Source organism: Adhaeribacter terreus, from assembly GCF_042657365.1.
GTDB classification, from domain to species: Bacteria; Bacteroidota; Bacteroidia; order Cytophagales; family Hymenobacteraceae; genus Adhaeribacter_A; species Adhaeribacter_A terreus.
Genome location: NZ_JBHSKT010000006.1, coordinates 1 through 57,671 on the forward strand (window position 1 = coordinate 1; position 57,671 = coordinate 57,671).

Here is a 57,671-nt window from a genome sequence, read left to right on the forward strand (position 1 = left end):
AATCCCGCTTTATTATTAGCAGCTTTTCGTTACCAGATGACCTTTTCAGCATTTCAATTCTTTTCCCTTTCTTCGTTCAGATTGGGAGTGCAAAGATGCAGGCATTTTTTCTTTCTTCCAAATTTTATTTCAAAATTTTTGAAGTTGTTTTTCATATCAGAATATCTACAATTCACTTTTCAGGACTTAACTCCTATCTGGCTGATCTTTAATATTCTTTTACAAATTAAAGCTGCATTTCAATTCCCCTTTATATAGATATTATCTAATTTTTAGGGGCGGTTTTGAGCGACTCTCTTGCCGTATTGCGGTGCAAAGATGGCAGGTTTATTTCTAATCCGCAACCCTGGCTTAAAGATTTCTTTACTTTTGCTTAACCTTTCCGGATAAAGCCATTATTTTCAAGCGATTAAAACGCTATCTTTTTTCCGTTAAAATCCGGCAAGTTCAAATTCACTTTTAAATTTTCGGTTTTTTATAGATCGGAACGGTGCTGCAAGGTTCGCCATACATAATAGAACTGGCCACTGGCAAGAGTTTATCCATGATCTTTACGTAGGCATAAGTCGGAACCGGGATCTGGCCGCAACCTTTAATCACCAGTTTCGCATCGCGGTAATCTTCTGCGTTTATTTTTTCAATGGCATCGTGGAATAACTCCTGTTCCAATGCTTCGAGGTTTCCGAAAACCAGTTTATTTACGTGCGGTTTCAGTTTAGACGCGATCAGCATATAGGCCCAGGTTGGCACAATGGCATCGGCGGAACAGGTAATGGCTACATTTTTACCGGCATACTGGCTCCAGTCGTGCGTTTTTATAAATTCCCGGAAATCCTTTTCGCGCAGCATCAGCCCCATATACAGGTTTTCCTTGATATCATATACCACACGTTCGCCCGGATGGATGAATTCTTCGAGGTTTAGAGTTGTGAGTGCGCTTTGCGAAACGCGGTTTATTAATTCGGTCATGATCTTAATTTTTTGGTTTGGCCGCTGTAATGTGCACTTCTTTCACATAGAACGGTTCGTAATAGGCTACATTTTCGAATTGCGCCGCCTGGTATTTATGCCAGGCAAGTTGCGAAACAGCTTCGGCCGTGGGAATAACATTTTTCAGGAATAAAGCGTTTGCATTTGCCCCAATAATTGTTTCGAATTTGGCTGCCCCGCTTCCGAAGAAAATGACTTTCTGTTGGCTGATCGCTTCCTGGAACGAATTTTCGTCTAATATTTTGGCTTCATCCGTTAAAAGCTCCTGCAGATCGGCATTTAGAAGGGCGGTGTAAACTTCCATGCGGCGGGCATCTATCATGGGGCAGAAAAGGTATTCCGATGGATTGGGCGTGAAACCGATTACCTGCAAAGCCAGGGCATGCAAGGTAGAAACCGCTATAAAAGGAATATCGAGCGCGAAACATAAACCTTTGGCCGTGGAAGTTCCGATGCGCAAACCGGTGTAAGAACCTGGTCCGCCGGAAACGGCAATGGCCGAAAGATCTTTTTCAGTAAAGCCGGTATTTTCGAGCAATTGCTGAATAAGCACGGTTATATGCGAAGAATGCGATTTTTCGAGCCGCAATTCCGAAGTCCCGATCAGGCGGCCGCTCTGCGCCAGGGCAACCGAGCAAACCGTAGACGAAGTTTCCAGCGATAAGATTAAAGCCATACGTTATATTTATGCTGCAAAATTAACCAGAAATCTTCAGAAACAATTTTAATACTGGTTTCCCGAAATATACCAGCAGTTTTTCAGGCTGAAAGCATAGCGTTTTTTTTGATTGTTGATTGTTGATTGATAATTGTTGATTGTTGATTGAGAAGATTCACTTAGCTGTAATGAAGCGGAAAGCTGACCGGTACTTTTTAATGGTAAAACGATAGCGTTTCCAATTCCGGCGCGCTGCGAAATTCAACCTTCCTCCTCTTCTTAAAGCTTTAACTGACTTTTTATGCCCGAAACCCTACCGTTTTCAGCAAAAAAAAGCAGCACCTATTATATATAAGTACTGCTTTTAAAAACGGTAGGGTTTGAGTCCCAAAAAGTCGGGCTATTTTTTAGCGCTGGCTTGCAGCAAACCCTGATATTTCTGCGGATTGTTCAGCACATCAATTGCGGCCAGAATATCTTCGTCATCGTCGAAGGAAGATTCAATGGCGCCTTTCTGGAAATAATAGCGGGCGGCAATTTCCTGCTCCAGCAATTCTTTAATTTCCGGTTTAAAACGCGTTAAGTCGTTGGCTTTATTATGCGAAACTTTTTTGCGCAGTTGCTCAATTTCGGCTTTCACGTCGTCGTAATGCTTTTCGGCCTGGGCTTTTTTCACCAGATCGTCAATGGCCTGTTCCACGCTCGTAGAATACGAAATATCTTTTTTGCCCAGATACGCTACAAATTTCTGATACTCGGCATCCGAAATATTAAATTCTTTGGCCGGCGCAATGGTCGGGTTCTCGGCGCGGAATTTATTGGCGTACTCAAAGAAGTAACCTTTATTGCCCAGCGTTTTCGAAATATCGGCGTATTCTTTTTCCGTTACTTCAATATCAGGCGCAACCCCACCACCATCGTAAACCACGCGGCCTTTAGAAGTTTTGAAAGCTACGCGCAGCGAATCCGGAATTTTGCCTAAGCTGCCATCCTCTTTGCGGTGCGAATAATCTACTTCCTGGATGCAACGGCCCGAAGGAATGTAATATTTGGCAGTAGTAACTTTAAGCTGCGAATTATAAGAAAGCGGACGCGTGGCCTGCACCAGACCTTTACCAAAGGTTCTTTCACCAACCAAAACGGCGCGGTCATAGTCCTGCATTACGCCGGAAACAATTTCGGAAGCAGAAGCGCTGCGGGAACTCGTCAGAATTACCATCGGAATTTGCGTATCCAACGGATCGTCGAGGGCTTTATACACTTTATTCCACTCGGTAACTTTGCCTTTGGTGCTTACAATATCTTTGCCTTTGTCTACAAAAAGGTTCGAAATATTTACGGCTTCGTTCAGCAAACCGCCCGGGTTATCGCGCAGATCGAAGATAATTTTCTTCGCACCGGTTTCTTTCAGTTTCAGCACCGCATTTTTCACTTCACGGCCGGCATCTATGGTAAAACCGGAAAGTTGCAGGTAGCCAATATCGTTGGTAACCATGCCGTAGTAAGGCACATTTTCGATGTGAATTTTATCGCGGGTAACAACTACTTCAAACGGTTTATCTACGCCGTAACGTTTAATATCGAGTTTTACGGTAGTATTCGCCTGGCCTTTCAGCAATTTAGTAACTTCCGAATTATTTTTACTCGTGATGTCTATCCCGTCGATCTTTACAATTTCATCGCCAATCAGTAAACCGGCTTTTTGAGCCGGCATGCCTTCGTAAGGCAATTGCACAATGGTTTTCCCGTCGCGTTTGCCTACCAAAGCGCCAATGCCGCCGTATTGCCCGGTGGTCTGGGTACGAAAATCTTCGATATCGTCTTCGGAAATGTAATTGGTGTACGGATCCAGACTTTTCAGCATGGCATCAATACCGGTTTTCACCAGTTTGCCGGGCGTTACTTCGTCTACGTAATAGGTATTTACTTCTTTAAAAAGCGTAGCAAAAATATCAAGGTTCTTGGCAATATCGAAATAGCGTTCATTTTCGGTCTTGAAAGAAAAAAGACCAAAACCGATCGCACCAACCATGAGGCCGGCAACAGTTTTCTTCAGCATAGTAAAATCGAATTTATCTGGGAAGCAGCGGCCGGAAATCAGCCCTGTTCTTTAACCAAACGAACGAAACCTGAATTTAGTTTTTTTTCGATTACGTTGTATGCTACTTTTTCTTTGCCAATGTAAATAATGCCTAAAACCGCCAGAAAATGCCCGTTTTCAGACATCAGTTTATGTTTATTGAGGCGGTAAGCTTCGCGGATCTGCCGCTTGATCCGGTTACGGTCGTGGGCGCGCTTGAAGTACTTTTTGGAAACGGAAATGAGTACCTGCGGGAATTCGGGCACAGGGTTTTCGGCTTTGAGGATCACAAAGCGGAGCGGATATAAATTAAAAGCAGAACCCTTGGCGAAAAGCTGAGAGATCAGCTTTTTACTGCACAAGCGTTCTGCTTTTGGAAATGATCTATCGTAAGCTTCCGGTGCGAACTGAGTATCTTCGGACTGCATCACGAAGGTTGAACTGCAGAGCAGCTAACCGAATAAATTAAGCTTTGTGACGTTTCTCGTCAGAAACTGTTAATCTTTTTCTGCCTTTTGCACGACGGCTAGCTAAAACACGACGGCCATTTGCTGTTTCCATACGTGAACGGAAACCATGCTTATTTCTTCTTTTTCTCTGTGAAGGTTGGAATGTTCTTTTCATCTCGCACCAAATTTAATTATTTCGGATTGCAAAATTAGAGAATAATTTTCTAAAACCAAATAGAATTTCAAAAAAGTGTCTGGCAACTGATATTGGAATTGTGACTTTTAGAGCCCTAAGGCATAGCGTTTTTAGACCAGTACCGCTTTAGAATTTCCAGATCATGGCTGCCAACAGGCTTAGCACCGTTAAAATTACCCCAATCATGAGCACATCGTAACTAATGCGCAGGAACTTGTATTTGCGCGCCACCGATTGCCCCAACCCATGAAGATCGCGCACCATGGCATGCTGCAGGTCGAGGTTGCTTTCGAGCAGTTTATCCATGGCCGCTTCGTAATCTTCTACTTTCATTTTGTAGAAATTCTCAAAAAAAAGCAGGTTTACGGGCTGGGTCAGAACTTCCTGCATGGTATAAAAACCGCGGGCGTTGTAAGGTCGCGTTGAGATCATGGCCAGGATCATGGTAGCGGTACAGGTAATAATAAGTATTAAGCCGGGCACCAGATAAATTGTGGGCTCATCGAATTTGCGCAGAAAAACGGTAAAGGTAACCGAAATGATCAGGGTGCTGGTACCAATTAATATATTAGCCCGCCGGTCGCCGATGGCTACAAAAGAAACGTGGTTGCGCGAAGCCGTGCGGTACATACTTCTAAGGCTGTTTTCTTTTTTCTTTGCCAGTTTTTTCTCCTTTTTCTTCTCCTTTTTGGCTTTTTTCCTGGTTTTGGCTTCTTCAGATAGTGCCGGAAATTCCTGGTTCGATTCGGTTTCTGCCATAATTTTTAGGGAAATTATTTGAAGTTCAGCACGAAAAAAACGGGAACGCAATTGCACAGACTACGAAGGCCGCCATTATAAGTTAAACCACTCCAGGCCCTAGCTTATTTGCATAAAACCCAAAAAACCGCCATCTTTCCTGCATTCCGTAAAAAACGCTATGTTTTCAGGCGAAAAAAGTATTAACCATGATCCATTACCACGTTTCCTATAACAACCCACTTTCTTATTTTCTGCAGATCGAGATGCGCATTCCGGCGTTGCAGCAACCAGTTTTGCATCTGCAATTACCCGCCTGGCGGCCTGGCCGTTACGAACTGCAGAATTTTGCTCAGAAGATCCGGAAATTTGAAATTTTAGACAATGACAGCCAACCGGTACGCTTCGAAAAAATAACCAAAGACCGTTGGCTTGTTCAAACCGAAAACCTGCAGGAAATTACCGTACGCTACGATTTTTACGCCCACCAGATGGATGCCGGCGGCTCGTGGCTCGACGAAACGCAGCTTTACATAAACCCGGTAAACTGCTTTATGACCGCCGCAGGTTTCGAAAATGAATCTTGCGAATTATTGCTGAATATTCCGGAAAACTGGCAAATTGCCTGCGGCCTGAAAGCTAAAAACCAGAACACACTTTTAGCTGAAAGTTTTGATGAACTGGTAGATTGCCCGCTTTTTGCTTCCGGCACTTTACAGCACGAAACCTATACGGTTCGCGGCATTCCGTTCCACATCTGGATCCAGGGAAACTGCAAACCCGACTGGCCAACTTTACTAGCCGATTTCCGCGACTTTACCGAAGAACAGCTGGCACTCTTCCACGATTTTCCGGTGCAGGATTATCATTTCATGTTCCAGATTCTGCCTTACAAGCATTACCACGGCGTGGAACACAGCAATTCTACGGTTTGCGTACTTGGCCCGGCCGATGCTTTAATGCAACGCAGCACTTACAAAGAACTGCTGGGCGTTAGCTGCCACGAACTTTTTCACACCTGGAACATCAAAAAAATTCGTCCGGCCGAAATGATGCCGTACGATTTCACGCAGGAAAATTATTTCCGCACTGGTTTTGTGGCTGAAGGCATTACGACTTACTACGGCGACTATTTGTTGGGCCGCTCCGGCGTTTTCAGTGCAGCACAATATTTCGATGAACTGAATGGCGTGCTGAAAAAGCATTACGACGATTACGGCCGCCACAATTATTCCGTAGCCGATTCTTCTTTCGATATGTGGCTGGACGGTTACAAACCAGGCATTCCGGACCGCAAGGTTTCCATTTACCACAAAGGTGCGCTGGCAGCTTTAATTTTAGACCTGGAACTGCGCCGCGTAACCAATAACCAATATTCTTTAGACGATGTAATGCGTCACCTCTGGAACGAATTCGGCAAACGCGGCATTGGCTACACCGAACAAGATTACATTTCCATTGTAGACCAGATTGGCGGCATTTCTTTTGAAAAATACTTTAAAGACATTATCTACGGAACCGTTTCGCTGGAAAGCCCTTTAGACAATGCTTTGCGCTTTGTAGGTTGTGAACTCCGCGAAGAACAAAACCCGGTGAGTTACGAACGCAAATTCGGTTTCCGGGCCGTTATGAAAAAAGAATGGCCGAACGTTTCCGCTATCATGCCCGACGCTCCTGCGGCCTTCGTTTTCACCACCGACGATGATATTATTGCTGTAAACGGCCGCCGTGTAGAAAACAACCTGAACGAACTCTTTAAGGATGGAGAAAGCTTTGAAGTAGCCGTTTTCCGGAATTACCAGCTCCGCAGCGTGAAACTGGAAACAACCGGCCGTAACTTTCTGAACAATTATGTAGTAACCAAACGCCCCGATGCCACCGAAGCGGAGAAAGACAATTTCCAGCGCTGGCTGAATCAGCAGTTTTAAAATGAATAAAATGGCAAATACAGATTCAAAAACTTTAAAATTAGGCCATTCCGACGCCATGGGGCCGGAACTTCGGGTGCTGGTAGAAAAGCAATTGCTGGAAGAGCTGAAACATTATAAACTCGATCTTCCAAATTTGAAATTCGACTGGAGCAACAGTTTGGTAGAGGGCCGCTCTGCAAAACATTTAGATGGTATGGTTGAAAATTATTCCGGAATTCTGATTCTGGATGAAAATAACCAGATCGTAGCCGATGGCTGGATGGATTTTATCCTGGAACCCGAATTCTTCCTGGCTTACTGGGATCACATCACTACCCGCGATGGCAAAAAGAAACTCGCCGAAAAGCAAATGCCCGGTATTCCGAAGCATGTCTGGAAACAGATCCCGGAAGCATTAAGAGAAAAGTATAGTGTGAAGCGCGCTTAAAACGCTATGCTTTTAACATAAAAAAGTGGCCCGGAAATAAATCCGGGCCACTTTTTTTCCATAGTGCTTATTTTAACGAATGGAAATATTAGTTATGGGTTTTGTCTGAAGTCGGGTTGCTGCGGGCATTATTGCCTTGTAGCGATTTTCCGCCCGAAACGGAATTATGCGGACCGTTATCGCGGCCGGTCGGGTTACCGCCTTTTGGCAGATTGCGGTTCGGGTTCTGTACCGTAGAGTCCGGACTTTGCATCGTTGGACGATGGTCGCGGGCAGTATCGGTTTTATGTTGATTCAGTTTTTCGTTCTGTTCTTCGTTCGGGATTTTATTAACTGGATTTTTCATAGCAATATTTCTTTTGTGAATAAATGTGATAATTAAAACACATTCATCTTTTACCGGCCCGCAACTTAATTAGTTACAGCCGAAAAGCTTACAAACGAAAAAAGGGAACCATCTGGCTCCCTTTCTTCTGAAAATGCTATGCTTTTAATGCTAAAAACTAAACGGCAGCTTCTACGCTGAAATTTACCAGCTCCACGAACTGCTGTACGCGGGCTTCCACTTCTTCGCCTTCCAGATCCAGCATACGCTCAGTCCCAAATTTCTCTACGCAGAAAGAAGCCATGGCCGAACCGTGAATTACGGCGCGCTTCATATTCTCGAAAGAAATATCGTCTGTGCTCGCTAAGTAACCAATAAAACCACCCGCAAACGTATCGCCGGCGCCGGTTGGGTCGAATACATCTTCCAAAGGCAAAGCCGGTGCGAAGAATACTTTTTCCCCGTGGAACAACAAAGCACCATGTTCGCCTTTTTTAATGATCAGGAATTTCGGACCCATGGCCATGATCTTTTTAGCCGCTTTAACCAGCGAGTATTCGCCGGAAAGCTGACGGGCTTCTTCATCGTTAATAGAAAGCACATCTACCATCGCAATCGTTTCCAGCAATTCGGCGTGCGCAATGTCCATCCAAAAGTTCATGGTATCCATCACGATCAGTTTCGGACGCTTGGTTAAACGCTCGATAACCGTTTTCTGCACCTGCGGCGCCAGATTTCCCAGCATTAAATATTCGCAGTTCTGGTAGCTTTCCGGTACGATCGGGTCGAAAGTCCCCAGCACGTTCAGTTCGGTAACCAGCGTTTCGCGGCTGTTCATGTCGTTGAAATAGCGGCCACTCCAGAAAAACGATTTTTCATCTTCCTTAATTTGAAGGCCATCAGTATTTACACCGCGTTCCTGCAGCATTTTAATGTCTTCCTTCGGGAAATCGCCGCCAACTACTGCAACCAGGTTTACCGGCTTGGTGAAGTAAGATGAGCAAATGGAAATATAAGTAGCCGCGCCACCAATAATTTTATCTGTTTTTCCGAAAGGGGTTTCCAGCGCATCGAACGCAACCGAACCAACAACAAGTAAGCTCATTTCATTTTTAATTAGGAATTAGAAATTAGAGATTAGAAATTATCAGAACTGTTGATCTACCGGCCAGTATTACAAAGACCTCAACATTTCTAATTTCTAATTTTGAATTTCTAATTGGTTAAACAAACTATAAATAAAAAAAGCCCCTGAATTTGTCAAGGGCTTTCATTTTGGGTGACCGATGGGATTCGAACCCACGACTTCCAGAATCACAATCTGGTGCTCTAACCGGCTGAACTACGATCACCGTGTTTAAATTGGTCTGCAAAAGTAAAAAGCAATTTTTAAGGATGCAAGTTTTTTCTTAAAAAAAAGTAGCGCTTTCCGGCAAATTTTCTTCAAATGGCTCAATATGAACGAGTACGTCGTAAACCTGCGGCTTTGCTTCCAGAATGGCATCTTTTACCCGGTGCGCAATATCGTGCCCCTCTCTTACGGTCAGGTCGCCGTTTACAATCACGTGAAGATCAACAAAATACTCGAAACCCATTTTCCGCACCAAACACTTTTCCGTAGCAATAACGCGGTCTACGGTTTCAGCAATTTCTTTCACTTCAGCAGCAAATTCCGAAGGTGGCGCAGCATCCATAATTTCGGTAAAAGCCGGCACAAAAATATGGTACGCATTCAAAACAATTATGCCGGAAGCAATCAAAGCGGCCCAATCATCGGCCGTTTCGTAACCTTCGCCCCCAATTAAAGCAATAGAAATTCCGATAAAAGCCGTTAAAGAAGTAACTGCATCGGCGCGGTGGTGCCAGGCATCAGCTTTTACCGCCGTACTTTCTACTTCCGTACCAACTTTATGCGAATAACGGTACAAGCCTTCTTTTACCACAATAATAATTCCGAGCACAATTAAAGTGAAAGGCGCGGGCGTTTTGTGAGGGGTAAGAATGTGCTCTACGCTTTGAATACTAATAAGAATGGCGGCACCAATCAACGCTACAGCTACCACCACAGCTGCCAACGGTTCGGCCTTTCCGTGCCCGTACGGATGGTCCGCATCCGGTTCTTTAGAAGCTGCTTTTAACCCGATCCAAACAATGAAAGACGTGAGCACATCGGAAGCCGATTCTATAGCATCAGCAATCAGGGCGTAAGAATTTCCCAGAATACCGGCGGCGCCCTTCACCAACACCAGGCCCATATTGGCCAGAATCCCTATCAGGGTAGAACGGAGGCCTTTGGCGGATGGATGCGGAATTTCAGAATTTCGGCGTGATGCGTTCAAAATTTGAGTGATTTACCCCACCTAAATCTTCCCCTAATTCAGGGGAGGATTTTTCTGGTAGTGCTTTTTTGAGTTTTTGTGGTTAAAACGGTACGGTTTTGCGGGGAAAAAGTGGCGGAAATACTGCCGAAATCAGAAAATGTAAATCATCAGATAATGAAGAGACAAGGCAATGCCTTGCCTCTTCGGATGCCCGATAAATAGCAATACCTTGAGGAAAGGTCAAGCCCTGTCCCTACAGAGGCCGGTCAAACAGTAACCGTTCACCGGTTTTGCTTTCGTCAAACCTACCGTTTTCAAACGCTACGTGGCCGGAAACGATGGTGTGCGTAACGCTGGAACGGAACGTTTTTCCTTCGAACGGCGACCAATTGCATTTATAGTAGATATTTTCTTTGCTTACCGTGTACGGTTTATTCAGATCTACCAGCACCAGGTCGGCCCAGTAACCTTCTCTAATAAAACCTCTTTCGCGCACCTGAAAACATTCGGCCGGGGCATGGCTCATTTTCTCTACCATGCGCTCTAAAGAAATCTGGCCATCGTGGTAGAATTCAAGCATCATTTGTAAGCTGTGTTGCACCAACGGCACGCCGCTTGGCGACTTTTTATAGCTGGCCTGTTTTTCTTCCCACAAATGCGGCGCGTGGTCGGTAGCAATAATATCGAGACGGTTATCCAATAATCCCTGGAACAAGGCTTTTTTGTGGCGGGCTTCTTTTACGGCCGGGTTACATTTTATCTGACTGCCAAGTGTAGCGTAATCGCTTTTATCGAACCATAAATGGTGCACACAAACTTCGGCGGTAATGCGTTTTTCTTTTAGCGGAATATCGTTCCTGAAAAGGGCCAGTTCTTCTTCCGTGGAAATGTGCAGAATATGCAGGCGCGTATTGTGCTTTTCGGCCAGTTTCACCGCCATAAAGCTCGATTTAAAACAAGCCGCTACGCTGCGAATTTCCGGGTGACATTCTACCGGTATATCGTCGCCGTATTTCTCTTCGTAGATCTTCAGGTTATCCCGAATGGTTTGTTCGTCTTCGCAGTGCACTGCAATTGGTAAGCGCGCTTTCTGGAAAATTTCTTCCAGCACTTCTACATTATCTACCAGCATGTTGCCGGTGGAAGAACCCATGAAAATTTTGATGCCGCAAACCGTAGCTCCGTTGGTTAGTAAAACCTCGTCGAGGTTATCGTTGGTGGCACCCATGAAGAAAGAATAATTGGCCAGCGAAGTTTCTGCAGCGCGGTTGAATTTTTCTTCGAGCAATTCCTGAGTAGTAGCATTGGGCACCGTATTCGGCATTTCCATGAAGGAAGTAGTGCCACCGGCTACTGCTGCGCGGGCTTCGGAATAAATATCAGCTTTGTGGGTAAGGCCGGGTTCGCGAAAATGTACCTGGTCGTCGATTACACCGGGCAAAAGATGCAAACCTGTGGCATCAATTTTGCTGTCACTTTTTTCAGTTAAATCAATACCGATTTTCTGAATACGGCCATCGGCTATGAATACATCGGATTGAAAAACGCGGCCTTTGTTTACCAGCGTAGCATTTTTGATCAGGATACTTTTCATGCTGCAAAGATACGGAGAAGTGACGGGTTTTAAGATTACAATTCCTTTAATAAGGAATTAAAAAAGCTTTCCCTCAAACACACGCCCGTTTCTCCGAATAATCACAAATCTTTTCTTTCCCTGAACAATGCACCAAAACCAAACATATATTTTATAACATATTGATTATCAATGCTTTGTTAAAAAAATATTTGCTATTTTATTTTGCAATACAAAAAATTGTAGATAAATTTAGAACTACAAAAATCTTTATTTATTTAAATATTTTTACAAAAGCCTCCAATCCTGATTTAACACACTAGCATTAAAAAAAATGCCTCCCCGTCATTGCCAGATTTTATCTGGCCCGGACTTTCTATGTCTAAAATTTATTTTCACCCTTTCTCTCACATTCATGAATTCACATTACCCAAACAACCCTTTAAAGCGCCGCGGGCTATGGCTTTTTGCGCTCCTTTTATTTATTCCTGGCATAATACAGGCACAAGTTACCGTAAATGCAAGCGGAGGTTCTTCCGGCACAGCTTACACAAACCTGAATTCGGCATTTACAGCAATTAATTCTGGTACGCATACCGGCATTATTACCATTGCTATCAGCGGTAATACAACAGAACCAACCACCCCGGTTCCATTAAATGCCAGTGGCCAGGGCACAACTAATTATTCTTCTATTACTATTAAGCCTACTGCCACAGCCACTATTTCCGGAAATATGGCACTAGGCCGGGGTGTAATTGAATTATTAGGTTCTGATTTTGTAACGATAGATGGTAGCATTACCAGCGGTGGAACAAGCCGGGATCTGACTATTCAGAATACGAATAATGCAGTAACGTATAGTGCGGTTATCAGGCTTATTGGAGCAAGTAGCACTTTTGCAGGAGCTACCAACAACACTATTAAGAACTGTAAGATCATCGGAGCTTCAGCAACCGTAGCCGGTGCTTATGGCATTCACGCCGGGTCTTCTGCAGTTACTGCTATTTCTTCGACATCAGGCTCAGGCTATAATTTTGACCAGTTTACGGTAGAAAACAATGAAATCAGCACCGCGGGCGTCGGAATTTTAGTGCGCAACATTTTAGCTTCCGCCACTTCCGATAAACTTTTTATCCATAAAAATGATATCCATAATATTCTGACTACCGGTATTCAACTTTCTAAAACAGTTGGCGGAGCAGAGGCGGCGCTTATTTCGGAAAACACTATTTATGATTTCAAAGCTACTACCGCTGCCAACACAACTGATATTCAAGGCATTTGGGTAGAAGCTGATGTGATCGATGCAACTTTTTCAAGAAACAAGATATATGGCATCTACAATTATGGTTCCGGCGGTGAAGGCGCTTTTGGTATTCACATTAACGGTTCCAACTCCAACAACCTGAATATTCAAAATAACCTGATCTATGACCTGCGTACTGTTTCTGCTAATTCAGGCAGCACACAGGTTTCAGACGGCGCATTTGGTATCCGGATAGATGGTTCCAATACCGGCCACAATATCTATTACAATTCTATCCACCTTTTCGGAGCTCCTTTAGACAATACTGCCGGTGGCATTAACACGGCAGCTTTACATGTTAACTCAAGCAGTAATACCAACTTAGATATCCGGAACAATATTTTCTCGAACCAGATGAGCAAAGGAAGCGCCAACGCTGCGGTTTTCGCGGCAGTTTCTTTTTCAGCTTCCTATAATTACAGCACCTTAACCATGAACAATAATGGTTATTTTGTTGGTGCTACCGCAGATCATTGTGTTGGCCGCCAAACTACCAGTGCTACTTATTACCAAACTGTAGCCGACTGGAAAACCGTTACCCAGGCCAGCACCGCCAGCCCAACTAACGATAATGCTTCCGTTCCGCTGGTAAATAGCGCCGCACCTTTCACTTCCGATCTGGATCTGACCATTCCGGCCAATACTGTTACTGCTTTAGAATCAGGCGCGACCACTTTACCGGTAACTACAGATTTCACCGGAAATTCCCGCCCAAGAACGTTTGTGCCACAGGCTAGCGGTGCAAACAGCAATCCGGATATTGGTGCTTATGAATTTAATGGTGGCTTAGGAGATTTTGCGGTGCCTGCAATTTCGGCTATAACCAAAGTAATACCTTCCTGCACTTCGCAGTCGCATACCATAAGCGCCACTATTACCGATGCTTCCGGAGTTGCTACTGTCATAATTGAATGGAGCCTGAACGGCGTTACTCAGGCAGCAATTGCGATGACCAAACAAGGCGCTACCGATGAATGGCTTGGCACCATACCGGCTCAAAGCTCCAATCTGGTAGAATACAATATTAAAGCAACTGATAATAGCTCTTCTTCCAATGTTGCTACATCCGGCTCGCAGCTTTACCGCGATAATTACCTCACTTTAAATGCCGGTCCGGATATAAATTCCACCATTAACTCGGGCGCGGTTTTAACGGCTGAAAGCTTTAACTATGGCGGACATATCAAGATCACGGAGGTATTGCAATATAAAGGCACTGCCGGCGCTGAAGTAGTTTATGCCGGGTTTATTCCTACCACCGATAACGAATTTGTAGAGATCAGCAATACGGGCAACCTGACCGTAGATGTTTCGGGTTATATCATGCAAATGGTTGGTACAATTTCAAGCACTTTTGTTGTGCCAAACGGTACCGTTTTAGAGCCCGGCCAGGTACTTACGCTCGCTACTGTAGGCTCCGCCAACGACCCGGCAAACCGTTTCTTCGGCATGAATGCAGCTGCCAGCACCCAGACTTCCAGCGTACCCTGGGGTTATGTATTGAAAAACAACAGCGGCAAAGTAATAGATGTTTTAGGAACGAACAGCGTATCATTCAGCGCATTACAGGCTATTGGGGTTTCTGCAGCCGACTGGTCAACGAGTAGCGGCACATTCCTGTTCGTAGCATCGAGCCGGGTTGGGGTTCAGCGTCAGAAAGATGCCAATAACAGAGCTATGGATACCAATACTGAAAACGACTGGGTAGTATCTACAACGGCCGGCCCCCAAATTAATCTGGGTATTTACAACAATTATGTTCCTACCGAAACAACCGCAATAACCTGGACGAACGGCACTAACGGCAACTTAACCAGTCCTTTAACCGGCAAATCTGTTACAACGCCAAATTTTGCAGCCGGCGGAACGTATAACTTTATCGCGACCATTAATGACGGAACCTGCTCTTATCAAGATGAAGTAACTGTAACCGTAACAGCCCCGGTATTACCGGTTGCAGAATTCACAGCAACTCCTACCACGGTTACTACTACACAAATCGTTGCATTCACCGATCAATCTACCAATATTCCGGGTAGCTGGAACTGGACCTTTATCGGCCCTGGCACCGTTACTTACCAGAACGGCACCAGTGCAACTTCGCAAAATCCGGAAGTAAAATTCAATGCTGCCGGAGTTTACACCGTTACACTTGATGCTACTAACGGCGCAGGCACCAGCACAAAAACCAGAACCGATTATATAACTGTTTACTGGGGCTATTGTGAACCACTGCAGTCTAATTGCGGCTCTAACTATATTAACAGCGTTGTATTAAATACTTTGGTGAACAACAACTCGAATTGCTCAAATACCAGCGCGCTTGGGGCATATTCTAACTACCTGCCAACGGCGTACACCACTTCACTCATGATCGGCAACAACTACAGCTTAAATGTAACGCCGATCAGCTCTTCCACCAGCAACGTTGCCGCCTGGATCGATTTCAACAATAATGGCGTTTTTGAAACTACAGAATTCTTAGGCGTTAAAACCAGCGTAACCAGCAATACACAAACAAGTTTTGCCATTGCGGTGCCGCTTACTGCTACAACTGGCAAAGTTGGCCTGCGCATACGGCAAATGGGTACTTCTATTGCTGCTGCAGATGCATGTAAAACATTTACTTCACTTGCCGGCGAAACCGAAGATTACGTAATAACTATTCAGGCCAGAGCATCGGTAGATGCGGGCATAGGTAACCTGATAGCGCCACTAAATAACACCTGCGCGAACACCAACCAACCAGTAGTTGTAAGGCTTTATAATAAAGGAACTGCAGCCATTACCAATATACCGGTAGCGGTAAATATTACGGGTGCAGCTTCTACTACAATTTCAGGTACATATTCAGGCACCATTCAGGTGGGCGATAGCATTGACTTTACTGTAGGAAACTTAATTACTTCGACAGGCGGCATTTTTAACTTCAGCGCTTCTACAAACATTGCCGGCGACGGAGATGCAAGCAATGATGACATGCCAACGATCAGCCGGAATATTAACGTGCAACCAAGCGCTCCTGCCACCACCGATGCTTCATTCTGCACAGGTTCAGCGGCTATATTAACAGCTTCAGGAACAGGTACGCTACGCTGGTACGATCAGGCTACCGGCGGTACCTTACTGGCTTCCGGAACTTCCTTTACCACTCCGGTTCTTTCTGCAACTACCAGCTACTATGTTGAAGCTGCCGGAAACCCAACCGATAAAGCTGGTCTGACTGCAACAACTACTGCGTCCGGTAGTTATGCAACGAGCACCGCCGGTTATGGCTTGAATTTCACCGCTAACCAGGATATTATTCTGAAAGGCGTTCATGTTTACGTAAGAACAGCCGGCAGCCCGGTAATTATTCAGCTGCGCGATAATGCGGGCACCGTTTTAAAAACAGCCGCAACGGTTACAGTGGCAAATCTTGGTGTGAAAACTTACATTCCATTAGATTTCGCCATTCCGGCAGGAACTTACCGCCTGACCTCCGGCAACACCACCACCATTGCCCAGGATTATTCTACGACCAACACCGCGGTTAAATACCCGTTCAATTCTTCTAATAATGAAGTAACCATTACCAGCGGCCGCAGCAGCACGAATACAACCACCGCTTATTATGGCTTCTACGATTGGGATATTTTAGTGAATGGTTGCCCAAGCACCAGAACGTTGGTAACCGCTACCATGGGTGAAGGCGGCCAATGGACCGGAACAACTTCTAACGATTGGAACGTGGGCTCTAACTGGTGCAGCGGCACGGTACCAACTGCCACTACCGATGTAACCTTACCGGCAGGCCTCACTACTTATCCGCAAATAACTTCCGGAACGGCGCAGGTGAAGAACTTTACCATTGCTTCCGGCGCTACTTTCACCATGAATGGCGGCACCCTGCAACTTTCCGGCGATCTGACCAATAGCGGAACATATACGCAAACTACCGGTTTACTGGAACTTACAGGTACTGGCAGCCAGCAAATAAACGGCATTGCCTTGGCTAACCTTACCATAAACGGCGGCGGCACGAAAACACTGGGTGGCAACGTAACGGTAAATGGCGCAGTAACCATGACTTCCGGAATCCTGAACACCGGTACTTTCAAACTTATTCTGGGTGCTACCGCTACTATTTCAGAAACCAATACCAGCTACGTAATTGGCGAAGTTGAAACGGTACGTAATCTGAATACTGCTTCTACGGTAACTTTCGGTGGCATGGGAATAGAATTAACTCCTGCTTCCGGATCTGTGATGCCGGGCAATACAACGGTTCGTCGGGTTACCGGAACGCAAATGAACGGCGGCGGCCCAGGCTATAGCATTCCGCGTTATTTCGATATTCAGAGTGCCGTAAATTCTGGCCTGAATGTAAACATGCTGTTCCGTTACCTGGACCATGAAGTTGCGGCTTACAATGAAGCAACGCTGGCCTTGTTCCGCTCACCAGACCAGGGCACTACCTGGAATGCTCAGACAGCAAGTGTAGCAGACCCGGCCAGTAATACCGTTACCCTGGCAGGCGTTTCCGGATTCTCTTTGTGGACAGCCGGCGATATAAACAATCCGCTTCCGGTTGAACTGGTTGCTTTCAATGCGATTAAAAAAGGAAACGATGCTTTCTTAACCTGGACAACTGCTTCTGAATACAACAGCAAAGGTTTTGATATAGAAGTAAGCACCAACAGCCACGATTTCCGGAAAATTGGTTTTGCAGAAAGCCGCAACGGCAATACGCTGCAGCAATACACCTTTACGGATATTGAAAAAGGCAAAAACGGCACGCGCTACTACCGCCTGAAACAAACCGACTTCGATGGCGCCGTTTCTTATTCGCCGATCAAAGCTGTTGCTTTCAACACGGTTGCCACGCAGGTAAATGTTTACCCGAATCCGTTCAGCGCTGATTTAAACGTAACGGTTGAAAGTGCGATAGCGGCAGAAATTCCGGTAGTTATTACCGATCTGACTGGCAAAACGGTATGGGAAAAGGCTGTAAAAGTAGAGAAAGGCGCAAACCTGTTAAAGCTCGATCCGGCTAATAATTTACCTTCCGGTGTTTACTTGCTGCAAATGCAGATCGGTTCGGAACGTTTCACAACCAAACTGATCAAGCAGTAAAAAATGCTATGGTTTTGGACAAAAAAAGGGAAGCAAATGCTTCCCTTTTTTTGTTTTATCAGAGTACAGCTTTCGGGAAAACGGTAGGGTTTTGCACATAAAAACTCATCGGGCAGTTACTTTTCGAACCGAAAACCATAGCGTTTTTTTGCCGGTTATTCTACAACAAAGCCATCCGCCGTTTTTTCCGTACCTTTGCAAATTATTTGATATTAATTACCTGAACTGCCATGACCGAAGAAGCGAAAGACCAGCACGAAGAAACCCACCACGAACCTGCCCAAAATCCGGAGCCTTCGGACGTGAACGCAACCGAAAACGAGACTGAAGAAACCACCGAGCCGGAAATTACTTTCGCCGATTTTAAGCTGAACCGCCAGTTGCTGAATGCTATTGCCGACGCCGGTTTTACCAAACCAACACCGGTGCAGGAAAAAACCATCCCGCTTATTACGGCCGGCCACGATGTGATGGGCATTGCGCAAACCGGAACGGGTAAAACGGCCGCTTTCGTGCTGCCTATCTTAATGAAAGTAAAATACGCACAGGGCACGAATCCGAGAGCTCTAATTGTGGTACCAACCCGCGAACTGGGTATGCAGATCGAGGACCATATTCAGCAACTTGCCAAATATACAGATATCCGTTTCTTTGCAATCTACGGTGGTTTAGGTCCGAAAAGCCAAATCGAACAGATTGAGAAAGGCGTGGATATTTTAATTGCGACACCGGGACGTTTGATGGAGCTTTACCTGAAAGGCGCTTTAATTCTGAAAGAACTGAAAACGCTGGTGCTGGACGAAGCCGATAAAATGATGGACATGGGCTTTATGCCGCAGATTCGGGCTTTGCTGGAAGTTATTCCGCGGAAACGCCAGAACCTGCTTTTTTCGGCTACCATGAGTCCAAGAATTGAGAAACTTTCTGAAGAATTTCTGGAGTTTCCGATGAAGGTGGAAATTACCCGCCAAGCTACGCCGGTAGATACGGTTACGCAGGTTTTGTACCACGTACCTAATTTACCGACCAAAATTAACCTGTTGGAATACCTGGTGCGCGACGAAGAGAAATTTAACCGCGTAATGATCTTCTGCCGCAGCAAAGCCACCGCCGAAAACGTTTCGAAATTCCTGATCCGAAAAGTGAACGGCGAAACGCGCGTACTGCACGGCAATAAAGGCCAGAATACCCGCATCAACGCCATCGAAGATTTCCGGAATGGCGATATTCGTTTTTTAGTAGCTACCGATGTGGCGGCCCGCGGCATTGATGTGAGTTTGGTAAGCCACGTAATTAATTTCGATGTGCCGGCCATTTACGAAGATTACGTGCACCGCATTGGCCGCACCGGCCGCGCTTTCAATGAAGGCCACGCCATTACCTTTGCGAATGAAGCTGAACGGGCCAGCATTGGCGAAATCGAAAAACTAATGCACATGCAGATTCCGGTGGAAGAAATGCCGGAAGAAGTGAAGATCGAGAAAACCGGTTTCGACGAACAGCAGAAAATTGCCAAAGACCTGGATACCCAGAAACGCAAACTGGACCCGGATTTTAAAGGCGCGTTCCACGAGAAAAAACAATACCTCCGCGAAGGCGTGATCGATAAACGAACCGGGAAGCCTTTTGTAGAAAAGAAACCGACGAAAATCAGAGGTTTCAGACGGAATAAGTCGTGACCCCACCCAACCCTCCCCTAATTCAGGGGAGGGCTTTTTTTGGTATATTGGGAAGTTAAATATTTAGCTTCCTTTTAATTTTGACTCAAACCTCTATATTCAAAATGAATATTTCTTCAAAAATAATATTCTATGGCAGCTCCTTAATTTTAGTCATTTTATCTGTAGCTGGTATTGACAAAAAGATACGAGATAATAAGATTCTGTTAAAATTAAGTTTAGTAACTTTTCTCTTCGGGTCAATGAGCTTTCTGATAAAAAATGAAGAAACAGCTGACGTGATTAGCTTCATGTTCGGCCCTTTCATATATATAATTTCCTATAGTTTATTTAGGCAGTTATATAAAGGCATTTACGATGTTGAACCAACCTACACGTGGTTAACGGCTTATGACTGGGAAGAATTGCGCCAGGTGAACGTATTTGATAAATTAGTTCATGTTCTTCCACTTTTATTAGGATTCTTTCTTCCACTCTTTATTGGGTAGCCTGGAAACTATAATGCTGAAATACCTCTCAAGCCCCAAAATCCTATCCTTTCCCCGCACAAAAGTCGCAATAACGTGCGGACAGGTCAAGCCCTGCCCCTACAGTAGAAAACATCTAACACAAAAATAATTAACCCTTGCAAAACAACAGACAAACCATAACTTTACCTTTCTGTTAAAACACTTAATTTAACGGGAAATAAAAATGAGAAAACCAGGAAATTTAGCTTTATTTCTTTTAGTAATATTTTTCAACACGCTGATCCTTACATCATGTAAAGATAAAAGGGAACCAGAACCAACCGGCAACATAAGAGCATCAGTCTCATATTCGCCAGAGCAGGACACCATACCATGTCTGAAACATTACATACCCAACGGCCTTAAAATTGAACTTATCAGGAAAGACAATAATAGCATTTTAGATATTCGGTCAATCGGTCAAAATGCGAACCTGGATTTTGGTCAACATCCGCATGGGAATTATCAGCTGAAAGTAACCGGAGCTATAAGGGAAGGTAATACCTGCACCGGTGAAGATCGATCCCATAGCCTGATCGATACTTTGCAGTCATTTACTTTAGAAGCACCCTCCAAATCTGTAACCTTCAAGATTACCCAATAGATAAAGAAGGTTCCTGCCGCCATAAATTTACAGCTTGTATTTCTTCCTGAAAAAATCAACAATACAAAGAACAAGCTGCAAACTAATGTCCTGCAAATCATTAAATCCTGAAAATCCTGATCTACTTGCCAATAAACGGCAGATCCATGTGCCTTAAATGAAGGAGGGCGAAGGTGAAAACGGTTCCCCAGAGCACGGCGCTCCAGAGCATGTGCAGCAGAATTTGTCCGCGTTTGGCGCCTAAAACCGTGGCAATAATGGTCCCGATGATGGGGCTGAGCAACACCGGCGTAAGAAAAGCAATGCCGCCCATCCCGAATTTCTGCCACACTTTTACAATGCGGCGGCTTTTTTTATTGAAGATCGGTTTCTTTTTCCGGATGCGCTCGCGGGCGTAATATTTCGAAACGGCAGTACCAATAATGCTGAAAAGCGTAACGCTCGTCATCATGCCGCCCACGGTCAGCCCGAAGGTTTGCCAGAAGTTCAGGCCCAAAGCCGCACCTGTAAGTGGACCGCCAAAAAACTTGACCATGCTGAGCAAAAAAACGGAAAGATATTTGGCAACTGTTTCGAACACTGTATTACTTTTTAAACCGAAAACGCTACCGTTTTTATACGGAAAACCCGCGCTTCCGAAGGCAAAGAAACCGCAAACTTAACCAAAACCTTTTCATACAGGGTAAAGCTTACAAAAATTAACGTTTCTGCGGTTGTTGATATTCCGTGGTTTGTAGAAAATGGGACACACTAGACTGTCACCGTGGTCTCTCACCGTGGTCTGTGGCGCACATACCACTATACTGCCGCCCCAAGTTGTACGAACTTTAAACTTCAGTGCTTCGGTCTGTGCGCCTCAGACCGAGGGAAGTGAAAGTAAAGCCTCAAAAGGCAATTTTCTTTGAGGAAAACCCGAAAGAAAACCTCAGAGTTTGGCGCCGTAAGCCAGGTTACCTGCATCGCCGAGGCCGGGAATAATGTAACTAAACTCATTCAGTTTTTCATCTAAAGCGCCGAGCCAGAGTTTTACATTGGGCAGTTCTTGCTGAATATGCGCCACGCCTTCCGGACTTGCAACAGCCGCCGCAATGTGGGTTTCGCGGGGAACGCCGAAGCGCAGCATGGCCTGGTAAGTAAGCGCCAGAGATTTGCCGGTGGCCAGCATCGGATCTACCAAAAGCAGAATTTTATTTTCCAGCGAAACCGAGGTCATGTAATCTACCTGAATTTGCAGGTCGTGCGTTTTCTCGATGCGGTAGGCGGCTACAAAAGCACTTTCCGAGGCATCGAAATAATTCAGGAAACCGTGGTGGAACGGCAAGCCGGCGCGCAAAACCGTAGCTAAAACCGGAAACTCGATGGGCAGATTTACGGTGGTTTCGGCCAAAGGGGTTTGCACTTTTTTAGGCGAAAAAGGTAGCGTTTTGGAAATTTCGTAAGCCATGATTTCGCCGAGGCGTTCCAGATTCCGGCGGAAACGCATGCTGTCTTTCTGAACTGTTACGTCGCGGAGTTGGGCCAGAAAATAACTGGCAATGGAATTTTCTTGAGTAAGAATGTGCATTATTTGATCAGCAGTTTCAGGTACCAGGGTAAATTGTTCCGACTTACGGAAAGGTAAGTTACGGGTTTTGCGCCGAAACTGCTATAAAAACGTGCTAAGTTAGGAATACTGCTGCCTTCGAAATCAAAAATGGTGCTGGTGCCGGCGTATTGCTTTATTATTCGGCTGATCAGAAAAGGCATAGCGCCGTGCTGTTTACCAGTTTCGGAAGCGGCGCTGAACAGGAAAACAAGTTTGCCCGGTTGTTTCAGAAACAGCGCGCCGGCAATCAGTTCGCCGTTTTGCCGGATTTCGGAAAGCTGAGCCAACGAGTTTTGGAGCAGAAAAGCATACTGTTTTTCGAAGAGCGCATAATGCCGGTCTTTTACGTCTTTCAGTTCTTTGCCGCGCGTTTGCCGGTAAAGTTTTATGAGGTCGGGCAGGTTTTCTGTAGTGGCAACTTCGTACTTTTCTTTCTTAGCTTTTTTAATGTTGCGCTTCACGTTCGTGGAAAAACTTTCCTTTAAAACGCTGTATTCATAAGCCAGATTTAAATGGAACGTAACGCGCGGCACCGATAAAAACCCAGTCGGCAAAGGCCCTACTTCAAAGGTGTTTTGGGTGTTAAGCTGCAAATAAACTTTCCGGAATTGCTTCGGGATCTTTGCCAGAAACGTATTTACCGTGGTTTCCCGGCTTTCCGAAGTGGTAAACAAACCAAGCTGCTGCGAATGGAACGGCTGGTAAACGAACGGCTCGCCAAGCATTTTTTTAAACGGCAACGGAAAAACTGAAACGTACTTTCCGGCTTGCATTTCCACAATGGCATCCCAATTTCCGGACGTAGAAATTTCCAGATATCCGGAATACGCGTATAGCATTTGCTGCGCGGAATTTCGCACGCAATTGTCCCAAAGCGCAAGATCTATTTCGGAATGTTTCAGGTATTTCAGCACGAGCGCAAATTAGAGATAAATGAATTAAAAATTAGAAATTTACTTCGGGCGCCGGCTTTTTTCTGCAACAGTCTTTTATATTTTCATTTCGCCGGACAACTGTTCTTCACCAAAGCTTGTCTTTTCAGAAACCGCAACTCTCTTATTTTCTAACCCAAAACCCCGAAACGCAGTACATTGGTTTTCTGCCGCGGAATTCCGTTATTTCGCCTTTCTTTTTAATCCGGACATGAGATTTATTTTTAGTTTTTTCCTGCTTTTTGCTACCGTTTTTTCCGTTTTCGCACAAAGCACCTACGTTCCCTTAGATTCCGATAAATACCGTTTAATAGATCGTTACGCACTTAAATACGCCGACAGCATTCCGGAACTGCACACCGGCATTAAGCCGTATCTGCGGAAAACGGTAGCAAAACTGGCCGAAAAAGTGCTGCAGGACAGTGCCAATCTTTCCGCTGAAGACCGTTTTAACGCCGAATATTTGCTGCAGGACAACTGGGATTATACCGAAGCTGAACACAACGAAAGCCGCAAACCGATCCTGAAGCATTTCTTCCGCAACAAGACCGATCTTTTTCATGTAGAAACCGAAGATTTTACCTTGCGCCTGAACCCGGTTCTGCATTTTCAGTTAGGCAAAGATTCTGATTCCGATGGCTTGCGTTACATCAATACACGCGGTTTGCAGGCCGAAGGAACGATTGATAAAAAACTGAGTTTCTACACTTTTATCGGTGAAAATCAAGCCGTTCTTCCTCAGTATGTAAACGATAGAATTACCCGCGATACCATTGTGCCGCACGAAGGTTACTGGAAAAACTTCAAGGAAAACGGTTACGACTTTTTCACGGCGCGCGGCTACGTAAATTATGCTTTGAGCAAACACATAAATGTGCAACTGGGCCACGACAAAAATTTTATTGGCAACGGTTACCGTTCTTTAATTCTTTCAGATTACGCGCCGGGTTACTTTTTCCTGAAGCTGAACACGCAGGTCTGGAGACTGCAATACGAAAACATTTTTGCGAGTATGAACGCGGATCACAGCATCGGCGACAAACTATACCCGAAGAAATATTTTGCCTACCACCATTTAAGCGTAAACCTGAAACCGAACCTGAACATCGGCGTTTTTGAGAGCGTGGTTTTTGCGCGCGGCAAAGGCAATTTCGAACTCGAATACCTGAACCCGATCATTTTCTACCGCAGCATCGAACAACAACTCGGCTCCGAAGATAATGCCTTGCTGGGTATGGATCTGAAGTGGAACATCAAAAACCGCGTGCAAGTTTATGCACAGCTCATGCTCGATGAATTTCTGCTGAGCGCCATAAAAGAACGCAACGGCTGGTGGGCCAACAAACAAGGCGCGCAGCTCGGAGCAAAATACGTAGATGCTTTCGGCCTGAAAAACCTGGATCTGCAAGGCGAATTCAACTTCCTGCGGCCGTATTTATACCAGCACGAAAGCCGTTTTACCAACTACCAGCACTACCAGCAACCACTCGCGCACCCGATGGGCGCGAATTTGTCTGAATTAATTGGTATTGCTACGTACCAACCGATTGGCAAACTGAACATTACCGGGAAAGCCATTTTCACCCGCTTCGGCGCCGATACCGATTCTTCTAACTGGGGCGGCAATGTGCTGAAACCTTACGTACCGCACCCGCAGGATTTCGGCAATAAAGTAGCGCAGGGCAATACCACCAATTTGCTGCATTTAGACTTGACGTTATCGTATCAGCTAAAGCCCAACATGTTCATCGACCTGAGCCAGATCATCCGGAAAACTGATGCTGAACTGAATGAATTTGATAATTCTTCGTCGTTTTCTTCAGTTTCTTTCCGCTGGAATATCGGGCAACGGTTGCATGAGTTTTAATTCCATCCCTCTGTAGAGACGTAGCATGCTACGTCTTAATTTATTGCGACTTAAAATATCGCGATTGATTTTAAAGGTTTACTTCCGCCAAAATTTGGCAAAAATTGATTTGGAATGCGGGAGACGTAATATCCGGGAGACGTAGTATACTACGTCTCTACATTTCGTTTCAAAACGATATGGTTTTGGTCGCAAAAACTCGTCATTCCTAATTCTTAATTCCTAATTCGTAATTATAAAAAAAGAAGGCCGTACCTTTGCGGCGTGAAAACGTATTTACGCATTTTAAATTTTGCCCGTCCGTTCAGCCGTTATGTACCTATTTATTTTGTGTACACGCTGCTCGGCACTTTTTTTGGTTTACTGAATTTTACCTTTCTAATTCCGCTGCTCAACGTGCTGTTCGACGAAGTTCCGAAAAGCGAAGCGGCACAAATGGTGAGCCTACCGGAATTTTCGCTGACCATTGAATACGGCAAGGCGCTTTTTAACTACTATTTCGGTACCGTTTTGCTCGAAACCGGGAAAGCCGGCGCGCTGAAATTTGTCTGCCTTATCATTATCAGTTCGGTACTGCTTTCTAATTTATTCAAGTATTTAGGCCAGCGGGTAATTGTGAAACTGCGCGCGCGAGTGGTAAAAAACCTGCGCCACGATGTGTACGAACGCGTTACGCAACTGCAACTCGGCTATTTCACCAACGAACGTAAAGGTGACCTCATGAGCCGCATGACGAACGATGTGCAGGAAATTGAAAGCTCCGTGATCAGTACCTTAACCACGGTGGTGCGCGAGCCGATTGCCATTATCGGGTTCTTCATTATTCTGTTTACCATGAGCGTAAAACTGACCTTGTTCACGCTCATTATCATGCCGGTTTCCGGAATTATCATTTCCACGCTTTCCAAAAAACTGAAACGAAAAGCCAAGGAAGGACAACATTCGCTGGGTTCTATTTTATCGTTGATAGACGAAACGCTGGGCGGCATGCGGGTTATCAAAGGGTTCAATGCGCAGCCGTACATCATGCGGAAATTCAACGAAGAGAACGACCGTTACGCCGGCATTGTGCGCTCCATGTTCAACAGCCGCGACCTGGCTTCGCCCCTTTCCGAAGTGCTGGGCGTAGGCGTGGTTACTATCATTTTATACTACGGCGGAAGCCTTGTGCTGAGCAACCAATCCGAGCTTTCGGCAGCAGAATTTATTGCGTACGTGGTGTTTTTCTCGCAGGTATTAGTACCGGCCAAAGCGCTTTCTTCATCGTTCAGCAACATTCAGCGCGGTCTGGTAGCCGGCGAACGCATCCTGGCCATCATTGATACCCAGCCGGCCATTCGTGATAAAGCCGATGCCAAGCAATTACAGCAGTTCCAGAACCAGATCGAATTCCGGAACGTGAGTTTTTCGTATGAAAAGGATACCATTTTAAACAACATCAACCTCACCATTCCGAAAGGAAAAACAATTGCGTTGGTAGGTCCTTCCGGTTCCGGAAAATCTACCTTGGCCGATTTGCTGCCCCGTTTCTACGACCCGACTTCCGGCGAGATCTTAATTGACGGACATAATATACAGGATTGTACGCTGCATTCGGTCCGCGATTTTATGGGCATTGTAACGCAGGAATCCATTCTGTTCAACGATACCATTTTTAACAACATCGCCTTCAACAAAGAAAACCCGACCATGGACGAAGTGGTTGCGGCCGCAAAAATTGCCAACGCCCACGAATTCATCATGCAAACGCCGGATGGCTACAACACGCTGATCGGTGATCGCGGCAGCAAACTTTCCGGCGGACAACGGCAACGGTTGAGCATTGCCCGCGCCGTGCTTAAAAATCCGCCAATTCTTATTCTGGACGAAGCTACTTCTGCATTAGATACCGAAAGCGAAAAACTGGTGCAGCAAGCACTTACGAACTTAATGCAAAACCGCACTTCATTGGTAATTGCGCACCGCCTTAGCACCATTCAGCACGCCGACGAAATTATAGTCATGCAAAAAGGCCAGATCGTAGAACGCGGCACCCACGAAGAACTTTTACTACAAGGCGGCCTTTATTCCAAACTGAACCAGATGCAGGTTACGGCTTAAATTGTTTAATGGCTTAATGGTTAAATTGTTGATTGTTAAAGGATTTAATTAAAAACTGGTAAAACCAGAATATTTCTAATGTGCGGGTTTCTGACCAAATTAAAAACGATATGCTTTTTGCCTGAAAAACTCGTACAGAGCAACAATTTAGCCCTTTAACAATTAAACCATTAAAAAAATAAGTAGCTTTACTTTCCAGATTCCCCTTAAAATTTTAGCCTGATGGAAGCTTTAAGAAAACTTGTGAACATTATCGTGCTGCTTTTCTTAATTTATGCGCTGCTCGTTTTTCTGAACGTGATCAGCACCCAGTACCTCGATAATACTTTTACAGATTTCAGTCCGGAGAACTATTACAAAACCATTTTTGGCATTGCTGCAGGCTTGCTGCTGGTGTATCTGCTGGTTTCCAACATGGGCATTCTGGCTTTAAAACGCGAGCGCACCTTGCTGAACAACCGCATTAACGAGCTGAAAGCCAACCTATACGATCGCCGCGTGGAAGATACCCGCGACCAAACCAGCCAAACGCGTCCGGCTACCAACCCGACTTCCAAACCAGATCCGATCTTTCCGCCCGACAACCTGCAATAGTTTTTTTATCATGACTCACGCCGAACAGATTTTAGCGGAACTAACCGAAGCCCAGCAGGTTCTAAGCACTTTTTTAGCCCAAAAGGATACCGTTTTGCTGATTGAAAAAGCGGCCGGAATAATGGCAGAAACGCTGAAGAACGGCGGCAAAATTTTAAGCTGCGGCAACGGCGGTTCCATGTGCGATGCCATGCATTTTGCCGAAGAACTCTCCGGCCGCTACCGCGAAAACCGCAAAGCTTTAGCTGCTCTTTCTTTGTCAGATTCCGCGCATATCAGCTGCGTAGCCAACGATTACGGTTACGATTACGTGTTCTCGCGCGGCGTAGAAGCGTTTGGCCGCGAAGGCGACGTTTTATTGGCCATCAGCACCAGCGGAAATTCCAAAAACATACTTTTAGCCGCCGAAGCCGCCCAAGAACTAGGCATGAAAGTAGTAAGCTTAACCGGCAAAGACGGTGGCAAATTAGCTGGCTTATCAGACGTAGAAATCCGCGTGCCGCACTTCGGTTACGCCGATCGTATCCAGGAAATTCACATCAAAGTGATCCATATTTTCATGCTGCTTATTGAAAAGCAGCTGGCGTAAAAACCCTTCATTCCTGACTTTCAGGTATATAAAATCTAGCCATTAAACTTATTTGTATTACGAAATTTAGTTCGGCGAAATTTAGCTGACCGCTAATAACTCGTTGCTAATACTTTTCCAATCCAAAACCGTATCGTTTCCCCTTTATTCTCGGTCTGTGGCGCACAGACCAAAGCAATACCGCAAAACTTCAACTCAAAACGCTATTCTTTTTGCACCAAAAACTCAGAAGGGCGCCTGCCACAATAAAAATCACATGGCACGTTTATCTAAAGCGCCTTTAATACTAAAATTCGGCAGATTCATAACAGAATAAAATAACAGCGCAAGTAAGCAATCACCTTCAATTAATGCCTTTCTCAATATGTAACAAGAAGCCTTGAAATGTTATTAAAAAGGCTATACTTATGGTTAATTATCCGCATGGCATTTTCCTGAACTAAGCCATTTAAGAAAGCGTACAAACCAAAGAAAAATATACTTCGCCATTACTTGAAATCTTGCTTTGCTGCTTGCAAACAAGTAGATGGCTTAAAATTAGCTCTCTAAAAAAGCAGCCACGGTTTCCTACAAGTCAGGCTCTGGCTTTAATAACTTCTGATAATAATATCTACCCAAACAAAGCAGGTAGCATAAAAAATTGAATCCAAACATTCAATTTTCAGATCTGTTAAAGAGCACTTCTTCCACCTCCGATCTTCCGAATTTAGGAAAACAAAAAAGGCCGCTACAACTCGACGGCCTTTTAGGGTTATTATTCAGCCTTTCGGCATATACTCTTGATAAGTGCATCATTACCAACAATTGCCACACCTCCCCTTTTACACTTCGCTAAAAGTAAATATGCGCTTTAAGTAAATAGTTGCGGTAAAAAGCTGACCAGGAATAACACTCGCAGAATTGCCCCTTGCAGCATAAGGCATAGTAAATTAATTATTTTTTATGATGAAGAACATATCCATACTTTCATTAATTCTCGCCTCCTTTGGGATGCTTACAGTAGCCTGCGAGAAGGCAGAATTCGAAAAAACCGGCGCAGTTATTTCTTCAACAGCTACAGGCGCAAGATCACCTAATTTATTATATGAAGAAGATATGGAAGGTTCTTCCATTTTCTCTACGGCGCATGCAATTGAGAATTGTGGCACCACCTGGACTTTATCGACAGTAACGAACCCGGCTTACCAGGGTGCAAAGGCTGCCCGCTTCGAGATCCGGAAAGGTCAGCCCCTCGTTTCCAAAGGCATTCGCTCCGAAGTAACCATAATTAAAGGAACAGAATACCCGAATTTCCCGCGCGACATCTGGTATTCTTTTGCAGTCTTTTTCCCCTCGGTAGGTTTTGAGTACGACGATACCCGCGATTGTATTAATCAGTGGTACGAAGACGGAAGTGACGAAACGACGATCCGGGCTCAACAGGACAAATTATTTCTGGAAGTAACGCCGCCTTTAAAGTCATCTACCCTAATGAAGTACGACCTGTTCGGCACAACTTCAAACGCAAACTCAATCAACGGTTTTAATAATATTCCCAAAGATAAGTGGCACCAGTTCGTATTTCACTTCATTCACTCCAAGAATTCGGATGGGCTGATCGAGGTTTGGCGCGATAGCGTAAAGATCCATACAATTCCGGGGCGCAACATACATTTGCAGCTGCCAAAATGGAAAATCGGGATCTATAAATCATCGTTCCAGGACAAAAGCTCCATCCACACCTCCAGAGTGGTATATTACGATAATGTAAGGGTTGGAAATTCGAATGCGTCGTTTACAGAAATGATTGGCGATACGACTAATATTAATCCTCCCCCGCCGCCGCCAACCAATGCCGGAGTGGTGAGTTATACCTTAGTAAATGCATCCACAAATCAGGATATCAAAACTTTAACAGATGGTGAAATTATTAACCGTAATGCGCTGGGTGTTTCTAAATTCAATATCCGCGCGAATACGGCCACAGGCAGCGGCCCGGTAGTAAAGTTTATAATGAGCGGCGCAGTTGCTAAAACCGTGATCACCGATGTAGCGCCTTATGCCTTGTTTGGTTACAAAAATGGCCGTTATAGTGTATGGACAGCGCCTGCTGGTAACTACCGACTAGAAGCCAATGCCTACTTAGGCACGAAGAACAGTCTTGGTGCCGCAACCGGAACCCCGTACGTAATCAATTTTACCATTCAATAATGGCAACCAGCGCTGTTTGATTTTGGATAGCTTACAGATTTACTTCTTAAAACGGTATACTTGCAGTAACAAAAACTCAAAACTATTTCTGCCGGAAATAAAAATTCCTGTACTCCGGAATTTATTTCTTACACCTACTGTTGGCAGACAAATTTTCAGAGAATCTGAATTAAAAACGGTACCCTTCAGAGCAAAAAAAGTATGCTTACCAAAACTTACGGCAGCGCTGTTTTCGGCGTAAACGCGGCCACCATTACCATAGAAGTAAACGTAACGCCTGGCACCAAACTTTTCATGGTAGGCCTCGCCGACAGCGCCGTGAAAGAAAGCGAACAACGCATCGAATCGGCACTGAAACATTACGGGTACCGTATGCCGCGCCAGAAAGTGATCATCAATTTAGCGCCCGCCAACATCCGCAAAGAAGGTTCAGCCTACGATCTGCCTATTGCGCTGGGAATGCTTGCTGCCTCCGAACAAATGCCTGCCGATAGATTAGGGGACTATTTAATTATGGGCGAATTGTCTCTGGATGGTGAACTAAGACCTATAAAAGGTGCGTTGCCCATTGCCATTCAGGCGCGAAAAGAAGGTTTTAAAGGCATTATTCTGCCCGCCCAAAACGCCCGCGAAGCTGCCATTGTGAATAACCTGGAAGTTTACGGCGTTAAGAATATAAAAGAAGCTATTGGTTTTTTCTGGGGCGACGATCCGATTGAAGCGACTAAAATAGATACCCGCGAAATTTTCCAGAGTAACGTAGATAAATACCTCGCCGATTTTGCCGATGTGCAGGGCCAGGAAAATATAAAACGCGCGTTAGAAATTGCCGCCGCCGGTGGTCATAACGTCATTATGGTCGGGCCTCCGGGTGCCGGTAAAACCATGCTGGCTAAACGTTTGCCATCTATTCTACCGCCATTAAGCCTACATGAAGCTCTGGAAACCACCAAAATTCATTCGGTAGCCGGTAAATTGGGCGAAGCTGCTTCTTTGCTTTCTACCCGGCCGTACCGCGCGCCGCACCACACCATTTCCGATGTGGCTTTGGTTGGCGGTGGCGGTAATCCGCAACCCGGCGAAATTTCGCTTTCGCACAACGGCGTTTTGTTTCTGGATGAACTTCCGGAGTTTAAGCGCACGGTTTTAGAAGTAATGCGCCAGCCGCTGGAAGAACGCAAAGTAACCATTTCCCGCGCCAGAATTTCCATCGATTTCCCAGCCAATTTCATGCTCATTGCCAGTATGAATCCGTGCCCCTGTGGCTACTACAACCATCCCGAGAAAGATTGCGTTTGCGGCCCCGGCGTTGTACAGCGTTATCTGAACAAAGTTAGCGGCCCGCTTTTAGATAGAATTGACCTGCACGTGGAAGTAACGCCGGTAACCTTCGATCAGATGACGGAAACCCGCAAAACTGAAAGCAGCGCCGTAATTAGGGAACGTGTAATAAAAGCCCGCGAGGTACAATCAACCCGTTTTCAGGAATTCCCGGAAATTCATGCCAACGCGCTGATGCCGTCGCAAATGGTGAAAGATATTTGCCAGATAAACGAAGCCGGTAAAAAACTGCTAAAAACCGCTATGGAACGCTTAGGACTTTCGGCGCGGGCTTATGACAGAATTCTAAAAGTAAGCCGCACCATTGCCGACCTGGCCGGAAGCGAAGAAATAAGAGTAGAACATTTGGCCGAAGCCATTCAATACCGCAGCTTAGACCGTGAAGGTTGGGCTGGCTAGACAAAAAAATATTGTTCCGCACAACAAAGTAGAAACCGGCTTTTGGCCGGTTTTTTGCGTTCAGGGCCTTCCGAAATGCTCTTAAAATTATGAATTATCCAACAAAACCCAAGCTAAACAAACCAGCGGCGGATAATGTTTGAAATTATTTTTTTTATAAATTTATTTAAATTATTTATAACTATTTTACTTTTAACCCCGTAAATGTTCAAAATATTATTAGATATTTTAAAATACTCTCTCAACCTTACTTCCGAATTGATTATGAAAAAACTATTACTAGGCGCATTCCTGGTACTTAGCGGTATGGCGGTACAAGCGCAGGACATTATTCGTCCATTATCTGTTGGTATTAGAGCAGGAGCCAACATGGCCAACATCCTCAAAGACGGTTCTTCAAGCAAAAGTATTTATGGTGTAAATGCCGGAATAACTGCAAATTACCTCGCCAATAAAAAACATGCAGTCCGGACGGAGCTTTTATATTCCGACAAAGGCTTTGAGCAATCGGAAATTAATGTAAAAAATTCGCTGACGTATCTGGAAATGCCGGTGCTTTATAAACGTTCGTTCTTCTGCTACAGAAAAGGCGGCAATGTGTCGGAACGGAACCGCAAAGGGAATTTCTTTGCATTGGTTGGCCCGCAATTTTCAGTGCTCTTAAACTCTACAGCCGAAATTCAAAACTCAGCGCTGGTTGCTGAAGGCGCTGCCACTACCACCGATCTGTATGCCTACACGCGTCCTTTCGATATCAGTGCCGTTGCAGGCGTAGGTTATTGCCTTAAAAATGGCCTTTCTATAGACGCCCGCTATGCTTTGGGTTTACGCAATCTGCATGGTTCGCCGCACGCACTCATTCCGCAAAATGCTACAAATTCCACTCTTCAACTGGGTATAAGCTATTTAATGCCGGTAAATTTCTAAGAAATAAATTCCTGATCCATACATTAAAAATCTGACCTGAAAGAACTGCTTCGGTTTATATAAAACTGAAGCAGTTTTTTTATGCTTTTCTGCGTAATTTTGCCCCATGATCACGATCCGCGACGCTAAAATATCCGACTTGCCCGAAATTGTGGCAATATACAACTCCACTATTGCCGGCCGCATGGTTACCGCCGATACCGAACCCGTAACGGTAGCAGAAAAAACAGCCTGGTTCGAAAGCCACAACCCGGAAAAGCGCCCGCTTTGGGTAGCTGTGGAAGATGAACAAATAGTAGCCTGGATCAGCTTTAAATCGTTTTACGGCCGCCCGGCATACGACCACACCGCCGAAATTGCGATCTATTTACGGGAAGATTACCGTGGACAAGGCATTGGGCGGGAATTGCTGGAATACATAATTAAACTGAGTCCGAAACTGAAGATCAAGACTCTGCTGGGTTTCATTTTTTCGCACAACGCACCAAGCATCGGTTTATTTGGCAAAGCTGGTTTTACCATCTGGGGCCATTTACCAAAAGTTGCCGAAATAGAAGACAAAGAATATGATCTGCTTATTCTGGGACTGCGCCTGAAAACCGTAGATCCTAACGCTCCGGAAGTTATTCCCGGCCCTTCGCTGAATTAATGAGTGAATGGTTAAATGGTTGAATGGTTGAATTTACTTATCAAAAATAACTCAATCTTTTATTCACAAGCATTATACATTTTTTGTCCCCCTTTGGAGGGGTTTAGGGGGAGGATGTTCACTTTATCTGATAATTCATAAATCAGGAATGCGTGAGTCCTCCCCCTAGCCCCCTCCAAAGGGGGACTTTCTTCCTGGTTGCGTAAAGTCAGTTTTTCAAGCATTCTCCAATTCAAGCATTCAAAACCGATACCCCACCCGATACTCCAGTACATCGGCGGCAAAACCGTGAATCTTGAGATCGAGCGCGGTAAATATTTTGGGAGTGAAGTGGTATTTTAAACCCAACCGTTCGTAATAGGGCGTTCCTGATTTATAAGGCCGGTAAGCGTAAAAACCCAGTTGCGTTTCCAGCGCAAGATCACCGAACCATAATTCATGCCCCAGAAATACGCCTATTTTTTTTGTATCCGGAAAAGGTTTGCCGGTTAACGTAGTATCGGTTTGCTGCTGCACTTTCAGGGAACGATCGTAAAATCCTTCGGCGCCAAAAACCAGGTTACTTTTGCGGTTTAAAGGTTTTGCGGCCGCTAACGATACCGATTGCACAAAATATTTTCTGGTATCCAACGGACCGATCTGTCGCCAGCCGGCGGTTGTGCTTATCGTGTATAGCAGTTTTTTATTGAATTCGGGTAGCGTTTTTGGTTCGGTAATATAAGCCGGAACGGTATGGAAATTGACGCCAAAACTCATGGTTGGAATATTAATGCCCAGGTTCGGTTTTTTAGTTGCGCCGTTGGAATAATGATTCAAGCCTAAACCCAGCAGCAACGAATAATGCGGCGCTACGCGATAATCATATTCGAAACGGGTTTGCAACGCAGCATTTATAGCTGAACTCGCTACGCTGTTTTTATGATTCGTTTCCTGGTCATAGCCTTCGGTTAAATACGCAACACCCAGGCCCAGCCGGTAATTCAATTCGCCTTTTCCGGCGCGCAACAGCGTTTTATTAATGTAGGTGCTGGCCGCAAAAGATCTTCCAAGTTTCGGATTATGGTAATTGAAATACACCAGCGAATAGCCAACTTTCGGGAATTGGTAAAGCTGGTGCCAGGCTTTTTTGCCGGTAGTTTGTTTCTGCACATTCAGCTCAAAACCAGTGGGGTGCGAAACCGCTAAATGTTGCATGAGCGGCGAATGTGCAATTATAAATCCGCCGTGAGCATACGCACCAAAAATACAGGGTTGTGCCGCCTGCTGCGCAAAAACCCCAATGCTGATCAAGGCAAAAAACAAAATAAGGCAAACGCGCATGCAGCTAAACTAAATCTCAGACAATTTCAGCATTACGGGCTAGAAACCCAAATCGAGGCTAACCGACAAGGCAGAATCATAAAATACCATTGCCAGAACCACAAATTCCGCAATTCGCATATTCGATCATTTTTAACTCACGTATAGTCCAGAAAAACGCTATCTATTTTTATGAAAAAACTACTTTTGCTGGCGCTGCTGGCATTTTCCGGGGTTGAAGCTATGGCCCAGGATTTCCGGTTTGGAGCCAAAGGCGGTTTAAATTATTCGGGACTAACCGCTAAAGGCATAAACGAAAAAGGTTTTGATAACAAGTTGGGCTGGCATGCGGGCCTAATGGTGAATATCCAATATCCCGGCAATACCTGGTTCTCCATTCAGCCGGAATTACTTTACACCCGAAAAGGCTATGAAAATTTCAGCGACCCGGTAGAAATAAGAGACGGACAACAGAATTTACTTTATACCGAGCAACAGGGAGGCATCGTGCGGCTTAATTACCTGGAATTACCGATAATGCTCAATTTTAAATTAGGGCTTTTGATCTTTGAAGCCGGCCCGCAGCTTTCTTACCTGGTTGGTTACCACAACGATGCTTTTATTACGCAAACCTTCCCCGATGGGTCCGATAGCAGCACCGACAGCCCCATACGCCAATATAGCCAGGACAGGCTTCATAATTTCGATTTTGGTTTGGCTGGCGGTTTGCGGCTAGAGGGTTCTAACGGCGCAGCCTTGGGCATTCGGTATTCGCAGGGTTTCCGGAAACTGGACGATGCCGACACACTGGCGCCCGGCGTTCCGGCTGCTCCCAATGCCCGAAACCAGGTTTTGCAGCTCTATGTATCGTATTTAATTCCTGAATAATTCTCAGACAAAGGTTGTATTTTGGGAAGTTCACCTCCTGAAACCTCATCAAAACCGTCCAAGCATTGCAACACCTAAAAGGTGGGTTTCCAGACAATTACACCACAAAAATTAGAAGTTTAATATATTTCTAAAAAAAAATATTACCAAATATCAATATAATTTTTGCAACTCTATTCCCCGATTACGTATAGATAGCAGAAATACAATTACACCAATAGTCAAAATAAAACTAATTATTACACTAAATTCTATTACTATGAAAAAGGCGTTACTATTAATTGTAGCAGTTTTTGCTTTCAGCTTTGCCAATGCCCAAGGCTTCAAATTCGGGGTGAAAGGCGGCGTAAACTACTCTACTGTTTCCGGCGGCGATAAAGAAGATTTCTTTGGCGATCCGGATTACAAAACCAGCTACCACTTTGGTATTTCCACCCTGTATGAGATCGACGATTTCTGGGGCATTAAACCGGAATTACTTTACACTTCTAAAGGCTACCAGTTGAACAATAAATTCGATAACGAACTTGGTGGCACTACCGATCTGGAAGTTAAAACAAACCTGAACTACATTTCCCTGCCAATTCTGCTGAACATTAATGCCGGTGGCTTATACTTTGAACTGGGACCTGAACTGGCTTATTTAGCAGCAGCAACCGGCGAGGTAAAAGTTGATAAAAGAGATGCCAACGACAACAAAATTAACGACGATAAAAATGAATACCAGATTGACGAAGATGCTTATGCTGGTTTCGATTTTGGCTACGTAGCCGGTATTGGTTACCAGTCTGACATGGGTTTAGGCATTGGTCTGCGTTACAACGGCGGTGCTAAATCTATTTTCGACACCAAAGACAGCGAAGAACCGAACGTTAAAAATTCTAACTTCATGCTTTCTTTAAGCTGGATGTTTGGCGGCAACTAAAAACGCTATCCTTTCCGCTTCAAAAACCCGAACCGCTCCACCCGGCTCGGGTTTTTGCTTTTTTAGAACATTTAAACTTTTCCCGCCGGAAAACGCTATGATTTTGGCCCGAAAAACCCGTAGCTTACTTCCTGCGTTTGCCCAATATTACCCGCAAAAAACGAGTATCTTTGCAGCCAGAAACAGAAACTGATTCCGATTGAAAGTAGCCGATTTTCTTCAACTTTACCGCCACGACGGGCTGGTGCAAACCATTGCCGAACACCTTCGCACGTCTGAAAAAAGCCGTTTGCAAATTAAAGGGTTAGTTGGCAGTCAGGATGCCGTGTTGGCTTCCGCGCTTTACACCGCCGCCGATCACCACAATATTTTCATACTCCACGATAAAGAAGAAGCCGCCTATTTTTTAAGCGATCTGCAAGCTTTGGTCGGCGACCAGAAAACGCCTTTGCTTTTCCCTACTTCCTACAAAAAAGCGTACCAATTCGACGAAACCGAAAACGCCAACATTCTCATGCGCGCCGAAGCCCTGAATCAGCTCAGCGCGCGCCACCCCAAAGGCGAATTAATTGTAACGTATCCGGAAGCGCTCACCGAAAAAGTGATCAACAAAAAATCGCTGGTTGCCAATACGTTCGGGGCGAAAGTCGGCGAAAAACTGGACAGCAATTTTCTTTCCGAACTGCTGGCAACCTACGACTTTGAGCGCACTGAATTTGTTTACGAACCGGGTCAGTTTGCCATTCGCGGCGGCATCATCGATATTTTTTCCTACGCCAACGATTTGCCGTATCGTTTGGAATTGTTCGGCGACGAAATTGAAAGCATCCGTACGTTCAACCCCAACACGCAGCTTTCGGTAGAAACCAAAAAGCAGATTTCCATCATTCCGAATGTTCAGACGAAGCTTTTACAGGAAACCCGCGAATCGTTTTTAGCTTTCCTGCCGGAAAACACGCGCTTGTGGTTTAAAGATGTGCGGCAAACGCTGGAAGTAATTAAAGACCAGTTCGACAAAGCGGCCCAAGCTTTTGAGCAAATGTTACAGGAAAGCAGCGGCGTGCAAATTGTTTCGAACCCGGAACAACTTTTTGAGAACGGCAAAGACTTTAAAAAGCAACTGGAGAACTTCGATATCCTGGAATTCGGCAAGCGTTTTTACTTCAAAGAAGCTACCATTTTTCCGTTCCCCGGCCATCCGCAACCGTCGTTCAACAAAGATTTCGGCCTGCTGGTAAAAAACCTGCATGAGAACCAGGCGAAAGATTACGTTAACATCATTGCTGCCGAATCGCCGAAACAGATCGACCGTCTCACCACCATTTTCGATGAGCTTGATCACGACGTACGTTTCCAGCATCTATTAATTTCCCTGCGCGAAGGCTTTATCGATGATCAGTTGAAACTGGTTTGCTACACCGATCACCAGCTTTTCGAACGCTTCTACCGCTACAAAGACAAACCGAAATTCAGCAAAAATAAGGCGCTTACTTTAAAAGAACTCCGAACGTTACAACCCGGAGATTACGTTACGCACCAGGATTACGGTATCGGAAGATTCGCCGGTCTGGAAAAAGTAGACGTAGGCGGAAGATTGCAGGAAGCCATTCGGTTGGTTTACCGCGACGACGATCTTTTGTACGTTTCCATTCATGCGCTGCACAAGATCAGCAAATATTCCGGCAAAGAAGGCACGCCGCCAAGCATGAGCAAACTGGGTTCGCCGGAGTGGGAAAACAAGAAAAGCAAGGTCAAGAAAAAAGTTAAAGACATTGCCGAAGAACTCATAAAACTCTACGCCAAACGCAAAACCGCGCCCGGTTACGCTTTTACTTCCGATGGATTTTTGCAAGCCGAACTCGAATCTTCTTTCATTTACGAAGACACCCCGGATCAGGCTAAAGCTACCGAAGACGTAAAAGCCGACATGGAACAACCGCACCCGATGGATAGATTGGTTTGCGGCGACGTAGGTTTCGGTAAAACGGAAGTTGCGATACGCGCGGCCTTTAAGGCGGCCTGCGACGGAAAACAGGTTGCCGTGCTGGTACCAACTACCATTCTGGCCATGCAGCACTACAAAACCTTCCGCGACCGTTTGGAGAAATTCCCGATCACGGTGGAGTTTGTGAATCGCTTTAAATCGCCGAAGCAGGTAAAAGAAACGCTCAAGCGCGTAGGTGAAGGAAAAGTAGATATTCTGATAGGCACGCACCGCATAGTAAGCAAAGATGTGAAGTTCAAAAACCTGGGCTTAATGGTGATCGATGAGGAACAGAAATTCGGCGTAAAAACGAAGGAAAAGCTGAAAGAAATGCGCGTGAACGTCGATTCTTTAACGCTTACCGCCACGCCAATTCCGCGTACGTTGCACTTTAGTTTAATGGGCGCGCGTGACCTGAGCGTAATTGCTACGCCACCGCCCAACCGCCAGGGCGTTCAGACCGAATTACACGTTTTTGATGAAGTAGTGATCCGCGATGCCATTAGCTACGAACTGAAACGCGGCGGCCAGGTTTTCTTTGTGCATAACCGCGTGAAAGACATCGATGAAATTGCGAACTTAATCCTGAAACTCGTGCCGGATGCCAAAGTTACCTTCGCGCACGGGCAGATGGACGGCGACACGCTGGAAAAACGCATGATGCAGTTCGTAGATCATGAATACGACGTACTGGTTTCCACCAACATCATCGAGTCCGGGCTGGATATTCCCAACGCCAACACCATTATTATTAACCGGGCGCACATGTTCGGTTTGAGCGATCTGCACCAGATGCGGGGCCGTGTGGGAAGAAGCAACAAACGGGCTTTCTGCTATCTGCTCACGCCGCCGGTTTCCGGGTTGCCTTCCGATGCCCGCAAACGTTTGAGTACGCTGGAAGAATTCTCCGATCTGGGCGATGGCTTTAAAGTGGCAATGCGGGATTTGGATATTCGCGGCGCGGGAAATTTACTGGGCGGCGAACAAAGCGGTTTTATCAACGATCTGGGTTTCGATATGTACCACAAAATTCTGGACGATGCGGTGAAGGAACTGAAAGAGGGCGAATTCCGCGAACTGTTCCAGACCGATGTGGACAAGCTGAACGAATTCCTGGATTTGGTACGCGAATGCAGCATAGAAACCGACCTGGAAGTTTTGATCCCGGAAACGTACGTAGCCAATATTTCGGAGCGTTTGAATTTGTATAGCAAGCTCGATAACGTAAAAGACCGGGAAAGTCTGGAAAAACTTCAGGCTAGCATTATCGACCGGTTTGGAGCGTTGCCAAGAGAAGTGGTGCAGCTTATCGAGATCGTAAAACTCCGGTGGGATGCGCAGGAAATGGGTTTTGAGAAACTGACCATTAAGCGCGAAACCATGAAAGGCTACTTGCCGGCCGAAAACAACGAAAAATATTTCCAGTCGGAAACCTTTGGCCGTGTATTAGGTTATGTTCAGGCGCACAGCAAATCTTCGAGGCTTAAAGAAAGCAAAGACAAGCTCATTGTGATCTTCGACAGCGTAAAAACCATAAAGGCAGCCCGGGAAATTTTTGCAGAATTACTGGAAAAACGCTAGGGCTTTTAACGATAAAAAGTGGCCTGTTCACGGAAAAGCAGTATACTAAACAGCTGATAATTAAAAATATAAAATTTTACTATCTTAGACTTATAGTTTTATTGCTTTTCACATATCACACTATTAACACAAAGTGATTATTTTAGCATTGCCAAATTACGCCTTCTCAAGAAATGGTTATTTAGCCGGTTCACTATGCAAACCCATACTACTGCTGCAATAGATTACCACACCCTGTTTGCTTCGCTTCCAGGCTTATATCTTATCCTTTCACCCGAACTCACCATTCTCGATGCCTCGGATACGTATCTGAAAGCGACGCTAACTGAACGACAAAACATTAAAGGGAAGCATATTTTCGAGGTTTTTCCGGATAACCCTGAAACCCCGGAAGCAAATGCGACAAACAACCTGGGAAGATCGCTGCAACAGGTTCTGAAACGTCGCAAGCCGCATTCTATGACTGTGCAGCGCTACGATATTCCCCGGCCGAAAAGCATTGGCGGCGGTTTTGAAGAACGCTACTGGCTGCCTACCAATTACCCGGTACTTGATGGGCAGGGCAGACTGCTTTACATTGTGCACCAGGTAATAGACGTTACCATGCAGCAAATGGCCCAAAACTACATTCAGAACAACCGCGAACGCATTGAAATTCTGGCTCAGGCCAATTACGATGTGATCTGGGATGTAGACCTGCTGAGTAACCATATCTGGTGGAGTGAAACCCTGAAAGATGTCTTCGGATACGACATTCATGACCTGCCTTTTAACGAAGACTGGGCTGAATGCGTGCACCCGGAAGATCAGGAACGCGTGGTAACCGGCATGACCGCTGTAATTGAAAAAGGGGGTAAAACATGGACCGACAGTTACCGTTTCCGGCGCAAAGACGGCACTTACGCCAACGTAATGGAACGCGGCTATATTCTGCGCGACGAAACGGGTATTGCTTACCGGATGGTAGGTTCTATGTTCGATATTACCAAACAGGTTAGCACCGAGCAACAACTTAAAGATAGCAACGAACGTTTCCGCCAGTTACTCGATTCGCTGCCAAACCTGGCGTGGTATTCTGAGCCAGGCCATGGCCCGGGCAAAGGCATAAAGTATTTAAATAAGGCCTGGTATGCCTACACCGGTTTGCCCGAAACCTTATTGGGCGGCGGTGAAAAAGTGATCCATCCGGAAGACCTGGCAGGGGTTACCAAAATGTGGACCACATGTGTAGAGAAGCAGGAAGTTTACGAACAGGAGATCCGGCTGATGAATATGCGTACCGGCGAATATCGTTGGTTCCTTTCAAGAGCCGTACCTGTTTGCGGCGAAAATGGCATTATTTCGTTATGGCTGGGCACCTGCACCGATATTGACGATCAGAAAAAAGCCATTGAGCATAGCCAGAAACTTATTGCCGAACTGGAAGAAAGCAAAAGCCATTTCAAACAGATCATCAACGCCATTCCGCAACTGATCTGGACAACTTTTGCGGATGGCTCGCCCGATTATTTTAACCAGCGCTGGGCCGATTATACGGGCCTTTTAATGATCAATAATAATTCAGATATCTGGAAAAGACTGGTGCATCCAGAAGATATTGAACACTTAAAAGCCTGTTGGCAAAATGCGCTCCAAACCGGAAAATCTTTTAATGCAGAATACCGCATAAAGGGCGCCGACGGTAATTATAAACGGTTTTTAAGCCAGGCCCGGCCGTTGCATAATGCAGCCGGGAAAATTGAAAAATGGTTTGGCACCTGCACCGAAATAGAAAATAATGACAGTTGCTGATCTTACTGTAACGCTCATTCAACCAGAACTTTCCTGGGAAAACCGGGCAGAGAATCTCAGGCTTTTAACGCAAAAAATTTCTGCGATAACCGAACCGACCGATCTGATAATCCTGCCCGAAATGTTTACCACCGGTTTTAGCATGAACGCCGGAAAACTCGCCGAAAACATGGCCGGGCAAACGGTAAACTGGCTTCTGGAAATGGCTAAAATAAAGAATGCAGCAATTTGCGGCAGCATCATTATCCAGGAAGAAAACCAGTATTACAATCGCTTGCTTTGGGTGCAGCCCGACGCCCGGATATTTACTTACGACAAACGTCATTTATTCCGGATGGCGCATGAAAACGGTAGCTTTTCGGCCGGAAAAAGTAAACTGATCGTGCCTTGGAAGGGCTGGAAAATTTGCCCGTTGGTCTGCTACGATCTGCGTTTCCCGGTTTTCAGCCGGTGGACCAAACAGGAACCTTATGACCTGCTGCTTTACGTAGCCAACTGGCCTGAAAAACGCGCAGCCGCCTGGAAAACCTTATTGCCCGCCCGCGCCATCGAAAACCTGAGCTACTGCATTGGCGTGAACCGCGTAGGCAAAGACGCAAACAACATCCAATATTCCGGCGATTCTGCCATCTGCACGCCGCAAGGCAATACTTTTTTTCTACCTTCCCATACCGAAGCTGTTCACACCCAAACCTTGAGCCACAACGACCTGGAGAATTTCCGGCAACGTTTTCCGGCATTTGAAGATGCTGATGCGTTTGAATTGCAATAAAAAAACGGTACACTTTTCAATTAAGAAAGTGTACCGTTTCTGACTTTTTAAGGCTAAAACCCTACCGTTTTTTAAAGCACTTTTTCATGCTGAAACAATAGCGTTTTATTTGTTAACCACAAACGTGCGGCCCGTAGAACGGAAATCTTTGGTAGCAATTTTCAGGAAATACACGCCAGGTTTCAGGCCCGCAACGTTAAGCTGATGCTGTTTGCCGAAGCCATTGGTCTTAATAGAAACTTCACGGCCGGCAGCATCAAAAACAACAATTTCCACATTTTCGGCGGCGGTAATATTTACTATTTCTTTGGCCGGGTTCGGATATACGTTCAGTTTGAGATCGGCAGCAAAGTTTTCTTTCACCCCTAACTGCACGGTGCTGTTGTTTTTCAGAAATACCACACCGCCGCCGCTGGTACCAATTACCGCTTCCGGCTTCGAATCGCCATCCAGATCGGCGAAAGCAGAATAGAGCGACTGCCCGAATTTGCTTGGCTCGTACACATTATTTATAGTGTTTAAAAGCACATCCGTATAAGCTGTAAAATTACCGGTCAGGTTGCTCATCACGTCCGAATAAACTTCTATCCGGCCACTATTCGCTACCGTTACCATATCCACTTTGCCGTCGTTGTTCATATCAATAATGGTAGGCTGAATATCTCTGTAAGGGAAATCCCACGGAATACCGCCAAAATCAGCATCTTCTATTTTCCACGACTGATAGCTGGTAGCATCAGCACCTACCCGCTTGTAATACCGAATCACGCCAGGGTTTGGCAGCGATGGTGGTTGGGTATACGTTCCTAAAAGCAGATCCAGGTCGCCATCGCCATCCATGTCGTAAAACAACGGCGAATCGTAGCCTTCGGTATCTAAAGCCATGCGTACCTGGTTGGCGCGCGAAAACTGATAAGGCAGGTTTGGCTGCGCCTGGTTCGGAATAAAATCTACGTAGGAGGCCGCGCCGCTGCTATGCAGATATTTGATGATCAGGTCTTTGCTGCCGTTGCCATCTACATCGCCAAACTGCAGTTTAATATCTTTAATATCTGCCTGGCTAAATTGCAGGTAATCCGGATCGGTAAGCTTGAAGATCGGGTTGGTGGCCGTTCCTACGTTGGTAAACAAACTAACCGTACTCAGAAACTGATTCTGACGCGTATCGGCGTAATTTCCGATCAGTAGATCCTGATCGCCGTCAGCATCAATATCGGCAAAAACCGGGCGGGACCATTCGCCCACATCAATCATTTTATCTTGTAGGAAATTGTCTTTCTGGTAAACAAAAACCGGCGCCGCACCCGCAACAGCCATGTTCTTATAGAACCAGGACGTTTTGCTCATACCAACTTTCTCAACTTTATTATTATCGATAAAAGGCGCTACCAGCAGGTCTTTAACGCCATCAAAATCCACATCTTCGAAATAAGATGCCGGATAATTATGAACAACAGCCTGCGTGGTATTAGGCGGGTAAACGGAATTTAAACTCGCATTATTCATGCTGGCTAAAGCCGAGGTTCCGATATTGGTCATCTGCACCAGATCGGAGCACATATCGGTACCTACCAGAATGTCTTTATCGCTGTCATTATCCAGATCTAAAGCCAGAATGGAAGCACCGCCGCCGTGGTTCGTGCCGTTGGTTTTGCAGTTAGAAGCATTGTTGAAAGTAAAGGAATTGCAAAGTCCGGCATTGGTGCAACGGCGGATACCGGCCCAGCTCATCGCGTCTTTCGTAAACCGGAGGCTATCGTTGTTATTAAATAATTCCTGGCTCTTGTTTTTGAAGTGATACACAAAAGTGCCGTCATTTTCATCGAAACTCAGAATATCCAGGTCACCATCGCCATCGATGTCTGCAATAGCCGGCAAAGTGTATGTACCGGTAAGCATGGCGTCGTTCTTGCCGTAAGTATCCTGTTTCAGAAACCGCTTTGGCCCGAAAGTTACCGGGCCGCCAGCCGGGGTAATATTCTGGTAAACTACCAGGCCTAAAGGTTCCACTGAAAAAATATCTTTCTTGCCATCGCCATCATAATCGCGCAACAGCACCCAATGATCCAGCTTGGCCGGAAAAAATGCTTCGTACTGCGGCGCCGGCTTCCACTGCCAGGTTCCGGTAGAATTATCGGCTAAAAACGTGTTGGAGCGCGTATTTTCCCGGTCGAAAATGTAAAGATCTTCTACCCCATCCTGGTTCAGATCGATCCGGGAAAAAACTGGGGAGTTCAGGCCGCCTACCCAACCATGTTTTAAGGTATCGGTTCCAATTACTATTTTTACATCGTTCTTCTGCTCAAACAAAAAACCCTGCTGCGCATACGCATTGGTAAAGAACAGCAGTAACATGGCGGTAAAACAGTGTTTCATAACGGCTTGAATATAAATTTCGACTTATAAAATTAACAAATAATGGCGGAAAGCATTCCCTCTCTCTATAAAAAATTCCTGACCTGCGATTTCGTAAGTACCGATTCCCGCGCGGATCAGCAGAATTCCATGTTTTTCGCGTTGAACGGCCCGAATTTTAAAGGTGCAAAATTCGCCCAAGCGGCACTGGAAAAAGGCGCCCGCTACGCTATTGTAGAGGACGAAGAAATGGCCTCCGACCGTTGCCTGTACGTGGAAAATACTTTGGAAACATTGCAGCAGCTTGCCCTTTATCACCGCAAACATCTTAGCATTCCGGTTATTGGCATTACGGGCAGCAACGGCAAAACCACCACCAAAGAGCTCACCAACGCTGTTTTAAGCCGGAAATTCAATACGCTTTATACCATCGGCAACCTGAACAACCATATTGGCGTGCCCCTTACCTTGATGCGCATAAAACCCGAACACGAAATGGCCATTATTGAAATGGGTGCGAACCACGAAGGCGAAATTGATATGCTTTGCCGCATTGCTTTACCCACGCACGGCATTATTACCAATATCGGGAAAGCGCATTTAGAAGGTTTCGGCAGCCTGGAAGGCGTGGCGCGAGGCAAAAGTGAACTTTACCGGTTTGTAGATGAAACGAAAGGCACCATTTTTCTGAATACCAACTCCGACCATTTGCAACGCATGAGCCGCCGCATCGAAAACAAGATTACATACCCGAATACCGGCGATTATCTTCATTTCGAATTGCTGGAAACCAGCCCGAATATTATTTTCCGTGACGAAGCCGGGCAGGAAGTAAAAACCCATTTAATGGGCTCGTACAACTTCGACAACATTGCCGCGGCAGCCTGTATCGGGAAATATTTTAATGTGCCGGCAGAAAAAATAAACGAAGCGTTAGCCAATTACATTCCGGCCAATAACCGCTCGCAGATCATAGAAAAGAACTCGAATTTTATTTTGCTCGATGCCTATAACGCTAACCCAAGTTCCATGGAAGCGGCCATTAAAAACTTTGGCAGCAGTGCCGGAAGCCCGAAAGTTTTAATTGTCGGCGATATGTTTGAATTAGGCAACGAAAGCGAAACGGAACACCGGAAATTAGGCGAACTGATCGCGGCGCAGCCTATAGAAACGGTATGGTTATGTGGCAAAGAAATGGCCGCTGCGGCAAAGGCCAACTCCAATATCAAACATTTTGCAACCAAAGCTGAACTGGAAAATTACCTGCAGCAAAATCCGGTAAAAAACAGCTATTTACTGATCAAAGGTTCGCGCGGCATGGGTCTGGAAACGCTATTGAATCTGCTGTAAAAAGTAACAGGCAATTCCTATTCAGCAGTTGTACATAAATTAAAAAAGCAAAAGCCCGGCACAGCAGTACCGGGCTTTTTAAATGGCATCGTTTTGAAGCGTAAAAGTCAGAAGACCGAACGCCTGAAATTAGAACGCGGAAATAAATCCTTCTAAACCTGGCAGAACCTGGTCTTTCTCCGATACGATCGGGTCTGTTACGTTCCAGTCAATATTTAGCGCAGGGTCGTTCCAGAGCAAACCGCCCTCCGATTCTTTGTTGTAATAGTCAGAGCATTTGTAGAAGAATGTAGTATTGTCTTCCAGGGTTAAAAAACCGTGCGCAAAACCCGCCGGAATAAAAAGCTGGTTGCTTTGCTCGGCGTCTAAAACCACTTTTAAATGCTGGCCATACGTCGGAGAACCTTTGCGGATATCTACCACCACATCCAGCGCTTTACCGGAAAGTACACGCACCAGTTTCGCCTGGGCAAAAGGCGGTTTCTGAAAATGCAGACCACGCAAAACATTCTTTACAGAAAACGACTGGTTGTCCTGCACAAATGCCACATTCACGCCCAGTTTTTCCAAAGCCTGGCGGTTATACGATTCCATGAACCAGCCACGTTCGTCGCCGAATTTTTTTGGAGTATATTCTATTACGCCTTTTAAATGATGCTCTTTATATTCCATGTAAGTTAAATTTTGCTTTTAGTTTTGAAGGCCGAAACCCTAGCGTTTGGCGTTTGCAATCTGTTGAATTGCTTTAAAATATTGCCCGATCACGTGCTTTTCGTCGAATTTATCGAGGGCTAAAGTTCGGCTGGCCTTTCCCATTTGCTGTAATTTTTCTTCCGGCAGCAGCAATACTTTTTCCATTTTAGCTGCCAGGTCTTCGCCGCTGCGCACTTCACAAAGGTAGCCGTTCTGGTTATCTATTACCGTTTCTTTGCAGCCCGGCACGTTGGTAGTTACAATGGGTTTACCCATAGCCGCAGCTTCTAAAAGCGTTTTTGGTGTGCCTTCGCGGTAGCTGGGTAAAACTACGCAATCGGCCTCAGCAATTACGGAAGCTACATCGTCGGAAGTGCCTAAATATTCTATCTCGCCGTTTTTTATCCAGTCCAGAAATGCTTCCCGCTTTATTCCAATATTTCCGGCTTCGTCGAAAGAGCCAAGCAGCTGAATTCTGATCTCCGGATATTTAGCTTTCAGCTTTTTCGCCGCTTCCACAAATTCCACAATGCCTTTTTCGTAAAGCACCCGCGAGATCATCAGGAAACGAAAATCCTGATGGCGCACGAAATTTTCAGCTGGTTTAAAACGCACCGTATCGATGCCGGAACCGGGTAAAACTTCGGTAATTTTTTCGGAAACCAAATTATGTTCGAGGAAAAGCTGACGGTCGTCGTTGTTCTGAAAAAACACTTTAACCGGAAACAGAAAAGCGAATTTATACAAAGCCAAAGCTACCTTCGAAACCAGGTTCTTTACAATAAAAACCGTTCCCAAACCCGAAACATTGTTAATAACCGGAATACCGGCAAGTCTGGCAGCCAGCGTTCCGTAAATATTCGGTTTTATGGTGTATTGCAGAATTACGTCGGGCTTAACGGTTTTGTAAATGCTATGGAATTGTTTGATGAGCAGCAGATCCTTTACCGGATTGGTGCCTTTATTTTCCATTTCTACGGGCACGTATTGCAGGCCGGCGGCTTCCAGTTTTTCTGAATAAGCATCGCGCGGCGCAATGGCCACTACTTCATGTCCGGCCGCCATCAGGGCTTTGGCCAGGCTCATCCGGAAGTTAAAAATGTTCCAGGAAGTATTTATTACAATGGCGATGCGCATAAATCTCGGTTTTACAGCTGGCAAAGATACAGAATGTGTGGCAGCCACAAATTAAACAGTCATATTTAAAGCCCGAACAACGCAATTTTTTACCGGAATTTGGGCGTGTGCGTTCTTTGCAGTAGCTTAGCTGCCAATACCAAGTTTTAAGCCGAAATATTACGGAATTATGCCAATTACCGCTTTTATGCACAGCCACGTTTTAGTGGTAGTCCTGTTCCTGATCCTGTTCATTATTAAAGCGTTCATGCTTTTCACCAATAAAATTCAGGCGCTGGAAAATCTGAAAAGAAAAACCAAAGTGCTCGACATGATTTTCGGTACGCTTATTTTGGTTACCGGCGGCTATTTAATGTTCCAGTACAACGGCATTCCTACCTGGCTGATCACGAAAGTTGTATTGGTGCTGGTTGCTATTCCGCTGGCTATTATCGGACTGAAAAAGCTGAATAAACCTTTGGTAGCCCTCGCGCTCATCATTTTTCTTTATGTATATGGCGTGGCCGAATCCAAAAGCCTGAACATGAAAAAACCTACGCCAGCCGCCATGACCGAAACCCCGGAAGCAACTGTAACGGAAGAAAACGGTATGATTTCGGAAGAAAAAACTGCTCCGGCCATTACCGCCGAAATGAGCGAAACCGCTTTAGCCAACGCCAAACAAATTTACGTGCAGCAGTGCGAAAGTTGCCACGGTTTTGATGGCAAAAAAGGCCTGAACAACGCGACAGATCTTTCTGGCAGCACACTGAGCCTGGCCGAAAGAAGAGATGTGATTCTGAATGGCCGTGGTTTGATGCCGGCTTTTAAAGGACAGATCACGGAGCAGGAAGCCGAAGAAATTGGTGCTTTCACGCAAATGCTGGCGCAATAACTTCCGGCCAATATTTACGTTTTAAAACTACTGCCGCCGGTTCTAAAAGCCGGCGGCTTCATTTCAGACAAAAATTCGTTCACGCAAGCCGGAGCCTTTTTAAATTTTCAGAAAAGCCCGGCCAAGCGGAACTTTTACCAACATTATGGCCAAACAAAGATCTTACGAAACCGCCAAAGAACAGGAAACCGCCGTGCTTGTAGCCGTAACCCGCAAACAGCAGGCCGAAGATAAAACGCAGGAATATTTAGACGAACTCGCATTTCTGGCCGAAACCGCCGGCGCCAAAACGCTACACCGTTTCACGCAAAAACTCGAAAAACCCGATATTAAAACGTTTGTTGGCTCGGGTAAACTGGCGGAAATAAAAGCGTTAGTAAAGCAGCACAACGTAGATATGGTGATCTTCGACGATGACCTGAGCCCTTCGCAGCTGCGCAACCTGGAAACCGAGCTGGAAGTTAAAATTGTGGACAGAAGCTTACTGATCCTGGATATTTTTGCGTTGCGCGCGCAAACTGCCCAAGCCAGAACCCAGATTGAAATGGCACAATATCAGTATTTATTGCCCCGCCTTACCGGTTTATGGACTCACTTAAGCAAGCAAAAAGGTGGTATTGGTATGAAAGGTCCGGGGGAAACCGAAATTGAAACGGACAGACGAATTGTACGCGAACGCATCTCTTTGCTGAAGGAAAAACTCAAGACCATCGACAAGCAGAATTTCCAGCAACGCAAAAGCCGCGAAGGCATGGTGCGCGTGGCGCTGGTGGGTTATACCAACGTAGGCAAATCTACCATCATGAATCTGCTTTCGAAATCGGAGGTTTTTGCGGAAAACAAACTGTTTGCAACCGTAGATGCCACCGTAAGAAAAGTAGTGTTTAACAACATTCCTTTTCTGCTTTCCGATACCGTAGGTTTTATAAGAAAATTACCAACCAAACTGATCGAGAGCTTTAAATCTACTTTAGATGAAGTGCGCGAAGCCGATCTGCTGGTGCACGTGGTAGATATTTCGCATCCTTCGTTTGAAGAACACATTGCCGTGGTAAATAAAACGCTGGAAGAAATTCAGGCCGGCGACAAACCTACTTTATTGGTCTTCAACAAAATAGACCAGTACCGCGAACAGGAAATGGAAGAGCTGAACGACATGGGAACCGGCGCTGAAAAACCTACCATTCAGGAATTACGCGCTACTTATATGGCCAAAATGCATAACCCGGCCATCTTCATTTCTGCTACCAACCGCCAGAATATAGACGAGCTGCGCGATGAACTTTTTAAGCGCGTGGAAGAACTGCACATGCAACGCTACCCGAATTATTTGCCGCAACAGGAATATTAATTCCGGCCGTTTATTTTCACTTTTTTACTGCAAAACGCTACCATTTTTCAGGGCAAAAGTGGTAGCGTTTTCAGTTTCATAACACTGTTCAATACTTATAATAAAATAAAAAGCTGTTCCTGGCAATTCTATAAAAATATTGCTAACCAATTTCATTTTATTGAAGTAACTTGCATGCCCAGAAAATTCTTATCTTAACCTAATTGTATAGTCAACTGACTTTACTGCTTTCAGACTTATGGATTTTTTTAATCTTTTCGCGAATATTCCGGGAACCATGGTTGTGGTTTCGCCTGAGCTTAAAATTCTGGCCGCTACGGATGCCTATTTAAAACTTACCATGCGCAAGCGGGAAGATATTATAGGCAAACATTTCCTGCTGGAAGCTTTTCCGGATAGCCAGGTTTCTTATGAAGACAACCCGGTGCGGAAATCGCTGGAGAAAGCGCTGCAAACCAAACAGACTGATTACATGGATGTTATCCGATATGGCATTACCCGTTCGGAAGAAGATGGCGGCGGCGTTTACGAAGGTTATTGGGAAGCTTCGCACACACCCGTGCTCGACGCGAACGGCAACGTGGAATACCTGATCCAGCACACCAGTGATGTAACCGAACGCGAAAAAACCAAAATCGCGCTTTCCGTTACTGAAAATAAATTCCGGTTTATGGCCGAAACGTTGCCGCAACTGGTTTTCACGCTTAGCCCGGAAGGGAACATTACTTACCTGAACCAGCGCTGGGCTACTTATTCGGGCGTGAACACCGAAGACCTGATGCATAATAAGCGCTGGAATGAAATTTACGACGCAAAAGAGCTGGAAAGCATCGTAAAAAAATGGTCCGAAAATTTTAATAAAGGCCAGGATATTCAGTTGGAAGTGCGCAAACGCAGCAAAGACGGGCAGTACCGTTGGTTCCTGTGTAAAAGCCAGCCCATGCGCGACGAACAAGGCAACATTATTATGTGGGCCGGCAGCTGCACCGATATTCATGACATGCGCCAGATGGTGCAGGAATTATTGCAAAGCAACGAGCAGATGTCCGCTCTTTCTGACCAGGTGCAAATAGCTTACAAACAAGCCGAAACGGAACGCAAAACGCTGGAAAACCTGATCATGAAAGCGCCGGCATTTTTCTGTTTGCTCGATGGCCCGGATCACCGCTATAAATTGGTAAACGATAAATATCAGCAGCTTTTCCCGAACCGCCAACTGGAAGGCCGTACCGTAGCCGAAGCCGTGCCGGAAGTAGTAGAACAAGGTTTTATTGATATACTGGATAATGTTTACAATACCGGTAAAGAGTTTATTGCCGAAGAAATTCCGGTAAAATTAGACCTGCACGATACCGGTAAAATAGACGATGTGTACCTGAACTTTATTTACCAGGCTCTTTACGACGATACCGATAAAATTACCGGCATTCTGGTTTTTGGTTACGTGGTAGATGAACAGGTAAAATACCGCCAGAAATTACAGGAATTAGGAAAAGCTTAATTCCACCCCATTTTTAGAATTGACTGACACGGCGGAGAGCTGCATATTATGAATTCAGCGCAGATAGATTTTCAACAACTTCGGATCAAACACATCCTCTATAAATCGAAGGTACGCTCGGTGCTTTACGGAGGTACTTTTGATGAAGCTTTCTTTTCGAGTACCGGGCCGGTGAGTTACTGGTTCAACGATACCGGTTTGCCCAAATACGGGCTCGAACCGGAAATGAAACAATTGGCTGAAACGCACCAGGAACTGAACGCAACGGCTTTAAACTTATTTAAACTTTACAACAGCGGCCAGATAGACCAGGCCCACGACGGCTTAAAAACCATTGAAAACACATCGGAGCAGTTTTTAGGGTTGCTCGCGCAGCTGGAAAATAAACTGATCTGATAAATTACCCTTACTTTTTAAGCTTAAAACGCTACCGTTTTTCATTGTAAAACGGTAGCGTTTTTGTTTGAAAAACTCATTGGAAAAGAAATACGGAAATTCAGGAATTACGCTTTAATTTTATTCAGAATTACTTTATCTATTTTAAAACCGTCCATATCCACTACTTCAAATTCGTAGCCGTTATAAATTAGTTTTTCGCCGGTTTTAGGCACGCGGCTCAGAAAAAAAGTAATGAACCCGGCTAAGGTAACGTAATTGACCGTGTCTTTTTTTATGATCTCGTGCTCCAGCTCCCGGTTCAGCATCCGGATAGAAATGGCCGCATTTATGAGGTAACTTCCATCGGCACGTCTGGCAATATCGGGTTCAAAACCTTCGTCTATATCCGGCAAGTCGCCTACAATGGCTTCCAGAATATCGTGCAGGGTAATAATGCCTTCTACGGCGCCAAATTCATCTACCACCACGCCCAAATTCTGCTTGTGTTTCCGGAAAAGGTTCAGGATAGCGCCGGCCAGCATGGTTTCTGAAACGTAGATCGGTTGGTGCAGAATGCTGCGCAGCGGCTGGTTGGGTTGCAACAGGTATTCGTAAAAATCTTTGGTCGTTAAAACTCCAATAACATTATCGAGGGAGCCTTCTGCCACCGGAAATTTGGAGTGAACGCTGTCGCGGATGTGGGTTTTGATCTTTTCCAGCGGCGCGTTAATGTCTATCCATTCCAGATCTTTGCGGTGGGTTTGCATGCTGCGCGCTTTCTGCCGCGAAAAGTAAAAAAGGTTCTGGTGCAGCTCGGTTTCTTCCTTTGCCAATACCCCCTGCCGGCCGGCAGTTTTCAGAATTTGCCGCAGGTCTTCTTCCGAAATTTTTTCTTCCGAAGGTTCTTTTACATGCAATAGTTTCACCATAAAATGCGTAGAACCGGAAAGCAGTTTTACCAGCGGCAACGCAATTTTGGTAAACACTTTAATGATGGGCGCTACAAACAACGCAATCTTTTCTGCATCGCTCAGCGCAATGGTTTTGGGAATCAGCTCGCCGACCACAATAGAAAAATACGTGATGCCCGCAATTACCAGCGTTATGGAAAGTCCGTCGGCGTAGGGCGCTAAAAAGCTGACTTGTTCCAGCCAGGGCCGCACATCGTCGCTTAAAGCTGCGCCGCCGTATGCCCCGGAAATAATGCCGATCAACGTAATGCCCACCTGTACCGCCGAGAGGAAATCTTCCGGCTCACGCAGCAATTCCAGCACCACCCTGGCGTTTTTACTTCCCGCTTTTGCTTGCTGCTCGATCCGGGTTTTGCGCACCGAAACAATAGCGATTTCCGACAAGGCAAAAAAACCGTTAAGCAACGTAAGCAAAACGAGAATGAGGATTTCCATAGTTGCTTTAGCGGAAGATTATGATAATTTGTTCTGGTTTTTATGTTTAAAAGTATACCGTTTTTTCAGTTATCTTGACGTGAGGAGAGATCTCTTCGTATTGGTAGTTTGGTTCGCTATTGACTTTTTGAGCTTGAAAGGATAGCGTTTTATGTCTTTCTGAGCACTAGCGAAGGACCTTGTCGGCGGGAAGTAGTTTTTCAACTAAAAAGGATACCGTTTTTGAAATACCTTTTCTGCTAGACATCTGACTTTTTACTTTCATCGGCAATTTTCACCCTCAAGCCGGGCGGGCTTCGTTTCTGCGTTCGCGTCTCACCCTTTCCTTTGCTTGCGCAATTTTGCTAAAGCAAAAGTCGGAAAGTGCGGAGGCCGCTCTCACAGAAACTGGTATCATTTCCCTCCGTAGCTCGCGTTTTATCTGCTATAGCGTTTCAGGAAACGCTGCGCTGGCGATATAGTGAATTTAGGATTGCGGAAAAAAAAGCTCCCTTCCTTGATAAGGAGGGGGTGGTTGACTTACTCTGCCGCTTGCTTCAAGAGAGAAAGCCTGTTTATAAGCCAATCCTGTCCATCCCATAAATCCTGAAAATCGTGTCCAGACAAAAAGGGCACTTACAAAAGGTGCCCCTACATTCAATAATTTAAAATCCAATAAAAAAAACCGTGTTCAATCTTCATTGCCGTCTGCTTAAGCTGACGGCCTTCAAGTTTGCCTAAACATTAGGAATTACTTTACTTCTTCGGCTCGTTTAAGCGGTTGTATTTGCGCATTACTTCCTGCAAACGTGCGCCGGGCAAGGCGTAGATCGTATTGCCGTTTATGCCTTCCATGTCTTCGGCGGCCATCATGGCGTTGATAATGGCTTCTTCGGTGGCTTCGACGGTTGCCTGGTAAAAGGCGTCGAGTTGTTCTTTCGGAATGGAGCGCCAAACGTCTAAGGTCCCTTTTTCATTTTGCTGCGCGTTTTGCGTGCTGAAAGCCAGGAAAATATCGCCGGAGGAATTTCTGCCTAAACCGCCGGTTCGCGCTACGCCAATGGAAGCCCGCTTGGCAATTTGTTTCAGTTGCGAAGGCAAAAACGGTGCGTTAGTAGCAATAATTACGATAATAGAACCGTCTTTTTCTTTCGTGTTAATGATCGGGCGGAAATCCAGCACTTCTTTTCCAACCGGTACGCCGGCCACCATCAGGTCCTTTCTTCCACCGAAATTTCCTTGTACAAAAGCGCCCAGCGTGTACGTAGCCGTATCGATTTTTATAACGCGAGAACTGGTGCCGCTGCCGCCTTTAAAAAGAAACAAACTCATTCCGGTTCCGCCGCCTACGTTTCCTTCTGCCACCGGGCCACTTTTCGCATCTTCCAGCGCCTCGAAAACGTCTTTTTTGGTTACGTGCAGGCCATTAATATCATTCAGTATGCCATCGAAGGTTTCACCGACAACCGGCAAGCCGAAAGAAAAATCGATGAGTTCGTTGGTTGAGAAATTTTTGATGCTCCACTCGCCTATTGCATCGCGCACCACGCCTACGCTGTTGGTATTTGTAATGCCGATGGGGCCGGAAGTAGTGCCGTAATCTTCTATGTAGGGCAAACCGGTCATTTCGCCGTCGCCGTTCAGGCTGAACCAGGCCGCCGGAACCGCCTGGTCGGTTTTGCCTTTGGGCAGAATTACGGTTACGCCGGTGCGCACCGGGCCTTTGCCAACTTTGTGCTTTCCTTTGCCTTTAATCAGGGTTTTGTAGCCAACCAATACGCCCGGCACATCGGTTATAGCGTTGTATTTCCCGGTTACGCCATCGAAGGGAACGCCCAGCTCGCGGGCTCTTGGTTTGGTTGGAGTTTGTGCGGAAACACTTATTGAAAAAGTTAAGGCCGCCGCTAAAAGCAAAGGTAATTTCATGCAGAAAAACGCTAGGTTCTGGAAGGTTAAAACTCTGAATTTACTGCAAAAGTATAGCTATTTTTTAATATTTATGAAAAGTATCTTTAATGTGTTAGGCCTGAAGCTTTTTCAGCAATTCAAACAAAATTATTGGACGTCCTTCAAAAAGAAGAAAGACGCGGGTTATAGCGTCTTTCTTCTTTAATGACAAACTGAACTGTAGCAACCGGTCGCTAGGCGGCAAATTCCGGAGCCTTCTTTAATTTCTTTTTATCTTTTTTACGCAGGCGGTTCAGCCATAAAATAAGGCCGGAAACCGGGAACGTTACACCAGCAATACAGGCCAGAAATGCGATGATCCGGCCTGGCAAACCACCGATCGAGCCTACGTGAACCGGGTAAAAAGTAGCGCGTACGCGTTGACCTAAATTCTTATCGGCATACAGGTTTTTCTCCAGCAATTTGCCGGAATACTGATCGAAGAAATACTGATTTGTGGCTTTTTCGTGAACCGGTTCCAGTGGTAATGCAGAAGCTGAAAAAACTCCGTCTACTTCTTTTGGGGCGTTCAGGTTGTAGAATTGCGCATCTGGTTCCAGCGTTTTAACGGCGGCAAAAGCCTGATCGAAGGAAACCGTTTTTGCATTTTCAGTAAGTACCGATTTTGGTGGTTCGGGCTTTTTGTTTTCGGAATTGGTAACTACGTAAATCGCATCGTTGAACCATTTAAAACTCCAGGCCAGACCCGTAAATGCGAACGCAAACAGGAAAATGGCGGAGTAAAAACCGAGTACAATGTGCAGGTCATGGTTCATCCGTTTCCAGCCGCCGTCCCATTTAAAACGCAGGCGCTGCTTCAGGATTATCTGGTTTTTAGGCCACCACAAAATAATGCCGGTAAGCAAAATGAACAGGAAAATGAACGTAGAAACGCCGGTAATGAATTTACCAATATCGTCGGCTAAAAGCCAGCGGTGCGTAGCAAACATAGTGTAGAAAAACGAGTTGCGGTGGTCGTATAAGCTGATTAGTTCGCCGGAATACGGGTTCATGAAAGCGGTATTGTTCTTTTCTTTCCCGCCTTCTTTTTTGCCGCCTTTGCCTTTCTTGCCTTCGCCTTTGCCCTCTTCTTTTGCCCCGACTTTTTTGCCTTCAGCACCTACCGTTTTTCCTTCAGCTTTTTGCTTTTCGCCTTTGGCTTTGTCTTTCGGGTCCTGGTAACTTATTTCTACGGTGCGGGTTGGGTCGGCATAAACTTTTACGCCCGAAATTTTAGCGCCCGACACTTTTTGCTGCACCACGGCTACCATTTTTTCCAGGGAAACGCGTTCCGTTTTTGGTTTTACCAGGTAGCGTTCCGGGTAAATGGTTTGCTGCAATTCTTTTTCGAAAACCAGCGCCGCCCCCGTAAAACAGATAACG

General features: G+C 45.5%; 45 protein-coding genes and 1 tRNA gene (1 of these 46 running past the window's edge). 25 read left to right on the forward strand and 21 right to left on the reverse strand.

What is annotated here, in order from left to right:
* The coding region (locus ACFPIB_RS10925; RefSeq protein WP_378017494.1) for a hypothetical protein at positions 1-212 on the forward strand (212 nt) is incomplete at its 5' end.
* Between the two features lie 247 nt (positions 213-459).
* Here the strand turns inward: ACFPIB_RS10925 and ACFPIB_RS10930 are convergent.
* From ACFPIB_RS10930 to ACFPIB_RS10955, 6 genes are all read right to left on the reverse strand, one after another.
* Positions 460-969 (reverse strand): DUF2480 family protein, encoded by a 510-nt coding sequence (locus ACFPIB_RS10930; protein ID WP_378017495.1) that lies wholly within the window; start codon positions 967-969, stop codon positions 460-462.
* Between the two features lie 4 nt (positions 970-973).
* Positions 974-1,666 (reverse strand): tRNA (adenosine(37)-N6)-threonylcarbamoyltransferase complex dimerization subunit type 1 TsaB, encoded by a 693-nt coding sequence (gene tsaB / locus ACFPIB_RS10935; protein ID WP_378017496.1) that lies wholly within the window; start codon positions 1,664-1,666, stop codon positions 974-976.
* A 382-nt stretch (positions 1,667-2,048) separates the two neighbouring features.
* Positions 2,049-3,707 (reverse strand): S41 family peptidase, encoded by a 1,659-nt coding sequence (locus tag ACFPIB_RS10940; protein WP_378017497.1) that lies wholly within the window; start codon positions 3,705-3,707, stop codon positions 2,049-2,051.
* 38 nt (positions 3,708-3,745) lie between these two features.
* Positions 3,746-4,156 (reverse strand): ribonuclease P protein component, encoded by a 411-nt coding sequence (rnpA, locus tag ACFPIB_RS10945; RefSeq protein WP_378017498.1) that lies wholly within the window; start codon positions 4,154-4,156, stop codon positions 3,746-3,748.
* Positions 4,157-4,193: 37 nt separating this feature from the next.
* Positions 4,194-4,352 carry a 50S ribosomal protein L34 gene (rpmH, locus tag ACFPIB_RS10950; RefSeq protein WP_242929398.1) on the reverse strand — a complete coding sequence of 53 codons (159 nt, stop codon included), beginning with the start codon at positions 4,350-4,352 and terminating at the stop codon, positions 4,194-4,196.
* Positions 4,353-4,499: 147 nt separating this feature from the next.
* Positions 4,500-5,132, reverse strand: a complete 633-nt coding sequence (locus ACFPIB_RS10955; protein ID WP_378017499.1) for a Pycsar system effector family protein — start codon at positions 5,130-5,132, stop codon at positions 4,500-4,502.
* Positions 5,133-5,320: 188 nt separating this feature from the next.
* Here ACFPIB_RS10955 and ACFPIB_RS10960 point away from each other — a divergent pair, with 188 nt between their 5' ends.
* A complete protein-coding gene (locus tag ACFPIB_RS10960) occupies positions 5,321-7,039 on the forward strand; it encodes a M61 family metallopeptidase (protein WP_378017500.1) in 1,719 nt (572 codons plus the stop codon).
* A 10-nt stretch (positions 7,040-7,049) separates the two neighbouring features.
* The gene (locus tag ACFPIB_RS10965) at positions 7,050-7,469 is read left to right on the forward strand and encodes a hypothetical protein (protein ID WP_378017501.1); all 420 of its coding nucleotides are present in this window, start codon (positions 7,050-7,052) and stop codon (positions 7,467-7,469) included.
* An 88-nt stretch (positions 7,470-7,557) separates the two neighbouring features.
* On the opposite strand, the gene ACFPIB_RS10970 is transcribed toward ACFPIB_RS10965, so the two are convergent.
* From ACFPIB_RS10970 to ACFPIB_RS10990, 5 genes are all read right to left on the reverse strand, one after another.
* Positions 7,558-7,815, reverse strand: a complete 258-nt coding sequence (locus ACFPIB_RS10970) for a hypothetical protein (protein ID WP_378017502.1) — start codon at positions 7,813-7,815, stop codon at positions 7,558-7,560.
* A gap of 157 nt (positions 7,816-7,972) precedes the next feature.
* Complete coding sequence (locus tag ACFPIB_RS10975) at positions 7,973-8,899, reverse strand: PfkB family carbohydrate kinase (RefSeq protein WP_378017503.1); 927 nt, start codon at positions 8,897-8,899, stop codon at positions 7,973-7,975.
* A 173-nt stretch (positions 8,900-9,072) separates the two neighbouring features.
* Positions 9,073-9,146 (reverse strand) — tRNA-His (locus tag ACFPIB_RS10980).
* A gap of 57 nt (positions 9,147-9,203) precedes the next feature.
* Positions 9,204-10,133, reverse strand: a complete 930-nt coding sequence (locus ACFPIB_RS10985; RefSeq protein WP_378017504.1) for a cation diffusion facilitator family transporter — start codon at positions 10,131-10,133, stop codon at positions 9,204-9,206.
* Between the two features lie 235 nt (positions 10,134-10,368).
* On the reverse strand, positions 10,369-11,709 hold the full coding sequence (locus ACFPIB_RS10990; protein ID WP_378017505.1) for a dihydroorotase: 1,341 nt from the start codon (positions 11,707-11,709) through the stop codon (positions 10,369-10,371).
* A gap of 394 nt (positions 11,710-12,103) precedes the next feature.
* Between ACFPIB_RS10990 and ACFPIB_RS10995 the strand changes: the two genes are divergently transcribed.
* The 4 genes from ACFPIB_RS10995 to ACFPIB_RS11010 all read left to right on the forward strand — a co-directional run bounded on the left by ACFPIB_RS10995 (position 12,104) and on the right by ACFPIB_RS11010 (position 20,904).
* On the forward strand, positions 12,104-18,112 hold the full coding sequence (locus tag ACFPIB_RS10995) for a T9SS type A sorting domain-containing protein (protein WP_378017506.1): 6,009 nt from the start codon (positions 12,104-12,106) through the stop codon (positions 18,110-18,112).
* Positions 18,113-18,342: 230 nt separating this feature from the next.
* Positions 18,343-19,791, forward strand: a complete 1,449-nt coding sequence (locus ACFPIB_RS11000) for a DEAD/DEAH box helicase (protein ID WP_378017507.1) — start codon at positions 18,343-18,345, stop codon at positions 19,789-19,791.
* 104 nt (positions 19,792-19,895) lie between these two features.
* Positions 19,896-20,279: a hypothetical protein gene (locus ACFPIB_RS11005; protein ID WP_378017508.1), complete on the forward strand. Its 384-nt coding sequence runs from the start codon at positions 19,896-19,898 to the stop codon at positions 20,277-20,279.
* A gap of 205 nt (positions 20,280-20,484) precedes the next feature.
* Complete coding sequence (locus ACFPIB_RS11010) at positions 20,485-20,904, forward strand: hypothetical protein (RefSeq protein WP_378017509.1); 420 nt, start codon at positions 20,485-20,487, stop codon at positions 20,902-20,904.
* A gap of 121 nt (positions 20,905-21,025) precedes the next feature.
* On the opposite strand, the gene ACFPIB_RS11015 is transcribed toward ACFPIB_RS11010, so the two are convergent.
* From ACFPIB_RS11015 to ACFPIB_RS11025, 3 genes are all read right to left on the reverse strand, one after another.
* Positions 21,026-21,439: a hypothetical protein gene (locus ACFPIB_RS11015; RefSeq protein ID WP_378017510.1), complete on the reverse strand. Its 414-nt coding sequence runs from the start codon at positions 21,437-21,439 to the stop codon at positions 21,026-21,028.
* A 390-nt stretch (positions 21,440-21,829) separates the two neighbouring features.
* Positions 21,830-22,468, reverse strand: a complete 639-nt coding sequence (gene upp / locus ACFPIB_RS11020) for a uracil phosphoribosyltransferase (RefSeq protein WP_378017511.1) — start codon at positions 22,466-22,468, stop codon at positions 21,830-21,832.
* Positions 22,468-23,403 (reverse strand): GNAT family N-acetyltransferase, encoded by a 936-nt coding sequence (locus ACFPIB_RS11025; RefSeq protein ID WP_378017512.1) that lies wholly within the window; start codon positions 23,401-23,403, stop codon positions 22,468-22,470. Before ACFPIB_RS11025 ends, upp begins: the two co-directional genes overlap by 1 nt.
* A gap of 229 nt (positions 23,404-23,632) precedes the next feature.
* On the opposite strand from ACFPIB_RS11025, the gene ACFPIB_RS11030 reads away from it, so the two are divergent.
* The 8 genes from ACFPIB_RS11030 to ACFPIB_RS11065 all read left to right on the forward strand — a co-directional run bounded on the left by ACFPIB_RS11030 (position 23,633) and on the right by ACFPIB_RS11065 (position 34,077).
* Positions 23,633-25,288: a hypothetical protein gene (locus tag ACFPIB_RS11030; RefSeq protein WP_378017513.1), complete on the forward strand. Its 1,656-nt coding sequence runs from the start codon at positions 23,633-23,635 to the stop codon at positions 25,286-25,288.
* A gap of 264 nt (positions 25,289-25,552) precedes the next feature.
* Positions 25,553-27,388, forward strand: coding sequence for an ABC transporter ATP-binding protein (locus tag ACFPIB_RS11035; RefSeq protein WP_378017514.1), 1,836 nt, complete (start codon positions 25,553-25,555; stop codon positions 27,386-27,388).
* Between the two features lie 222 nt (positions 27,389-27,610).
* Positions 27,611-27,982: a hypothetical protein gene (locus ACFPIB_RS11040; protein WP_378017515.1), complete on the forward strand. Its 372-nt coding sequence runs from the start codon at positions 27,611-27,613 to the stop codon at positions 27,980-27,982.
* A 10-nt stretch (positions 27,983-27,992) separates the two neighbouring features.
* Positions 27,993-28,571: a D-sedoheptulose 7-phosphate isomerase gene (lpcA, locus tag ACFPIB_RS11045; RefSeq protein WP_378017516.1), complete on the forward strand. Its 579-nt coding sequence runs from the start codon at positions 27,993-27,995 to the stop codon at positions 28,569-28,571.
* Between the two features lie 942 nt (positions 28,572-29,513).
* Entirely contained in the window at positions 29,514-30,761 is a 1,248-nt protein-coding gene (locus ACFPIB_RS11050; protein ID WP_378017517.1) for a polysaccharide lyase, read from the forward strand.
* Between the two features lie 201 nt (positions 30,762-30,962).
* The gene (locus tag ACFPIB_RS11055; RefSeq protein ID WP_378017518.1) at positions 30,963-32,501 is read left to right on the forward strand and encodes a YifB family Mg chelatase-like AAA ATPase; all 1,539 of its coding nucleotides are present in this window, start codon (positions 30,963-30,965) and stop codon (positions 32,499-32,501) included.
* Between the two features lie 264 nt (positions 32,502-32,765).
* Positions 32,766-33,428, forward strand: a complete 663-nt coding sequence (locus ACFPIB_RS11060) for a porin family protein (protein WP_378017519.1) — start codon at positions 32,766-32,768, stop codon at positions 33,426-33,428.
* A gap of 106 nt (positions 33,429-33,534) precedes the next feature.
* Entirely contained in the window at positions 33,535-34,077 is a 543-nt protein-coding gene (locus ACFPIB_RS11065; protein WP_378017520.1) for a GNAT family N-acetyltransferase, read from the forward strand.
* Between the two features lie 240 nt (positions 34,078-34,317).
* On the opposite strand, the gene ACFPIB_RS11070 is transcribed toward ACFPIB_RS11065, so the two are convergent.
* Complete coding sequence (locus tag ACFPIB_RS11070; protein ID WP_378017521.1) at positions 34,318-35,397, reverse strand: acyloxyacyl hydrolase; 1,080 nt, start codon at positions 35,395-35,397, stop codon at positions 34,318-34,320.
* Positions 35,398-35,568: 171 nt separating this feature from the next.
* Between ACFPIB_RS11070 and ACFPIB_RS11075 the strand changes: the two genes are divergently transcribed.
* The 5 genes from ACFPIB_RS11075 (at position 35,569) to ACFPIB_RS11095 (ending at position 43,317) form a co-directional block, all read left to right on the forward strand.
* Positions 35,569-36,264, forward strand: a complete 696-nt coding sequence (locus ACFPIB_RS11075; protein WP_378017522.1) for a porin family protein — start codon at positions 35,569-35,571, stop codon at positions 36,262-36,264.
* Between the two features lie 259 nt (positions 36,265-36,523).
* Positions 36,524-37,189: a porin family protein gene (locus ACFPIB_RS11080; protein WP_378017523.1), complete on the forward strand. Its 666-nt coding sequence runs from the start codon at positions 36,524-36,526 to the stop codon at positions 37,187-37,189.
* A gap of 199 nt (positions 37,190-37,388) precedes the next feature.
* The gene (mfd, locus tag ACFPIB_RS11085; RefSeq protein ID WP_378017524.1) at positions 37,389-40,754 is read left to right on the forward strand and encodes a transcription-repair coupling factor; all 3,366 of its coding nucleotides are present in this window, start codon (positions 37,389-37,391) and stop codon (positions 40,752-40,754) included.
* A 195-nt stretch (positions 40,755-40,949) separates the two neighbouring features.
* A complete protein-coding gene (locus ACFPIB_RS11090; protein ID WP_378017525.1) occupies positions 40,950-42,545 on the forward strand; it encodes a PAS domain-containing protein in 1,596 nt (531 codons plus the stop codon).
* Positions 42,532-43,317: an amidohydrolase gene (locus ACFPIB_RS11095; protein WP_378017526.1), complete on the forward strand. Its 786-nt coding sequence runs from the start codon at positions 42,532-42,534 to the stop codon at positions 43,315-43,317. The genes ACFPIB_RS11090 and ACFPIB_RS11095 overlap by 14 nt, the downstream gene beginning before the upstream one ends.
* A 105-nt stretch (positions 43,318-43,422) precedes the next feature.
* On the opposite strand, the gene ACFPIB_RS11100 is transcribed toward ACFPIB_RS11095, so the two are convergent.
* On the reverse strand, positions 43,423-45,693 hold the full coding sequence (locus tag ACFPIB_RS11100; protein WP_378017527.1) for a T9SS type A sorting domain-containing protein: 2,271 nt from the start codon (positions 45,691-45,693) through the stop codon (positions 43,423-43,425).
* A gap of 42 nt (positions 45,694-45,735) precedes the next feature.
* Between ACFPIB_RS11100 and ACFPIB_RS11105 the strand changes: the two genes are divergently transcribed.
* A complete protein-coding gene (locus tag ACFPIB_RS11105) occupies positions 45,736-47,022 on the forward strand; it encodes a UDP-N-acetylmuramoyl-tripeptide--D-alanyl-D-alanine ligase (protein ID WP_378017528.1) in 1,287 nt (428 codons plus the stop codon).
* 129 nt (positions 47,023-47,151) lie between these two features.
* On the opposite strand, the gene rfbC is transcribed toward ACFPIB_RS11105, so the two are convergent.
* Together rfbC and ACFPIB_RS11115 are read right to left on the reverse strand one after the other, a co-directional pair.
* Positions 47,152-47,694, reverse strand: a complete 543-nt coding sequence (gene rfbC, locus ACFPIB_RS11110) for a dTDP-4-dehydrorhamnose 3,5-epimerase (protein WP_378017529.1) — start codon at positions 47,692-47,694, stop codon at positions 47,152-47,154.
* A 39-nt stretch (positions 47,695-47,733) separates the two neighbouring features.
* Entirely contained in the window at positions 47,734-48,852 is a 1,119-nt protein-coding gene (locus ACFPIB_RS11115) for a glycosyltransferase family 4 protein (RefSeq protein WP_378017530.1), read from the reverse strand.
* Between the two features lie 169 nt (positions 48,853-49,021).
* Between ACFPIB_RS11115 and ACFPIB_RS11120 the strand changes: the two genes are divergently transcribed.
* The 4 genes from ACFPIB_RS11120 to ACFPIB_RS11135 all read left to right on the forward strand — a co-directional run bounded on the left by ACFPIB_RS11120 (position 49,022) and on the right by ACFPIB_RS11135 (position 52,974).
* Complete coding sequence (locus ACFPIB_RS11120) at positions 49,022-49,726, forward strand: SirB2 family protein (protein ID WP_378017531.1); 705 nt, start codon at positions 49,022-49,024, stop codon at positions 49,724-49,726.
* Positions 49,727-49,871: 145 nt separating this feature from the next.
* Positions 49,872-51,077 carry a GTPase HflX gene (gene hflX, locus ACFPIB_RS11125; protein WP_378017532.1) on the forward strand — a complete coding sequence of 402 codons (1,206 nt, stop codon included), beginning with the start codon at positions 49,872-49,874 and terminating at the stop codon, positions 51,075-51,077.
* A gap of 238 nt (positions 51,078-51,315) precedes the next feature.
* The gene (locus tag ACFPIB_RS11130) at positions 51,316-52,578 is read left to right on the forward strand and encodes a PAS domain-containing protein (RefSeq protein WP_378017533.1); all 1,263 of its coding nucleotides are present in this window, start codon (positions 51,316-51,318) and stop codon (positions 52,576-52,578) included.
* A gap of 48 nt (positions 52,579-52,626) precedes the next feature.
* Positions 52,627-52,974: a histidine kinase gene (locus ACFPIB_RS11135; protein WP_378017534.1), complete on the forward strand. Its 348-nt coding sequence runs from the start codon at positions 52,627-52,629 to the stop codon at positions 52,972-52,974.
* Positions 52,975-53,081: 107 nt separating this feature from the next.
* On the opposite strand, the gene ACFPIB_RS11140 is transcribed toward ACFPIB_RS11135, so the two are convergent.
* From ACFPIB_RS11140 to ACFPIB_RS11150, 3 genes are all read right to left on the reverse strand, one after another.
* Positions 53,082-54,362: a hemolysin family protein gene (locus tag ACFPIB_RS11140; RefSeq protein ID WP_378017535.1), complete on the reverse strand. Its 1,281-nt coding sequence runs from the start codon at positions 54,360-54,362 to the stop codon at positions 53,082-53,084.
* A 735-nt stretch (positions 54,363-55,097) separates the two neighbouring features.
* Positions 55,098-56,267, reverse strand: coding sequence for a DmpA family aminopeptidase (locus tag ACFPIB_RS11145; RefSeq protein ID WP_378017536.1), 1,170 nt, complete (start codon positions 56,265-56,267; stop codon positions 55,098-55,100).
* Between the two features lie 215 nt (positions 56,268-56,482).
* Positions 56,483-57,671, reverse strand: the 3' portion of a protein-coding gene (locus ACFPIB_RS11150; RefSeq protein WP_378017537.1) for a PepSY-associated TM helix domain-containing protein. The gene runs 62 nt beyond the window's last position; the window shows 1,189 of its 1,251 coding nt (coding positions 63-1,251); its start codon lies off the right edge, out of view; its stop codon occupies positions 56,483-56,485.

Excerpts from the sequence above, each read along its gene's own strand:
- ACFPIB_RS10930 (WP_378017495.1), bottom strand. The coding sequence starts at position 969 with ATGACCGAATTAATAAACCGCGTTTCGCAAAGCGCACTCACAACTCTA.
- tsaB (WP_378017496.1), bottom strand. The coding sequence starts at position 1,666 with ATGGCTTTAATCTTATCGCTGGAAACTTCGTCTACGGTTTGCTCGGTT.
- ACFPIB_RS10940 (WP_378017497.1), bottom strand. The coding sequence starts at position 3,707 with ATGCTGAAGAAAACTGTTGCCGGCCTCATGGTTGGTGCGATCGGTTTT.
- rnpA (WP_378017498.1), bottom strand. The coding sequence starts at position 4,156 with ATGCAGTCCGAAGATACTCAGTTCGCACCGGAAGCTTACGATAGATCA.
- rpmH (WP_242929398.1), bottom strand. The coding sequence starts at position 4,352 with ATGAAAAGAACATTCCAACCTTCACAGAGAAAAAGAAGAAATAAGCAT.
- ACFPIB_RS10955 (WP_378017499.1), bottom strand. The coding sequence starts at position 5,132 with ATGGCAGAAACCGAATCGAACCAGGAATTTCCGGCACTATCTGAAGAA.
- ACFPIB_RS10960 (WP_378017500.1), top strand. The coding sequence starts at position 5,321 with ATGATCCATTACCACGTTTCCTATAACAACCCACTTTCTTATTTTCTG.
- ACFPIB_RS10965 (WP_378017501.1), top strand. The coding sequence starts at position 7,050 with ATGGCAAATACAGATTCAAAAACTTTAAAATTAGGCCATTCCGACGCC.
- ACFPIB_RS10970 (WP_378017502.1), bottom strand. The coding sequence starts at position 7,815 with ATGAAAAATCCAGTTAATAAAATCCCGAACGAAGAACAGAACGAAAAA.
- ACFPIB_RS10975 (WP_378017503.1), bottom strand. The coding sequence starts at position 8,899 with ATGAGCTTACTTGTTGTTGGTTCGGTTGCGTTCGATGCGCTGGAAACC.
- ACFPIB_RS10990 (WP_378017505.1), bottom strand. The coding sequence starts at position 11,709 with ATGAAAAGTATCCTGATCAAAAATGCTACGCTGGTAAACAAAGGCCGC.
- ACFPIB_RS10995 (WP_378017506.1), top strand. The coding sequence starts at position 12,104 with ATGAATTCACATTACCCAAACAACCCTTTAAAGCGCCGCGGGCTATGG.
- ACFPIB_RS11000 (WP_378017507.1), top strand. The coding sequence starts at position 18,343 with ATGACCGAAGAAGCGAAAGACCAGCACGAAGAAACCCACCACGAACCT.
- ACFPIB_RS11005 (WP_378017508.1), top strand. The coding sequence starts at position 19,896 with ATGAATATTTCTTCAAAAATAATATTCTATGGCAGCTCCTTAATTTTA.
- ACFPIB_RS11010 (WP_378017509.1), top strand. The coding sequence starts at position 20,485 with ATGAGAAAACCAGGAAATTTAGCTTTATTTCTTTTAGTAATATTTTTC.
- ACFPIB_RS11015 (WP_378017510.1), bottom strand. The coding sequence starts at position 21,439 with ATGGTCAAGTTTTTTGGCGGTCCACTTACAGGTGCGGCTTTGGGCCTG.
- upp (WP_378017511.1), bottom strand. The coding sequence starts at position 22,468 with ATGCACATTCTTACTCAAGAAAATTCCATTGCCAGTTATTTTCTGGCC.
- ACFPIB_RS11030 (WP_378017513.1), top strand. The coding sequence starts at position 23,633 with ATGAGATTTATTTTTAGTTTTTTCCTGCTTTTTGCTACCGTTTTTTCC.
- ACFPIB_RS11040 (WP_378017515.1), top strand. The coding sequence starts at position 27,611 with ATGGAAGCTTTAAGAAAACTTGTGAACATTATCGTGCTGCTTTTCTTA.
- lpcA (WP_378017516.1), top strand. The coding sequence starts at position 27,993 with ATGACTCACGCCGAACAGATTTTAGCGGAACTAACCGAAGCCCAGCAG.
- ACFPIB_RS11050 (WP_378017517.1), top strand. The coding sequence starts at position 29,514 with ATGATGAAGAACATATCCATACTTTCATTAATTCTCGCCTCCTTTGGG.
- ACFPIB_RS11055 (WP_378017518.1), top strand. The coding sequence starts at position 30,963 with ATGCTTACCAAAACTTACGGCAGCGCTGTTTTCGGCGTAAACGCGGCC.
- ACFPIB_RS11060 (WP_378017519.1), top strand. The coding sequence starts at position 32,766 with ATGAAAAAACTATTACTAGGCGCATTCCTGGTACTTAGCGGTATGGCG.
- ACFPIB_RS11065 (WP_378017520.1), top strand. The coding sequence starts at position 33,535 with ATGATCACGATCCGCGACGCTAAAATATCCGACTTGCCCGAAATTGTG.
- ACFPIB_RS11070 (WP_378017521.1), bottom strand. The coding sequence starts at position 35,397 with ATGCGCGTTTGCCTTATTTTGTTTTTTGCCTTGATCAGCATTGGGGTT.
- ACFPIB_RS11075 (WP_378017522.1), top strand. The coding sequence starts at position 35,569 with ATGAAAAAACTACTTTTGCTGGCGCTGCTGGCATTTTCCGGGGTTGAA.
- ACFPIB_RS11080 (WP_378017523.1), top strand. The coding sequence starts at position 36,524 with ATGAAAAAGGCGTTACTATTAATTGTAGCAGTTTTTGCTTTCAGCTTT.
- ACFPIB_RS11090 (WP_378017525.1), top strand. The coding sequence starts at position 40,950 with ATGCAAACCCATACTACTGCTGCAATAGATTACCACACCCTGTTTGCT.
- ACFPIB_RS11095 (WP_378017526.1), top strand. The coding sequence starts at position 42,532 with ATGACAGTTGCTGATCTTACTGTAACGCTCATTCAACCAGAACTTTCC.
- ACFPIB_RS11100 (WP_378017527.1), bottom strand. The coding sequence starts at position 45,693 with ATGAAACACTGTTTTACCGCCATGTTACTGCTGTTCTTTACCAATGCG.
- ACFPIB_RS11105 (WP_378017528.1), top strand. The coding sequence starts at position 45,736 with ATGGCGGAAAGCATTCCCTCTCTCTATAAAAAATTCCTGACCTGCGAT.
- rfbC (WP_378017529.1), bottom strand. The coding sequence starts at position 47,694 with ATGGAATATAAAGAGCATCATTTAAAAGGCGTAATAGAATATACTCCA.
- ACFPIB_RS11115 (WP_378017530.1), bottom strand. The coding sequence starts at position 48,852 with ATGCGCATCGCCATTGTAATAAATACTTCCTGGAACATTTTTAACTTC.
- ACFPIB_RS11120 (WP_378017531.1), top strand. The coding sequence starts at position 49,022 with ATGCCAATTACCGCTTTTATGCACAGCCACGTTTTAGTGGTAGTCCTG.
- hflX (WP_378017532.1), top strand. The coding sequence starts at position 49,872 with ATGGCCAAACAAAGATCTTACGAAACCGCCAAAGAACAGGAAACCGCC.
- ACFPIB_RS11130 (WP_378017533.1), top strand. The coding sequence starts at position 51,316 with ATGGATTTTTTTAATCTTTTCGCGAATATTCCGGGAACCATGGTTGTG.
- ACFPIB_RS11135 (WP_378017534.1), top strand. The coding sequence starts at position 52,627 with ATGAATTCAGCGCAGATAGATTTTCAACAACTTCGGATCAAACACATC.
- ACFPIB_RS11140 (WP_378017535.1), bottom strand. The coding sequence starts at position 54,362 with ATGGAAATCCTCATTCTCGTTTTGCTTACGTTGCTTAACGGTTTTTTT.
- ACFPIB_RS11145 (WP_378017536.1), bottom strand. The coding sequence starts at position 56,267 with ATGAAATTACCTTTGCTTTTAGCGGCGGCCTTAACTTTTTCAATAAGT.